Annotated in this window: 46 protein-coding genes (2 of these 46 only partly in view); 10 read left to right on the plus strand and 36 right to left on the minus strand. The window is 53.5% G+C overall.

All coding sequences use genetic code 11. The features are described from left to right. The 4 genes in view from creD to creA are tightly spaced (at most 59 nt apart) and all read right to left on the minus strand, a layout consistent with a single transcriptional unit that may run on beyond the window. Positions 1-284, minus strand: the 5' end (the start) of a protein-coding gene (gene creD, locus OOJ60_RS15015) for a cell envelope integrity protein CreD (protein WP_205612794.1). Its footprint begins 1,072 nt before the window's first position; 284 of the gene's 1,356 nt are visible here — the first part of the coding sequence; it begins with the start codon at positions 282-284; the stop codon falls past the left edge of the window. A 59-nt stretch (positions 285-343) separates the two neighbouring features. Beyond that, entirely contained in the window at positions 344-1,768 is a 1,425-nt protein-coding gene (gene creC, locus OOJ60_RS15020) for a two-component system sensor histidine kinase CreC (RefSeq protein ID WP_199956952.1), read from the minus strand. Further along, positions 1,768-2,457, minus strand: a complete 690-nt coding sequence (gene creB / locus OOJ60_RS15025) for a two-component system response regulator CreB (protein WP_042290262.1) — start codon at positions 2,455-2,457, stop codon at positions 1,768-1,770. Before creB ends, creC begins: the two co-directional genes overlap by 1 nt. Before the next feature lie 12 nt (positions 2,458-2,469). Beyond that, on the minus strand, positions 2,470-2,943 hold the full coding sequence (gene creA, locus OOJ60_RS15030) for a protein CreA (RefSeq protein ID WP_042290339.1): 474 nt from the start codon (positions 2,941-2,943) through the stop codon (positions 2,470-2,472). Positions 2,944-3,154: 211 nt separating this feature from the next. Here creA and robA point away from each other — a divergent pair, with 211 nt between their 5' ends. Beyond that, positions 3,155-4,024: an MDR efflux pump AcrAB transcriptional activator RobA gene (gene robA, locus OOJ60_RS15035; RefSeq protein ID WP_060570772.1), complete on the plus strand. Its 870-nt coding sequence runs from the start codon at positions 3,155-3,157 to the stop codon at positions 4,022-4,024. Here robA and gpmB read toward each other — a convergent pair. Further along, positions 4,021-4,668, minus strand: coding sequence for a 2,3-diphosphoglycerate-dependent phosphoglycerate mutase GpmB (gene gpmB, locus OOJ60_RS15040; RefSeq protein ID WP_042290266.1), 648 nt, complete (start codon positions 4,666-4,668; stop codon positions 4,021-4,023). The two genes, robA and gpmB, sit on opposite strands and share 4 nt — an antisense overlap. Positions 4,669-4,738: 70 nt before the next feature. On the opposite strand from gpmB, the gene yjjX reads away from it, so the two are divergent. Next, positions 4,739-5,251, plus strand: coding sequence for an inosine/xanthosine triphosphatase (gene yjjX / locus OOJ60_RS15045; RefSeq protein WP_205612795.1), 513 nt, complete (start codon positions 4,739-4,741; stop codon positions 5,249-5,251). Between the two features lie 16 nt (positions 5,252-5,267). Here the strand turns inward: yjjX and trpR are convergent, their stop codons facing one another. Then, positions 5,268-5,594 carry a trp operon repressor gene (trpR, locus tag OOJ60_RS15050; protein ID WP_042290272.1) on the minus strand — a complete coding sequence of 109 codons (327 nt, stop codon included), beginning with the start codon at positions 5,592-5,594 and terminating at the stop codon, positions 5,268-5,270. Positions 5,595-5,650: 56 nt separating this feature from the next. Beyond that, on the minus strand, positions 5,651-7,588 hold the full coding sequence (gene sltY / locus OOJ60_RS15055) for a murein transglycosylase (protein ID WP_205612796.1): 1,938 nt from the start codon (positions 7,586-7,588) through the stop codon (positions 5,651-5,653). 212 nt (positions 7,589-7,800) lie between these two features. Here sltY and ettA point away from each other — a divergent pair, with 212 nt between their 5' ends. After that, positions 7,801-9,468 carry an energy-dependent translational throttle protein EttA gene (gene ettA, locus OOJ60_RS15060; RefSeq protein ID WP_042290279.1) on the plus strand — a complete coding sequence of 556 codons (1,668 nt, stop codon included), beginning with the start codon at positions 7,801-7,803 and terminating at the stop codon, positions 9,466-9,468. Between the two features lie 51 nt (positions 9,469-9,519). Here the strand turns inward: ettA and OOJ60_RS15065 are convergent, their stop codons facing one another. From OOJ60_RS15065 to OOJ60_RS15100, 8 genes are all read right to left on the minus strand, one after another. Next, positions 9,520-10,263, minus strand: coding sequence for an oxidative stress defense protein (locus tag OOJ60_RS15065; protein WP_042290281.1), 744 nt, complete (start codon positions 10,261-10,263; stop codon positions 9,520-9,522). Between the two features lie 93 nt (positions 10,264-10,356). Beyond that, positions 10,357-10,992, minus strand: coding sequence for an arginine exporter ArgO (gene argO, locus OOJ60_RS15070; protein ID WP_060570776.1), 636 nt, complete (start codon positions 10,990-10,992; stop codon positions 10,357-10,359). A gap of 189 nt (positions 10,993-11,181) precedes the next feature. Beyond that, positions 11,182-12,042 carry a small-conductance mechanosensitive channel MscS gene (locus tag OOJ60_RS15075; RefSeq protein WP_205612797.1) on the minus strand — a complete coding sequence of 287 codons (861 nt, stop codon included), beginning with the start codon at positions 12,040-12,042 and terminating at the stop codon, positions 11,182-11,184. A gap of 121 nt (positions 12,043-12,163) precedes the next feature. After that, a complete protein-coding gene (allS, locus tag OOJ60_RS15080) occupies positions 12,164-13,102 on the minus strand; it encodes an HTH-type transcriptional activator AllS (RefSeq protein ID WP_042290289.1) in 939 nt (312 codons plus the stop codon). Next, entirely contained in the window at positions 13,059-13,886 is an 828-nt protein-coding gene (locus tag OOJ60_RS15085) for a DUF2877 domain-containing protein (protein ID WP_042290292.1), read from the minus strand. Before OOJ60_RS15085 ends, allS begins: the two co-directional genes overlap by 44 nt. A gap of 99 nt (positions 13,887-13,985) precedes the next feature. Beyond that, positions 13,986-15,248 (minus strand): DUF1116 domain-containing protein, encoded by a 1,263-nt coding sequence (locus tag OOJ60_RS15090; RefSeq protein ID WP_042290295.1) that lies wholly within the window; start codon positions 15,246-15,248, stop codon positions 13,986-13,988. Between the two features lie 16 nt (positions 15,249-15,264). Then, positions 15,265-16,926 (minus strand): acyl-CoA synthetase FdrA, encoded by a 1,662-nt coding sequence (locus tag OOJ60_RS15095; protein WP_205612798.1) that lies wholly within the window; start codon positions 16,924-16,926, stop codon positions 15,265-15,267. Positions 16,927-16,938: 12 nt separating this feature from the next. Further along, positions 16,939-18,162, minus strand: a complete 1,224-nt coding sequence (locus tag OOJ60_RS15100; RefSeq protein ID WP_042290298.1) for an MFS transporter — start codon at positions 18,160-18,162, stop codon at positions 16,939-16,941. A gap of 304 nt (positions 18,163-18,466) precedes the next feature. On the opposite strand from OOJ60_RS15100, the gene OOJ60_RS15105 reads away from it, so the two are divergent. Then, positions 18,467-19,372 (plus strand): carbamate kinase, encoded by a 906-nt coding sequence (locus OOJ60_RS15105; RefSeq protein ID WP_199956957.1) that lies wholly within the window; start codon positions 18,467-18,469, stop codon positions 19,370-19,372. Positions 19,373-19,494: 122 nt separating this feature from the next. On the opposite strand, the gene fbaA is transcribed toward OOJ60_RS15105, so the two are convergent. From fbaA to tkt, 16 genes are all read right to left on the minus strand, one after another. Beyond that, entirely contained in the window at positions 19,495-20,574 is a 1,080-nt protein-coding gene (fbaA, locus tag OOJ60_RS15110; protein ID WP_042290302.1) for a class II fructose-bisphosphate aldolase, read from the minus strand. 96 nt (positions 20,575-20,670) lie between these two features. Then, entirely contained in the window at positions 20,671-21,834 is a 1,164-nt protein-coding gene (pgk, locus tag OOJ60_RS15115) for a phosphoglycerate kinase (protein ID WP_042290304.1), read from the minus strand. Between the two features lie 48 nt (positions 21,835-21,882). Beyond that, positions 21,883-22,902 (minus strand): erythrose-4-phosphate dehydrogenase, encoded by a 1,020-nt coding sequence (gene epd / locus OOJ60_RS15120; protein WP_042290307.1) that lies wholly within the window; start codon positions 22,900-22,902, stop codon positions 21,883-21,885. A gap of 303 nt (positions 22,903-23,205) precedes the next feature. Continuing rightward, positions 23,206-23,916 (minus strand): nucleoside/nucleotide kinase family protein, encoded by a 711-nt coding sequence (locus OOJ60_RS15125; RefSeq protein WP_205612799.1) that lies wholly within the window; start codon positions 23,914-23,916, stop codon positions 23,206-23,208. Further along, positions 23,913-24,422, minus strand: coding sequence for an MltR family transcriptional regulator (locus tag OOJ60_RS15130; protein ID WP_042290313.1), 510 nt, complete (start codon positions 24,420-24,422; stop codon positions 23,913-23,915). The genes OOJ60_RS15125 and OOJ60_RS15130 overlap by 4 nt, the downstream gene beginning before the upstream one ends. Before the next feature lie 15 nt (positions 24,423-24,437). Next, complete coding sequence (gene glpX / locus OOJ60_RS15135) at positions 24,438-25,409, minus strand: class II fructose-bisphosphatase (RefSeq protein ID WP_205612800.1); 972 nt, start codon at positions 25,407-25,409, stop codon at positions 24,438-24,440. Next, on the minus strand, positions 25,406-26,683 hold the full coding sequence (locus OOJ60_RS15140) for a zinc-binding dehydrogenase (RefSeq protein ID WP_205612801.1): 1,278 nt from the start codon (positions 26,681-26,683) through the stop codon (positions 25,406-25,408). The genes glpX and OOJ60_RS15140 overlap by 4 nt, the downstream gene beginning before the upstream one ends. 23 nt (positions 26,684-26,706) lie before the next feature. Beyond that, positions 26,707-28,086: a PTS mannitol transporter subunit IICB gene (locus tag OOJ60_RS15145; protein ID WP_181822029.1), complete on the minus strand. Its 1,380-nt coding sequence runs from the start codon at positions 28,084-28,086 to the stop codon at positions 26,707-26,709. Between the two features lie 27 nt (positions 28,087-28,113). Further along, positions 28,114-28,557: a PTS mannitol transporter subunit IIA gene (cmtB, locus tag OOJ60_RS15150; RefSeq protein WP_042290323.1), complete on the minus strand. Its 444-nt coding sequence runs from the start codon at positions 28,555-28,557 to the stop codon at positions 28,114-28,116. A gap of 380 nt (positions 28,558-28,937) precedes the next feature. Next, positions 28,938-37,787, minus strand: coding sequence for a two-partner secretion domain-containing protein (locus tag OOJ60_RS15155; RefSeq protein ID WP_205612802.1), 8,850 nt, complete (start codon positions 37,785-37,787; stop codon positions 28,938-28,940). A gap of 14 nt (positions 37,788-37,801) precedes the next feature. After that, on the minus strand, positions 37,802-39,538 hold the full coding sequence (locus OOJ60_RS15160; protein WP_205612803.1) for a ShlB/FhaC/HecB family hemolysin secretion/activation protein: 1,737 nt from the start codon (positions 39,536-39,538) through the stop codon (positions 37,802-37,804). Positions 39,539-39,561: 23 nt separating this feature from the next. After that, positions 39,562-40,566, minus strand: a complete 1,005-nt coding sequence (locus OOJ60_RS15165; RefSeq protein WP_205612804.1) for a fimbrial protein — start codon at positions 40,564-40,566, stop codon at positions 39,562-39,564. Then, positions 40,563-43,010 carry a fimbria/pilus outer membrane usher protein gene (locus OOJ60_RS15170; RefSeq protein WP_233470900.1) on the minus strand — a complete coding sequence of 816 codons (2,448 nt, stop codon included), beginning with the start codon at positions 43,008-43,010 and terminating at the stop codon, positions 40,563-40,565. Before OOJ60_RS15170 ends, OOJ60_RS15165 begins: the two co-directional genes overlap by 4 nt. A 175-nt stretch (positions 43,011-43,185) precedes the next feature. Further along, positions 43,186-43,923 (minus strand): fimbrial biogenesis chaperone, encoded by a 738-nt coding sequence (locus OOJ60_RS15175; RefSeq protein WP_042290363.1) that lies wholly within the window; start codon positions 43,921-43,923, stop codon positions 43,186-43,188. Positions 43,924-44,001: 78 nt separating this feature from the next. Further along, positions 44,002-44,568 (minus strand): fimbrial protein, encoded by a 567-nt coding sequence (locus OOJ60_RS15180; protein ID WP_042290365.1) that lies wholly within the window; start codon positions 44,566-44,568, stop codon positions 44,002-44,004. A gap of 414 nt (positions 44,569-44,982) precedes the next feature. Then, positions 44,983-46,977, minus strand: coding sequence for a transketolase (gene tkt, locus OOJ60_RS15185; protein ID WP_205612806.1), 1,995 nt, complete (start codon positions 46,975-46,977; stop codon positions 44,983-44,985). 278 nt (positions 46,978-47,255) lie between these two features. Here tkt and OOJ60_RS15190 point away from each other — a divergent pair, with 278 nt between their 5' ends. Then, on the plus strand, positions 47,256-48,014 hold the full coding sequence (locus tag OOJ60_RS15190) for a M48 family metallopeptidase (RefSeq protein WP_205612807.1): 759 nt from the start codon (positions 47,256-47,258) through the stop codon (positions 48,012-48,014). A gap of 68 nt (positions 48,015-48,082) precedes the next feature. On the opposite strand, the gene speB is transcribed toward OOJ60_RS15190, so the two are convergent. From speB to OOJ60_RS24755, 4 genes are all read right to left on the minus strand, one after another. Continuing rightward, complete coding sequence (gene speB / locus OOJ60_RS15195; RefSeq protein ID WP_205612808.1) at positions 48,083-49,003, minus strand: agmatinase; 921 nt, start codon at positions 49,001-49,003, stop codon at positions 48,083-48,085. A 230-nt stretch (positions 49,004-49,233) separates the two neighbouring features. Beyond that, positions 49,234-51,210, minus strand: coding sequence for a biosynthetic arginine decarboxylase (speA, locus tag OOJ60_RS15200; RefSeq protein WP_042290374.1), 1,977 nt, complete (start codon positions 51,208-51,210; stop codon positions 49,234-49,236). Between the two features lie 8 nt (positions 51,211-51,218). Next, positions 51,219-51,350 carry an acid stress response protein YqgB gene (yqgB, locus tag OOJ60_RS15205; RefSeq protein ID WP_042290464.1) on the minus strand — a complete coding sequence of 44 codons (132 nt, stop codon included), beginning with the start codon at positions 51,348-51,350 and terminating at the stop codon, positions 51,219-51,221. Between the two features lie 105 nt (positions 51,351-51,455). After that, complete coding sequence (locus tag OOJ60_RS24755; RefSeq protein ID WP_269468262.1) at positions 51,456-51,590, minus strand: hypothetical protein; 135 nt, start codon at positions 51,588-51,590, stop codon at positions 51,456-51,458. A gap of 415 nt (positions 51,591-52,005) precedes the next feature. Here OOJ60_RS24755 and metK point away from each other — a divergent pair, with 415 nt between their 5' ends. Together metK and galP are read left to right on the plus strand one after the other, a co-directional pair. After that, positions 52,006-53,160 (plus strand): methionine adenosyltransferase, encoded by a 1,155-nt coding sequence (gene metK, locus OOJ60_RS15210; protein WP_042290376.1) that lies wholly within the window; start codon positions 52,006-52,008, stop codon positions 53,158-53,160. A gap of 373 nt (positions 53,161-53,533) precedes the next feature. Continuing rightward, entirely contained in the window at positions 53,534-54,949 is a 1,416-nt protein-coding gene (galP, locus tag OOJ60_RS15215) for a galactose/proton symporter (protein ID WP_265097124.1), read from the plus strand. Positions 54,950-54,999: 50 nt separating this feature from the next. Here galP and hiuH read toward each other — a convergent pair whose 3' ends face one another. Then, on the minus strand, positions 55,000-55,410 hold the full coding sequence (gene hiuH, locus OOJ60_RS15220; protein WP_060570790.1) for a hydroxyisourate hydrolase: 411 nt from the start codon (positions 55,408-55,410) through the stop codon (positions 55,000-55,002). Positions 55,411-55,544: 134 nt separating this feature from the next. On the opposite strand from hiuH, the gene hprR reads away from it, so the two are divergent. The 3 genes in view from hprR to OOJ60_RS15235 are tightly spaced (at most 51 nt apart) and all read left to right on the plus strand, a layout consistent with a single transcriptional unit that may run on beyond the window. After that, positions 55,545-56,225, plus strand: a complete 681-nt coding sequence (hprR, locus tag OOJ60_RS15225) for a response regulator transcription factor HprR (RefSeq protein WP_205612809.1) — start codon at positions 55,545-55,547, stop codon at positions 56,223-56,225. Then, a complete protein-coding gene (locus tag OOJ60_RS15230; RefSeq protein ID WP_205612810.1) occupies positions 56,215-57,570 on the plus strand; it encodes a heavy metal sensor histidine kinase in 1,356 nt (451 codons plus the stop codon). Before hprR ends, OOJ60_RS15230 begins: the two co-directional genes overlap by 11 nt. A gap of 51 nt (positions 57,571-57,621) precedes the next feature. Beyond that, positions 57,622-57,671 carry the 5' end (the start) of a SprT family zinc-dependent metalloprotease gene (locus OOJ60_RS15235; RefSeq protein WP_205612811.1) on the plus strand. Its footprint extends 451 nt past the window's final position, so only the first 50 of its 501 coding nucleotides appear in the window; it begins with the start codon at positions 57,622-57,624; its stop codon lies off the right edge, out of view.

Genomic DNA, 57,671 nt, shown 5'->3' on the forward strand with positions numbered 1-57,671 from the left:
TCCACCATCAGCGACTCCGGTAGCCAGAAGTGGATAAAACTGCGGGTGCGCTCTACTTTTTTGTCATCTTCCATCACCGTGTACAGTTCGCTGACGGGTACTGCAATCAATGGCCCCACCACTTTTTGCGGGCCGCTGGTGCTCTGCCGAATGGCATCCTCCACCGTATCGCGGTAATCAGCGCGTTCAACAATAATCTGCCGGACCATCATCAGCGGGATCAGCAGTAACACGATCGCGCCACCTAAGGTGACGACTTTCCAGAACAGGGGGGATTTCAACATAGCGTTCTCCTTTTGCAATACCCGCAAGAGTAAGTCCGCTATGTGGGGAGATGTTGAAGTTATGTGAAGTGACGGTGAAGTGTGAACGAGGCCTCCACACCGCCTTGCGGACGGTTACGCAGTTCAACATTCCCTTTTAACAAACGCGCGACCTCGCTGACGAACGCCAGCCCCAGGCCACTGCTTTTATGCCCGTTTTCGCGCGGCAGCGAATAAAACCGCTCGAAAATACGCGGCAGCGCAAAGTCCGGGATCCCCGTCCCGGTATCGGTAACCGTCAGCGTGACCCGATCAGCCTGCGCCCGCGCGCTCAGGGTAATGGTTCCCCCCTCGGGAGTAAAATCAATGGCGTTATCGAGCAAATTGCCCAGCGCCTGCTCCAGCAAAGCGGGCTCCGCCGCAACGGTCAATGTCGATGGCATTATCTCCAGTGCGATCTTCTTTGTGGCGAGCTGGATGGCGCGCGCCTCGCTGACGTGCGCAAACAGCGCGTCAACCGCCACCGGCGAGAGTGTAATTTCCTGACGGTTCTCCAGCCGCGCCTGGCGCAGCAGCGTTTCAACCAGCACCTGCATCCGCGCATTCTGGCTGAGAATGTTGTCGGTGAAACGCTGCACGATGTCCGGAGGCGGGCCTTCGCGCAGGATTTCCGCCGCGCCGCGGATCGCCGCCAGCGGACTTTTTAGCTCATGGGTTAACGCGTAGACATACTGTTCGATGTAATTCTTCCCTTCCAGCTTCAGACGCATACTCTCCAGCGCCTGCGCCAGCTTGCGCAACTCACTGCTTCCCAACGCCGGCAGCGGCATTGGCTGATTTTCCGTCACCGAATCCGCATAGCGTGTCAGGCGGGCGATCGAGCGGTTAATCCACCAGACCATACCCGCGCCAATCACCAACGCAATACCGAGCAGGATCGCGCTCGCCCAGAGGATCCGCCGTTCACTGCGTTTAATGACCGGCGCCATCGCCGCATTTGGCTTACCCACGCTCAGTACGCCAATGATTTTACCGCCGTCCAGCACCGGCGCCGCGACATACATAACCGAACTTTCCGGGTCCGCGGGATCCTGTGGGGTACTGCGCGCGCCGTATTGTCCGCGCAGGGTTAACCAGACGTCGTTCCAGCGCGAATAGTCCTGCCCAACGGCCTTATTCGCAGAGTCGAACACCACTTTGCCCTGCGCATCGGTCATGTAGACGTGGTACTCGTTACGCACTTTATAGATACCGCTGATATTGGCGCGAAAGGGGCGATCGTGCAGCAGCGTGAACGCCTGCGCCAGTTGGCCGCGCGCCGGATCGCCAGACAGAAGATCGTCGCGCGCCAGCGCCGCCAACAGCGTCGCGGTGTCAATCAACGTTCCCTCGGTTGCGCGTCGGACGCCCGGTTTGATTTCCTGCACGAAAATCGACAGTACAAACCAGGCGGCAACGGCGACAATCAGGAAGTAACCGAGCAGCAGACGCATGCCAATGCGCATCAGAGGCTCCTCAGGCTGTAGCCCATCCCGCGATGCGTATTGATAGGCGAAAGATCCGGATTAATCGCGCGTAATTTAGCGCGCAGCGTTTTGATATGCGTATCGACCGTGCGGTCAAAAGTATCCTGCGCATCGGCCCAAACGATATCCATCAGTTGCTGGCGCGAGTAAACCCGGCCGGGTGACTGTAGCAACGTTTTCAGCAGTAAAAACTCATAGCGCGTGAGCGTCAGCGGCGTGCCAAACCAGGCAATCCCGGCGGCCAGTTCATTCAGTTCAAAATGACCAATAGTGACGACGGGAGATGGCGTGGAGAATTTTTTCACCCGGCGTAGCAGCGTTCGCACCCGGGCGCACACTTCCCGCGGCGAGAAAGGTTTCGCCACATAGTCATCCGCGCCGATTTCCAGGCCTAACAGGCGATCGACTTCATCACTGCGCGCCGTCAGAAAGAGAACCGGTAAGGCCGGATACCGTTCCAGCAGGCGTCGGCACAGTTCAAAGCCGCTGATATCCGGTAGGCCGACATCAAGAATCGCGACATCCGGACAACGCTGCCGCGATTTTTCCAGCGCGGGCAAGCCGCGCTCAAAGGCTTCAACGCGAAAACCTTCCTGCTGGAGCATGTAAATCAGGGTATCCGCAATGCCCTGTTCATCTTCCACCAGCCAGACCGAAACCTGCTGCATAATGCTTCCTTGTTACTGTCGCCACGGCATGATCGGCACCGCGCTAATGGCGTTTTTTGGCGACCCATCGACCACCTTGTCCGAGTAGGCCAGATACGCCAACGCGTTGCGTTTGGCGTCATAAAAGCGCACAACCTGTAAAGACTTGAAGACCAGAGAAGTGCGTTTTTTAAATACCACTTCGCCCTGCGCTTTGCCGTTTTTGATTCTTTCGCCAAGCTCAATCGGCCCCACCTGCTGACAGGATATCGCCGCGTCGGAGGTATCTTCGGCCAGCCCTAACCCGCCTTTAATTCCCCCGGTTTTGGCGCGACTGACGTAGCAGGTCACATTTTTCACGTCGGGATCGTCAAAGGCCTCCACGACAATTTTATGATCCGGGCCAAATATTTTGAATACCGTATCGACAGAACCAATCTGCTCGGCCTGCGCCGTTTGCCCCAACAGCAGCAGAAGTGAGGAAAGTACTAAGCTCTTATATTTCATATTGTTACCATTATTAAACATTACGCTGCGTAATTATTCGGCATTGTAGAATAAACTGTTTGTAGATCACAGGATTACAATAATCCCGCGTTAATAAGTCCGGAAAAAGCATTTATACGCAAAAAAAACACTGAATGCTAAAACAGCAAAAAATGCTATTATCCAGGTACCTGATGTCAGGTGCTCGTAGTTGAAAGGATGAGGAAATTTTATGGATCAGGCCGGCATTATTCGCGACCTTTTAGTCTGGCTGGAAGGTCACCTGGACCAACCTCTGTCGCTTGACAATGTGGCGGCAAAAGCAGGGTATTCCAAGTGGCATCTGCAAAGAATGTTTAAGGACGTCACGGGCCACGCCATTGGCGCGTACATCCGCGCGCGGCGTTTGTCGAAATCCGCTGTGGCCCTTCGCCTGACGGCGCGACCGATCCTGGATATTGCCCTGCAATACCGCTTCGACTCTCAACAAACGTTCACCCGCGCCTTTAAAAAACAGTTTTCCCAGACGCCTGCGCTGTACCGCCGTTCGCCGGAATGGAGCGCGTTCGGTATTCGCCCGCCTTTGCGCCTGGGCGAGTTTGCCCTACCTGAGCATAAATTCGTCACTCTGGAAGACACGCAGCTGGTTGGCGTCACCCAGAGTTATTCCTGCTCGCTTGAGCAAATTTCTGACTTCCGCCATGAAATGCGCGTCCAGTTCTGGCGCGATTTCCTCGGCCACGCCCCAGCGATTCCCCCGGTGCTGTACGGCCTGAACGAAACGCGTCCGAGCCTGGAAAAAGACGACGAGCAGGAGGTGTTTTATACCACCGCGCTCACGCCTGAGCAGGCGAACGGCTACGTACAGTCGGCGCAGCCAGTGCAGTTACACGGCGGCGAGTATGTAATGTTTACCTATGAAGGTCTGGGTACTGGCGTTCAGGAATTTATTCTGACAGTTTACGGCACCTGTATGCCGATGCTGAATCTGACGCGCCGCAAAGGTCAGGATATCGAGCGGTACTACCCGGCCGAAGATGCCAAAGCCGGTGACCGCCCCATCAATCTGCGCTGCGAATTCCTGATTCCGATTCGCCGTTAACGCTGCAGTTCATCCAGCGCAGGGGCGTCCAGATGTGACACGTCCCCTGCCGTTTCCACGACCCAGCCCGGCGCCAGCCACAGGCTTTCCTGATAATCCACCCGCGAAATCGAACAGTTGCGCAGGCGCAGACGACGCTCCGCCCAGGCGGGCAGACCGAGAATGGTGCTCACCAGGCAACCCAGCGCGATACCGTGACTCACCAGCAGTGGACGGCTCCCCTGCGGCAGCTCAAGGCACGATGCGAGCGCGGCATTCACCCGGACGCCCAGTTCCTGCATCGATTCGCCATCCGGGATACGTCCATCCACCGTCCCGTTGACCAACTGGCGACGCCAGTTTTCTTCTTCTTCGGTCAGAGAATCAATATGACGTTTTTCCAGCACGCCCATGTCCAGTTCGCGCAGCCGGGCGTCAAAGCGGATATCGCAGCCACATGCCTGGGCGATAATTTCTGCGGTGCGGCGGGTGCGCCCTAAATCGCTACTGATAATGTGGGTGATGCCGAGGGTTTTCGCGCGCTCACCGACCTGCATAGCCTGCTGTTCACCTTTAGCGGTCAGTGGACTGTCTGACTGGCCTTGAATGCGTCGCTCGGCGTTCCACTGCGTTTCACCGTGGCGAACAAGGTATACCTGTAACATGCTTTTTTTCCGTTATATACTCAAAATAATTTGAGCAGACTGCGATAAATTTTTTAAACCGAGCTTAATTATGCACCATGTCGTCTCAGCAACAACCAATCCTGCCAAAATTCAGGCAATTCTAAAGGCATTTGAGGAGATCTTCGGCGAAGGATCCTGCCATATCGAGTCCGTTGCCGTCGAGAGCGGCGTGCCGGAACAACCCTTCGGAAGTGCTGAAACGCGTGCTGGCGCACGAAATCGAGTAGACAATGCGCGTCACGCGCGGCCAGACGCCGACTTCTGGGTGGCGATTGAAGCGGGTATTGATGACGACGCCACCTTTAGCTGGGTCGTGATTGATAACGGCAGCCAGCGCGGTGAAGCGCGTTCCGCTACGCTGCCCCTGCCAGCCGCGATCCTCGAAAAAGTGCGGCAGGGAGAAGCGCTCGGTCCGGTGATGTCGCTTTATACCGGCATCGATGAAATAGGCCGAAAAGAAGGCGCAATTGGTGTGTTTACCGCCGGCAAACTGACCCGCGCCAGCGTCTATCATCAGGCGGTGATTCTGGCGCTCAGCCCGTTTCACAACGCAGTGTATTGATAGTCTCTGGGCCGGTTCAGGCGTCTTTCAGCAGCACCTGCTCCAGCCACTGACGCAGTTCGACCGGAGCGGATTTCAGGCTGTTTGAGCCGCGGGTGATCGTCGCAATGCCCGCTCCCAGCTCGTTTTTCAGTTCACGCTGGCTCATCTCGCCGCGTAAAAGTTCTTCAATAATTCGCACGCGGGTGCCCAGCGCTTCGCGCTCGTCCGGCGTCAGCATCAGCTGCAGCAGCGGCAGATGCAAATCTTCTGTATAAGACTGGCGGAGCAACTCCACAAAACGAAGCCACTCCTGATGACGTTGTTCGGCCATCGCCGATGAATAAGGGGAATGCTGGGTCATGTTATGCCGCCATTTGTACTCTTACACGAGTACAAATCATAACATAACCCGTCTGATTAATAACGTCTCTGCCACTCAGAATCGCTCATCAGCGTCTCTTTCTGCCCCATGAAATGGCGGTAGTACGCGTCGTAAGCCAGCACGTTCTTCACGTAACCGCGGGTTTCCGAAAACGGAATGCTTTCGACAAACGCCACGGCATCAATACGTCCGGCGCTGTTGCCAAGCCAGGTCCGCACGCGGCCCGGTCCGGCATTGTAAGCTGCCGAAGCGAAGATGCGGTTATTGCCAAACTGCTCGTACACATACTGGAGATAGTGCGTGCCGATATTGATATTGGTTTCCGGTTCGAGCAACTGGCTCTGGCTGTTGTAGCCGGGAATCGAGAACATCTTCACCGTATGCGTCGCCGTGCCCGGCATGATCTGCATCAGACCACTGGCGCCCACCGGCGATTTCACCTTCGGGTTCCAGGCGCTCTCCTGACGCGCTATCGCCATCGCATAGCTCTGCGGGATGTCTTTACCACGGGTATAGCGGGCAAACAGATCGTTGTAAGCCAGCGGGAAACGTTCTTCCAGATGATCCCACAGCTTGCCGGCGATCGTCGCCTGCACGCTCAGATCCCACCAGTGATTGTTGAAGGCGTAGCGTGCCAGCTGCGCCTGTTCGGTTTTGCTCCGACTGGTTACCAGATTCGCCCACTCGCTGCGCGCCGTGTTATCCAGATTCCAGTACATCAGCTCGCGCACCCGCGCCATTTCGGGTCCACGGGTCAGGTCGTTGTCGACATTCGCCGGGGCTTTGTCAATTTTCAGAACATACTCTTCCCCCAGACGTTGGGCGGCCACCATCGGGTAGAAGCCACGCTGCTGCATCAGCGCATGGAGGATCTCTTTGGCTTCAGCTTCACGCCCACGCTCCAGCAGTAAATCCGCCTGCCAGTAGCGCCACTCATCTTTCTCTTTCGCGTCCATCGGCAGCCGCGCAAGCCAGGTATTCAGCCCGCGACGATCGCCGGTTCCCAGCGCCATCCGCACACGCCGCTCCACAAGCGTAGTGGACTGCGAGCGCATGATCGCATCGTCGCGCCATTTTGCCTGCTCGTCAGTGACGTCATTCCCCATCAGTCGCCAGGCGACGATGTCACGCAGTTCCTGGGTTTGTTCTTCATTAAGCTGCTGCGCCTGCGCCAGCGACGGGATCATCAGCCGCGCGTTCTCGGCGTCCTGGCGAGCGACGCTGGCAAAGGCGACGGCAGCCATCTGACGGGTGAAATCCGTCGCGCCGGTGGTACGGGCGAAGGTCAGTACAGTATTGGGATCGTTAGCCAGCGAGATAATGGATGAGGCGATAGTCTGGTAGTCAGCGGGCATCTGCCCCGCCAGTACCGTCACCAGCCCGGTATTGCCCGCTTTCATCGCCAGGCGGATCCGCTCCAGGTAAGCCAGCGGATCCTGGGTTCCCGATGCGCGCCAGACGCTGAACAATTTGTCGCAGGCGTTCGGCTGGCTTTTTCCTGTCAGCCAGAGTTCTTTCGCCCCCTGCCAGGCCTCTTCCGTTTGCCCGGTGCTCCACCTGGCGTAATAGTAATTACACTGAGCTTCAGTGGTTCTCGGTTTATCAGGGCTGAAGGCTAACAGCCCGCGCCAGTCTTCACGTCGCGCCAGTTCATTGACAAAACGCGACTGCAGCGTGCGGGCCGGGGGCAGCGTTGGGTTGGCGCGCACAAAACGGGTCACCGTGATGGTCGGCTGGTTCATGAGATCGTCTGTAATCTGGCGGTATTCCAGGTAGGGGTACAGCGGATAATTCTTCAGGCCCGGCATCATCTGTTCCACCACGTCCATTTGCCGGTTATCCCAGGCCTGCTTAATCTGCGCATAACGGATACGCTGTTCGTCCAGGGAGTCGGCTCGCGCCGCCTGGCTTACCGCAAGCAGGCATACGCTGGCGGCAATAAAACGCCAGGTGAATGATTTGGCTTTGTCCACAAGCTCGTCCTCTGTTTGTCATTATTTCTGTGCAGCATCATGCCGCCTGATGGTTTTATGCTAACCAGTCATTGCCGTTTACGCCACGTCACGAACACTTTTTTACTTTTACTGAGAGTACGATCTGCTGGCTGGGCTTAGGGAGGGAAAAAGGCTACACTTCGCCTTTAACTACGATTACTCATCACGACAGAGAAAGAGGCGAGTCCAAAGTGGCCCAATTCGTTTATACCATGCATCGTGTCGGCAAAGTTGTTCCGCCGAAACGTCACATTCTTAAGAACATCTCTCTGAGCTTCTTCCCCGGAGCAAAAATCGGCGTGCTGGGTCTTAATGGCGCCGGTAAGTCCACTCTGCTACGCATCATGGCGGGCATTGATACCGACATTGAGGGTGAAGCACGCCCGCAGCCGGGCATTAAAATCGGCTATCTACCGCAGGAACCGCAGTTGAATCCTGAGCATACCGTCCGTGAATCCATCGAAGAAGCCGTGGCCGAAGTGGTCGGCGCGCTGAAACGTCTGGACGAAGTGTATGCGCTGTATGCCGATCCGGATGCCGACTTTGACAAACTGGCCGCTGAACAGGGCAAGCTGGAAGAGATTATCCAGGCGCACGACGGGCATAACCTGAACGTCCAACTGGAACGCGCCGCAGACGCCCTGCGCCTGCCGGACTGGGACGCCAAAGTCGCGAACCTTTCCGGTGGTGAACGCCGCCGCGTCGCGCTGTGCCGCCTGCTGCTGGAAAAACCAGACATGCTGCTGCTCGACGAACCGACAAACCACCTGGACGCCGAGTCCGTAGCCTGGCTGGAGCGCTTCCTGCACGACTTTGAAGGCACCGTGGTGGCGATTACCCACGACCGTTACTTCCTTGATAACGTCGCGGGCTGGATCCTTGAGTTGGACCGCGGTGAAGGTATACCGTGGGAAGGCAACTACTCCTCCTGGCTGGAGCAGAAAGATCAGCGTCTGGCGCAGGAAGCCTCTCAGGAAGCGGCCCGTCGCAAGTCAATTGAGAAAGAGCTGGAGTGGGTGCGTCAGGGCGCGAAAGGCCGTCAGTCTAAGGGCAAAGCCCGTCTTGCGCGCTTTGAAGAGCTGAACAATACCGAATACCAGAAACGTAACGAAACCAACGAACTGTTCATTCCACCGGGACCGCGCCTGGGCGATAAGGTCGTGGAAGTGAGCAACCTGCGTAAATCCTACGGCGATCGCGTCCTGATCGACGATCTGAGCTTCTCCGTACCGAAAGGCGCTATTGTCGGGATCATCGGTCCGAACGGCGCGGGGAAATCCACCCTGTTCCGCATGATGTCCGGTCAGGAACAGCCTGACAGCGGCACCATCACGCTGGGTGAAACCGTCAAGCTGGCGTCCGTTGACCAGTTCCGTGACGCAATGGATAACAGCAAAACCGTGTGGGAAGAAGTGTCCGGCGGACTGGATATCATGCGTATCGGCAACACCGAGATGCCAAGCCGCGCCTACGTAGGTCGCTTTAACTTCAAGGGCGTCGATCAGGGCAAACGCGTGGGCGAACTGTCCGGCGGTGAGCGCGGTCGTCTGCACCTGGCGAAGCTGCTGCAGGTTGGCGGCAACATGCTGCTGCTCGATGAACCGACCAACGACCTGGACATCGAAACCCTGCGTGCATTAGAAAACGCCCTGCTGGAGTTCCCGGGCTGCGCCATGGTTATCTCGCACGACCGTTGGTTCCTGGACCGTATCGCGACCCATATTCTGGATTATCAGGACGAAGGGAAAGTGGAGTTCTTCGAAGGGAACTTCACCGAATACGAAGAGTATAAGAAACGCACGCTGGGCGCCGATGCGCTGGAGCCGAAGCGTATCAAGTATAAACGTATTGCGAAGTAATCAGTCAATGTGCCGGATAAGACCCCGCAAGGCCTTATCCGGCTACAGGGATTAGTGCGCTTTCGCCGCCGTTGCCTGCTGTTGTCCTGCCGCAGGTTCCAGTTGGAACACCACATCAACCTGATCGTCAAACTGAATGGTCGCCTGCTCGTAGGTTTCCTGCGCGGAAGCTGGCGCCGCATCGGCTTTCATCATCCGTACCATCGGGCTTGGCTGATAGTTTGATACATGGTAACGCACGCTGTAAACCGGCCCCAGCTTGCTGTTAAAGCCTGCCGCCAGCGCCTGCGCCTGATGGATCGCATCGTCAATCGCCGCTTTACGCGCTTTATCTTTATATGCATTCGGCTGCGCCACGCCTAACGACACGGAGCGAATTTCGTTCAGTCCCGCTTTCAACGCGCCATCCAGCAGCGAGTTAAGTTTGTCTAACTGACGCAAAGTGACTTCCACGGTACGCACCGCGCGGTAGCCTTTCAGAATGCTTTTGCCGTTCTGATAGTCGTAGTCGGGCTGGGTACGCAGATTGGCGGAACTGATGTCTTTTTTCGCAATCTGGTTTTGCTCCAGGAAAGAGAGATACTGCGCAACACGCTCATCGGCCTGCTTCTTCGCCGTCGCCGCGTCTTTCGCCGCCACGTTAACCTCGATGGCCAGAGTGGCGATATCAGGCACTGCATCCACGCTTGCCGTTCCGGAAGTCACGATGTGCGGTCCGTCAGGCAATTCGCTCGCCTGCGCCGACAGTGCACTTAAACCAACTAATGCCGCCAGGGCCATCACTTTGAACTTCACAGTCGTTCCTCCTTGTTACGTAGGTTGCCCTGGGTTTCAGGGCGCATGCAGGCAAGCTTAGCGCGAAACGCCCCAATGTCCATCAGACAACGCTTAGATGAACAAAGCGTGCACGTGTGCGACCCCTTCCTTTGCTAACTGGAAAGCGATAAACCACATTATCAGACCGACCAACGTGTTGATAATTCGCTGCGCTTTCGCCGTACGCAGACGCGGCGCGAGCCACGCCGCCAGCAATGCGAGACCAAAGAACCATAAGAAGGAAGCGCTAACGGTGCCAAGCGCGAACCAACGTTTTGGCTCTACCGCCAGCTGCCCGCCGAGGCTGCCCAACACCACAAAGGTATCCAGATACACATGCGGATTCAGCCAGGTTACCGCCAGCATTGTGGCGATGATTTTCCAGCGCCCCTGTTTCATCACCTCCGCGCTGGCCAGCGCCAGATTGCTGCTCATGGCCGTCCTTAAGGCGCCAAAGCCATACCACAGCAGGAAGGCCACACCGCCCCAGGTCACCAGCGCCAGCAGCCATGGCGACTGCATCAGCAGCGCGCTTCCGCCGAAGATCCCGGCACAAATCAGCAGCAGATCGCTCACCGCGCACAGGAACGCAATCATGATGTGGTACTGGCGGCGAATCCCCTGATTCATGACAAAAGCATTTTGCGGGCCCAGGGGTAAGATCATGGCAGCGCCCAGAGCAAGCCCTTGAAAATAATACGATATCACGTCAAATATTCCTGAAGAAAGTCGCTATGGCGAAACTATAGCGCGGGAAGATTATTAGCGATAATTGAAAATTTTAATCGGGTATAAGAAAGGGTAATAGCAAGAGGGGAAATTGCCAAATGGCGGCTAACGCCGGCACCGGCCTGGAGACTGACAGGCCCGGTAAGCGTTAGCGCCACCGGGCACGTTTTACTCTGCCGTGTGTTCTTTTACACGTTTAAAATTAACGTCCATTTGCGGATACGGGAAGCTGATACCCGCGGCGTCAAACTCGCGCTTAATCCGCTCCAGTACGTCCCAGTAGACATTTTGCAGGTCGCCGCTTTTACTCCACACGCGCACCACAAAATTAATCGAGGACGCGCCCAGTTCGTTCAGTCGCACCGTCATTTCGCGGTCTTTCAGAATGCGCTCATCGGATTCGATAATCCCGGTCAGGATTTTCTTCACCTGATCGATATCCGAATCGTAAGCCACGCCAATAATAAATTCATTCCGGCGGACCGGCTCGCGGGAGAAGTTAATAATATTGCCCGCAATGATTTTGCCGTTCGGGATCACCACGATTTTGCCGTCGATGGTGCGCATAGTGGTAGAGAAAATCTGCACGTTCAGCACTGTCCCCGCCACGCCGCCAAGATCGACATATTCACCCGCACGGAATGGACGGAACATCACCAGCAGCACGCCTGCGGCAAGGTTTGACAACGAGCCCTGCAGCGCCAGACCGACAGCTAAACCGGCGGCGCCGAGAACGGCGATAACCGAGGCGGTTTGTACGCCAACGCGCCCCAGCGCAGCAATCAGCGTGAAGGCGATAATGCCATAACGCACCAGCGCAGAGAGGAAGTCGGCAACGGTGGCGTCAATATGGCGCGCCAGCATCAGACGGTTTACCGTGTTCGAGACGATACGCGCCACAATCATCCCGAAGATGATAATGGCGATAGCCGCAACGATGTTGACGGCATAGCTCAGCAGCAACGCCTGATTACGGACCAGCCAGGTCCCCGCGCCGTTAATGCTGTCGACAACATTCAAATCTTCCATTCGATGTTCCTTGGTCATGACAAAAAAGAGCAAATGAGATCAATCTCACGAAATAACCTCTTAAAGGTAAACAAAAACAAGTCAATATTCCATTTTCGTTACGTTCTTGTTTGAGGTAAGGCTATTTCTGGCGCTCTGCGGGGCGATCGACCATACGTAAATAGCCCCCAACCAGGGGCTGACGCTGTTTAAAAATATTGGCGATTTCGCTGACCACCTTTCCACTACCCGCATTTTTCCACGCCAGAGAAAGCGGAGAGGGCTGGCGAGGATTTGCGACGGATCGCGCCACCAGCGCCCCGGACTCCACGTACGGGCGGCATAAACGTTCAGGCAGAAAACCGACGCCCAGTCCGCTTAAATGACAGGCCAGCTTGGTGCTGAGATCCGGCACTTTGATCTCTTTTTGCCCGCTTAACAGCCAGGCCACGCGCCGGGTGAGCGTCCGCGAGGTGTCTTCAATATTGATAGCCGGGTAGCGCCGCAGCACATCATCCGATAATACCGCCGCCGGATGGCTGGCTAACGGATGTTGCTGCGCCACCACAAACTGCCAGGTGATATCCCCCAGCGGCAACAGCGAAATGTTGTTCGACAACGACTCAGAGCCAGTGACGCCAATCGCCAGTTGATAGTCGTCATACAGCAGCGAGTCCCAGACGCCCATATAGACCTGACGGGAAATCTGGAAGCGGGTAAAGGGAAAGTGTTGATGCAGCCAGGTCAGCAAATCGGCGGTGGTTTGCGGTTGATAAAGAAGATTATTGATGACGATATTGACCTGCCGCTCTACGCCCGCGTTAATTTGCTGCAACTCATCGGGCATCGCGTCAAGCCAGTTAAGCCACTGGCGACAATGTTCCAGCAAATGCTGACCCGCCAGCGTCAGGCTGACAGAACGCGTGGTGCGCAAAAACAACTGTGTTCCCACCTGCTCTTCCAGCGTTTTAATGCGATAGCTGATCGCTGCTGGCGTTTTATGCAGCGAGCTGGCCGCACGGGAAAAACTCTCCGTTTCAGCAACGCGAATAAAGGTACGAATGGTTTCCTGATCGAGCATGTTTTCCCCTTAAATCAACGGCCTGTAACCAGCGCTGCGCAATGGCTATCCCTAACATCATGTCGGCGCCAGAGGTGTGTCCCGTCGCCAGCAACCGACCAATCGCACGCTGTGGCGAACGCCCGGACTGTAAACGGCGCATAACCCGCAGTACGGGGGTAGAAAATTCCCCTACCCTGGCGCTGTTCAGATAGCTACAGCTTACCGAAGTTGTCAGCGAAGCGAGTTGATCGTTCGGGGGTAAAAAAAGCCGAACCGGCAGCGCGACGGCGTGAAAGACCGCCAACATGCCGGTTAACATATCATCTCCGCTGGGCGTTAACCCCGGCCCACAGCCAATCAGCCAGCGCCAGTCAGGCGCAACACCGGCCTGCCAGCGCGACAACTGCGCGGCTATTTGCGGGAAAACAGACAGTGACGCGACGGCACGATTAAGCGGGCCGCCAAGACCGGTTGGCGAGGTAAAAGGTGAGAGATCCGCTGGCTGTAAGCTCCCGGGCGTCAGGCGCAGCGTCAATTGCCGCAGTGGTCGTAGGGTCAGTCTCCGTCCATAAAGCTGTGCGTCCCGCTTGATCATTGTTGCATGCTGCGCGCACCGGGAGAAGACATCATCAGCCAGCAAGACGCCCGACGGCCCCATGCCTTTACCGTAGCGATACAATGTCAGCAGTTCGCCTCCGGCATGGATGAAATTGATCGCCTGCGAAAAACGGCTATGCAGCAGCCATTCGCCGTCAGGAAGCCGATTAAGCCCGGCACTGGCCAGCGCATTGAAGGTGACCATAACTTTGCTCCGCTATGCCGGATGGCGGCTACGCCTTGTCCGGCCTCCAACAGCGTTGCCATGCAGGCCCGGTAAGCACTGCGCCACCGGGCCATGACACTACGCGGTGATGTGATGTGCTTCCGCCAGCGCTTCCAGCGCTTTTTCAAAACAGAGCAGCGGCGCACGTACAGTGCCCGCGCCGACCTGGCCAATCCCCGCCTCACGATGCGCAATCCCGGTATTGATCAGCGGCGTAATCCCCGTTTCCACCACCCGACGAATATCCAACCCCAGGCACGCGCCTTTGAAATCCCAGGATGGGATCTGGAACAGCGGGTTGTGATCCAGATAAATTTCCGCCATCTCTTCAGAGGTTTCCAGCGCCGCGCCCATACCGCCCGCGCCGACAAAGCGCGTCACGCCGGGGGCGGCAATCATCGCCGCGCCGCCAATGCCCAGCGTTTCGGTAATGGCGCTGTCGCCGATATCCGGGTTGGCGTCAGCCTGGCTGTAGCCGGTAAAAAACAAGCCCTGCGGCGTGTTCACCGGCGCAGTAAACCACCGGTCACCCGTGCCGCTAACGCGAATGCCAAATTCGCGACCATTACGCGTCATCGCCGTGACAACGGAACCGGCCTTAATCTCTGCTGCCGCGTCCATGACCGCTTTGCTGTAAGCCATCGCCAGATTAAGGAAGAACTGATCGGTGACGCTGAGGAACTGCATCACGTCGACAATCCCGGCCTTTGGTCGGTCCAGTCCGGCGATCGCCGGTGACAACGTGCGAAGCAGCAGCGAAGAAGCGGCGATATTGCGCTGATGGAATTCGTCGCCCATGGTGATCGCCTGAGCCATCAACGCGGTCAGATCAACGCCGTTTTCCATGCGTGATAACGCCTCCTGCAGCACTGGCGCCAGCGTATCGCGCATCCAGCGAAGGCGGGTCTGGACGTCGTCGCCGTAAGCGCCAAAGCGCATCACTTTACCGATCCCTTCGTTCAGATTGCAGTACGACTGATTGCCGTGTACCGTGTCGCGCACCACCAGGACGGGCATATTTGCAGAGGTGATCCCTCCCATCGGCCCGACCGCGCCAACGTGATGACAGGGAATGAATGCCACTTCGCCCTTGTTTAACAGCGCCAGCGCCTCTGCTTCACTGGCCGCCCATCCTTCAAACAGCGACGCGCCAATACACGCGCCACGCATCGGGCCGGTCATCTCTTCCCAGGCGATCGGTGGCCCCGCGTGAAGCAGTTTTCGGCCTGTCGCCAGCGTCTCTATGACCTCTTTCGCCGGACGGACGGCAATCCAGTGCGGACGAGCAGCTTTAATGCGTTCAATAATGGCGTCGTTGGCCTGAGCAATAGATGAATACATATCGGTACCTCTGAAATTAATGTAACTGCTTGAGTAAACTGGCGAGACGGGCGTTGCCACCGGCAACGGGCGCCCACTGATAATGCACAACCGGCGTGCCGCTGCTTTGCAGATCCAGCGCGAAGCTGCGTAGCCCGGCGTTAATCACCTGAATGCCGTCCAGCAGAGCGCTATGACGGGTTGCAGAACCGACGTCCTGATGGCGCGTCAGGCTAACGGCAAGCAGAACGGCTTCTTCGAGGGTTTCCACCACCGCGATACCGGCAGCGCGCAAGATGTCGGTTTGATCACTACGTCCCTGCGGATCACCGTCGGTACCGGTCAGGGTGGCAATGGTGACCAAAGGCGCGTCGCGTTTCGCGCGGACTTGCTCAACGGCCTCAACAACCGCGCCTGCCGGGTCAGCACAGGCGCCATAGCCCAACACCACGTCCAGTAGCAGCACGCCGATCTCCGGCATTGCGGCCAGTTTTTCAATCTCAATACTGCGGGTGGTCGGGTCGATCATGGGATGTGGCCGGCCCAGGGTGTAGCTGTCATCGCCAAGATCGACAATGCGATGCCCTTCGGCTTCCAGCATGACGCCGTCGGCGTGCGTTTCGCTCACCGGGACGCCAAGCCCGGCAGACAGCAACATTGCGGCCTCTGCGGCAAGGGTGCCGCCGGCATACAGACCATAAATGGTTTTGCCCACCACCGCGGGCTGGCTGACGCGCTGTTGCGCAACGCGCATCAACAGCACCGCCAACTGCGCGGCATCTGACAGCGAATTTGCCAACCAGACGTTCCCTTCCCTGCGCCGTTCCGGCTTACTGCCGAGAAACAGCGCAACCACCGGTTTTCCAACCTTCTGCATCGCAGTAATAATGCGTGTTCTGACCTGCGGCGACGGCGGCTTTGAGACAAAAGCGATGACTCGTGTGGCGTCGTCACCAGCCAGCATCTCAAGAGCGGTTAAGGCGCTGATCCCGCCGACTTCCGCGCTGAGATCGCGCCCCCCCAGACCAATGGCGTGGCTGATCCCCTGATGGCGCAGCGCAATCTGCGACGTCACTTCCTGAATACCGGTGCCTGACGCGCCAATAACCCCGATTCCGCCTTCCGGCAGGACGTTGGCAAACGCCAGCGGACTACCGGCAATCATCGCCGTCCCGCAGTCCGGTCCCATCGCGATCAGCCCACGCTCGCGCGCCAGCGTTTTCAGTTCGACCTCCTGCGCCAACGGCACGTTGTCCGAAAACAGCATAACGTTCTTACCTGCCAGCAGCCCTTCTCTGGCAACTGACGCCGCGTACTCGCCGGCGACGGAAACCAGCAGCAGATTGGCCTGCGGCAGCTTCTGGCAGGCGCTTTCCCAACGGCGCGCTTTCAGCAATTGTTGCGAACTGCCTGACGCGTTAGCGATCGCGCTGAGTTCTTTTTCCAGTTGTTCACGAACGAGGTCAAGGATCCCCGGACGCGCCTCCTGAGTTCGCACCGCCACGCAAATATCGTTTGGCGTGGCGTCGGCAAAATCGTCGTGCCAGAAACCGGTGGAGTCCAGCATGGCTTTATTGGCTGGCGTTCCCATCATGACCGATACCTGATCCACTTCCGGCCGTTCGCTCAATTTGCGGGAAATAATCATCAGGCTGACCGAGTCCTGAAAACTTCCCTTTTTAATAAAGGCGTAAATCATTACCGCTACCTCTTATGTGCGTTTTTCTTTCAAAAACAGCATGGCAATCAGACCAATGCCCAACAGAATGGCTGAAACATAAAAACTGGAGGCCAGGCTACCGGTAATATCGCGCGCGGCCCCGGCAATAATCGGTGCAAGGATCGATGAACTCATGCCGATAAAATTAAATAAGCCAAACGCGGTGCTGTAATTATTTTCATCGACGCTGTCAGCAACCAGTGCCACCAGTACCGGATCCAGCGCCAGTTTGCCGACAAGGCCGTAAACGCACAGTGCGATCACTACCCCGGTCATATTGGGCATCCAGATAATTGACAGCATGCTGATAATCGCAACCGGCACGAGGAACATAATTAACGGTTTGCGCTTACCTAATTTGTCAGACAGGCTGGAGAATAACAGCGCGCCAGGAATTGAAATCCACGCCACCAGCGACGAAATAAAACCCGTTTCGCTACCGGCGATTCCACGTTCACTTTGCAGATAATACGGAAGCCAGGTCAGGATAACGAAGAATCCAAACAGGCTGCAAAACACCATAATATACGTCAACAGCAGATTACGGTTTTTCAGCAGGTCGCTGAATTTGCCTTTTTTAGCCTGTGTGCCATCGGTATCGGCGGTGCGTTTTTTCTCTTTGACCAAAAACCAGATCGCCAGGCCAACCAACACCGAGGGGATTGCCATCGCATAAAACGGCATCCGCCATGAATATCCCTGATCGTACACCAGCCAGCTCGACGTCATCAGCCCCAGCGCAATACCAAACGCCATGCCGCTGTTGATAATGGCGCTCCCCAGTGAGCGGTATTTTTTCGGGATCTGCTCGGAAGATAAGCCATACTGCGGGCCGTAATAGGTGCCTTCTCCGGCGCCTGTTACCACGCGGGCAAACAGCAAGGTGTACCAGCTTTTCGCCCAGCCGGTAACGGCCGTAAAAACGCCAAACAGAATAAATCCGGGCACCAGCACTTTTTTCTTGCCGATTTTGTCACCGAGAATACCGGCCGGAACCTGTAATAACGCATAAGAAAAATAGAACACCGAGTTGAGAATACCTAATTGCGTTCCGCTCAGGCCAAACTCTTTTTCCAGCTCGCCCATAACCGGATTCAATATTGTCCGGTCGGCATACATAAAAATCCATCCCAGCCAGAACAGGAAAATAGTGACCCACCAGGCCGGTATTCCTTTTTTATTTGTGACATCAGTCACTTCACATGAACCAGACATAAACTGTCTCCCGGTATTAAATTCCCCAAACGATGAGGATTGATGTTTAAACTGTCACTACCTTATCGGGCAAATCCCCCTTTTCTTTTGAACAAAGTCACACAAAACTCATTGTTATAAATTCCTGGGAACTGGCGTCTTAATTATTAAAAAATATCTAATAATCATTTTTAAAGGATTTTAAATAAACACGTGACGCATTAATCAGATATTTTTTGGGGTAACAGCTTTGTCGACGCAATCACAATATCCGTTCTCAATATCGCTATTTTTGCCGCGAGATAATTTATTTATTGAGGCTAAAATGAAAAAGAAACTGGTTATTGCTCTGGGCGGCAATGCGCTTTTGCAGCGCGGAGAGGTTTTGAGCGCGGAGAATCAGCAGCGGAGCATTGAGCTTTTTGCACAAACCGTGACAAGCCTGGCGCGTGACTATCAGCTGGTGATTGTTCATGGCAACGGACCGCAGGTGGGTTTACTGGCGCTGCAAAATGCGGCGTACACCGGTTCTCCCGCCTGGCCGCTGGATATTCTGGTGGCTGAAAGCCAGGGCATGATCGGCGTCGCTATTGCCCAGGCATTAACGCAATGTGCAGGCGGAACGCCCGTGACGACGCTGATGACGCGCGTGGAAGTCGATCCTGATGACGCAGCGTTCGCCACGCCCGGCAAATACATTGGGCCGGTATATCCTCCCGAACAGCAGACCGAACTGGAGAAGCGCTATGGCTGGACGATAAAAGCCGACGGTCAGCACATTCGTCGGGTTGTACCTTCCCCAGCGCCAAAAAACATTGTCGACGGTGATGCTATTCAAACGCTGCTGGCGGCAGGCCATACGGTAATCTGCTGCGGCGGAGGCGGCGTCCCGGTTGTAGCGCAGGGAGATAGCTATCGGGGAACCGAAGCGGTGATCGACAAAGATTTAACGGCAGCGGTGCTGGCATGTACTCTCGACGCCGATCATTTGCTGATCCTCACCGATGCCGACGCGGTGTATGAGCACTGGGGCACGCCGCAAGCGCGGGCATTGCGTCACGTCACGCCAGAGGAACTGGCTCCCTTCGCTGCGCCGGACGGCGCGATGGGCCCGAAAGCCGCCGCCGTGATCCAGTTTGTCAAGCAGAGCGGGAATGCGGCCTTTATTGGCGCGCTCAAAGATGCGCCGCAGATCCTGGCTGGCGAAAAAGGAACCTGCGTGACGCGATAATGTCTGTGTGCAGGATGCACGCTATCACCTCACGGGACGGATGAGGTGATAGCCCCCTCCGGCTGACGGACAAAAAAATGGCTTCCCGAAGGAAGCCATTTCAACAATCTGCGAGGCTGAAATTACAGAACGTCTACCGCGTTCAGTTCTTTGAAAGCCTGTTCCAGACGGGTGATCATGGAAGTCTGGCCTGCACGCAGCCATACGCGCGGATCGTAGTATTTCTTGTTCGGCTGATCTTCGCCTTTCGGGTTACCCAGCTGACCCTGCAGATACGCTTCGTTATCTTTGTAGTACTTCAGAACACCTTCCCAGGTTGCCCATTGGGTATCGGTATCGATGTTCATTTTGATAACACCGTAGCTTACGGAATCTTTGATTTCCTGAGCAGTAGAACCGGAACCGCCGTGGAAAACGAAGTTCAGGCTGTTGTGCGGCAGGTTGTGTTTCTTAGAAACGTATTCCTGAGAGTCGCGCAGGATGGTCGGGGTCAGAACCACGTTACCCGGCTTGTAAACGCCGTGTACGTTACCGAAGGAAGCCGCGATGGTGAAACGCGGGCTGATTTTGCTCAGTTCGGTGTACGCGTAATCAACGTCTTCCGGCTGGGTATACAGAGCGGAAGCGTCCATGTGGCTGTTATCCACGCCGTCTTCTTCGCCGCCGGTGCAGCCCAGTTCGATTTCCAGGGTCATGCCGATTTTGGACATGCGCGCCAGGTATTTGGAACAGATTTCGATGTTCTCTTCCAGAGACTCTTCAGACAGGTCGATCATGTGAGACGAGAACAGCGGTTTACCGGTCTCCGCGAAGTGTTTCTCACCCGCGTCCAGCAGACCGTCGATCCACGGCAGCAGTTTCTTCGCGCAGTGGTCGGTGTGCAGAATAACCGGAACACCGTAGTGTTCAGCCATCTGGTGAACGTGATGCGCACCGGAGATCGCACCCAGGATAGCAGCGCCCTGAGGAACGTCAGTTTTTACGCCTTTGCCCGCGATGAAAGAAGCGCCACCGTTGGAGAACTGAACGATAACCGGCGCTTTCACTTTTGCAGCGGTTTCCAGAACGGCGTTGATGGAGTCGGTGCCGACGCAGTTTACTGCTGGCAGAGCAAAGTTGTTTTCTTTAGCTACCTGGAAAACTTTCTGTACGTCATCGCCAGTGATAACGCCAGGTTTTACGAAATCAAAAATTTTAGACATGTTGCGAGTCCTGTTTCTGTATCTTCGACCGTTAAAACGGGGGAGCGGGCCTTTCAGCGCGCTGAAAAACAGGCGGGTTTCCCCGCCTGAACAAATTTACTGCTTCGCGCGCTCCTCGAGCATCGCTACGGCTGGCAGAACTTTGCCTTCCACGAATTCGAGGAATGCGCCGCCGCCAGTGGAGATGTAGGAGATTTTGTCTGCAATACCGAACAGATCGATAGCCGCCAGGGTGTCACCGCCGCCTGCGATAGAGAACGCTTCGCTGTCTGCAATAGCGTTAGCCACGATTTCAGTCCCTTTACGGAAGTTCGGGAATTCAAATACGCCGACCGGACCGTTCCACAGAATGGTTTTCGCATTCTTCAGGATCTCAGCCAGTTGCTGTGCAGACGCGTCGCCGATGTCCAGGATCTGCTCGTCTTCTTTCACGTCAGAGACAGATTTCAGCGTAGCCGCGGCGGTTTCGGAGAACTCGGTGGCAACGCGAACGTCAGTCGGCACCGGGATATCACAGGTGGTCAGCAGACGTTTTGCTTCGTCAACCAGGTCAGCTTCGTACAGGGATTTCCCTACGCTGTGGCCCTGAGCGGCAACGAAGGTGTTGGCGATACCGCCGCCCACGATCAGCTGGTCAGCGATTTTGGACAGGGAGTCCAGTACCGTCAGTTTGGTAGAGACTTTAGAACCGCCGACGATAGCGACCATCGGACGAGCCGGTTCTTTCAACGCTTTACCCAGCGCGTCCAGTTCAGCCGCCAGCAGCGGGCCGGCACAGGCTACGTCAGCAAATTTGCCGATACCGTGAGTAGACGCCTGCGCACGGTGAGCCGTACCAAATGCGTCCATGACGAACACGTCGCACAGCGCCGCGTATTTTTTGGACAGCGCTTCGTCGTCTTTCTTCTCGCCTTTGTTAAAGCGAACGTTTTCCAGAACCACCAGCTCACCGGCCGCCACTTCAACGCCGTCCAGGTAATCTTTAACCAGACGAACCGGGTTGGACAGTTTGTCTTTCAGGTAGTTAACAACCGGCAGCAGAGAGAATTCTTCGTTGTACTCGCCTTCGGTAGGACGACCCAGGTGGGAAGTGACCATCACTTTCGCACCCTGTTTCAGCGCCAGTTCGATAGTCGGCAGGGAAGCACGGATACGCGCGTCGCTGGTTACTTTCCCTTCTTTAACTGGCACGTTCAGATCCGCACGGATGAAAACGCGTTTACCAGCAAGATCCAGATCGGTCATCTTGATTACAGACATGGTGAATCCTCTCGTTGATTCTTAAAGTTTTGCAAGCGCTTACGCGCTTTACCTGAAACCAATAGCGGCCATGGCTAACGTGGTGTCGAGCATTCTGTTAGCAAAGCCCCATTCATTATCGCACCAGACCAGCGTCTTTATCAGGTGCCCACCACTGACTCGCGTTTGTGTGCCATCGACGATGGCGCTGTGCGGGTCATGGTTAAAATCTACTGAGACCAACGGTAATTCCGTATAGTCAACTATATCATGAAATGCACCTTGTGCCGCTTTTTGCAGCAACTGGTTGACTTCATTGGCTTTTACCGGTTTCTTCACCGTGACGCTTAAGTCGATTGCCGTGACGTTTATCGTAGGAACACGCACCGCAATGGCCTCAAAACGATCGTTAAACTGCGGAAAAATACGGGTAATGCCTGCCGCCAGTTTGGTATCGACCGGAATGATCGACTGACTCGCCGCACGCGTACGCCGCAGGTCAGGATGGTATGCATCGATAACCTGCTGATCGTGCATGGCGGAGTGTATTGTGGTCACCGTACCAGACTCGATGCCATAGGCATCATCTAATAATTTGATGACGGGAATGATGCAGTTCGTCGTGCAGGACGCGTTTGACACAATGCGGTCTTGTGCCCGCAGGCGATCCTGATTGACGCCAAACACAACGGTGGCGTCGAGATCGTGGCTGCCAGGATGTGAAAAGAGCACTTTCTTCGCGCCTGCGGCGATATGCGCTTCGCCGTGTTCGCGGCTGCCGTATACGCCCGTGCAGTCGAGGACAATATCAACGCCCAGTTCACGCCAGGGCAACGCGGCAAGCGAAGGCTGATGCAGGATGCGGATCGAATCGTCGCCGACAATGAGCTGCTCGCGCTCATGGCGAACGTCCCATGCAAAACGTCCATGGCTGGTGTCATATTTCAACAAATGCGCCATGCCTGCGGCATCCGCCAGTTCGTTGATGGCCACCACGGTGATTTCCGCCCGACGTCCGGATTCGTATAAAGCACGAACCACGTTACGTCCGATGCGACCGAAGCCATTAATCGCTACGCGTACGGTCATAGATCTCCTGCAAGGCTATCCTGATTCAGATGTGGCTGACAGAGTAATCCAGCGCATCGTTCAGGGAAACCTTACCTGTCGCAAACTGCGACTGATTGATTATTTGTCGAACATTTAATCGACTGAAACGCTTCAGCTAGAATAAGCGAAACGAGGAATAAAAGGAATGATTGTCCAGCTGATTAAGCCAGCTATATGACTTACATCACATTTCACGCCCCTGGTTCGCAGAAATTATTCCACCCAGGAGTAATAGCGGTTGCCCCGGCGCCGATTCCAGGAATCGTACGCCAGGCGGCCCTCTTAGCAGAGCCGATACTCACCTGTCGGCGTCATGACTAACGTAAGGTCGGCCGGTCGACTGTTTTGCAGAACCCGACGCACGTTCGGCCCATCAGTGCGTTCATAGAACGCTTCGGCATCACCCTGAGACGATCCTCCCGCCAGTTTACGGGCGATCAGGCGCGATCGAAGCGCCTCTTCCGGTGCGCGTATAAAGATCGAATAATCGCAAAACTCCGCCAGCGTCTGCCAACGCGGTTCCTTCAGCAAAAGCCAGTTTCCTTCAACAATCACCAACGGCGCGGTTACCGGGATGGCATTTTCAACCGGCTCATGGGTTTGCCGATCGTACTGCGGCCAGGTGCCTTCCGCTTCCCTGATCTGACGCAGATTGCGCGCCAGTTTATCCACGTCAAAGGTGTCCGGCGCGCCTTTACTGGCTCGCAAGTTATGCGCCTCCAGCCACGCGTTGTAATGATGAAAGCCATCCATCGGCAGAGTCTGGATCGTTGGCAGACTGGCGTCCTGTTGACAGAGATACTCCCAAAATGTGGTTAGCGTGGATTTGCCGGTCCCGGGAGGGGCGCAGAGAAAAATAAGGGTTCGTTGTTCAGTATGCGCAGCGTTTATTTTCGCCAGCTGTCGCAACAGGGGTTTATGGACGATTTCAATTTCATCGTCGTGGTAATGCGCGGTAACGTCCAGCCCATTAACCGTCAGTCCGATTTTCACGGCGTTAATTCCTTTAAAATTGTCGTTACCGCCAGCGTCATCGCCGTCTTGATCATGCCGGTAAAGCGAACCTCGGACCAGGTGGCGAAGTCGGCAAACTTCATCGACTCAAGCGCGCCATATAAGGTTGCATTACGGGTAATACTGTTTACGTTACTGACGAAATCCCAGGTGATGTCATCCGTAAAGCCCGGGATCGTGTCCTGTTCCTTAAGGTAGCGATAAAACTGGGAAAAATGGGTGATGTCGGCATACAGCCATTTTTCCATTTTTCCCAACGCATAAATCAGGCGTAACGCAACGTCGATATCATCAAGCGGCCCACTCTGCGCGAGTAACGGCTTCACTGCATACTCCACGATCTCTTCATCATTATCGACAAACAGCGACGGCAGAAAGCGTTTAATGCCCTGAAGCAAAATGTCATGTGCCGTCGTCATAAACGAAAGTAAATTGGTCTGAGCGTCCAGTTGCTCAAGCACATCGTCTTCTGTCAGCGTCGTCATTTGTGTCCCGATAAATCACCATGAATGCAGAGAGTCTATTATATTACACGTTCGATCCGCGCCGCCGATCAGTAAAGTTTGCGTGCGCACACCCTTCGCAACCTGTTGGATCCCCTTCAGAAGGTCGCCCCCCGTCACGCCCGTTGCACTAAAGAGAATGTCATTTCCCTTTACTAACGTGTCGATCGCATAGACGCGGTTAATCTCGACGCCCATCTCCGCACAGCGTTGTCGTTCACGGACAGCGATCACGCGATTATCTGCGGTATCGCCTTTCGCTTCACAAAAGTCGATCAGCTCTGCCTGCATATCGCCCCCGAGCGCTTTTACCGCACAGGCGGAAATCACCCCTTCCGGCGCACCGCCGAGCGTATACATCAGGTCATACGGATTGTCCTGCAGACAGGTCAGAACGCTGGCCGCCACATCGCCATCGGGCAGGGCAAAAACCTTTACGCCGAGCTGTGTTGCCTCGGCAATCGCCGGATGAAGCCGGGGTTTGTCCAGCGTGACCATGCGCAAGCGATCCAGCGGTTTTCCCAGCGCCGCCGCCACATTGCGTAAATTGTCGGCTAACGGAAGCGCCAGATCGATCGCGCCTTTTGCCTGGGCATTAACAACCAGCTTTTTCATATACATGTCAGGTGCGTGAAGCAAACTGCCGCGCGGGGCGAAAGCCATGACCGCCAGCGCATTGCTCTGCCCCATTGCGACCATACGGGTTCCTTCAATAGGATCGACAGCGATATCCACCTCCGGCCCGCTGCCTGTTCCGACCTCCTCACCGATCCATAACATCGGCGCACAATCGATTTCCCCCTCGCCAATGATAATTCTCCCACGGATAGCCACCTCGTTCAGAGCCTGTCGCATCGCGCTGACCGCGAGACCATCGATCCGGTTTTTGTCGCCGCATCCGGTTTGCGGCCAGGCTGCCAGCGCCGCCCGTTCCGTTGTGCGAAATAGCGGCCATGTCAGAGAGATCATGCAGCAGCCTCCCCTACGTCCACGCCAAATTGCGCCAGCAGGAATCTCTCAGCCTTTTCGTTCCAGATACCGTGCGTCTCTTCAACCAGACGCGCCAGTTCACGAAACAACGGATCGGTTTTGCCTTTTTCCGCGAAATCAGCGATCGCCGTCAGCGGCATCGTGACGCCGTTATAAATCAGCTTTTTGCCGCCCGGAATATCGGGAAGATTGAGGACCGTATCCGGCACCGCATCCAGCCCGCCGATATGGGTGACCATAAAAGACGGTTGCAGTTGTCCCGTAGCGCTTAATGCAATCGCCTCTTTCATATCGTCGGTGGAACCGCCGGATGTTCCAACCACGTGAGTACTGTTGTAATGCACGTTGTAAAAGTTGAATGGCACCCTGAAGCGACTGTCCGTCGGCCCGGCAAAAAAGTTCAGGCAACCGTCTTCCGCGAGAAGCTCATCCGCCAGTTCGACAAGGGCCGGAACAGCAGCATAGACAAATACGTCATCAAAACCGCTACCGTCCGTGAGTTCGCGAAGCATGGCTGCGGGCTCTTTTATTCCGGCGGTATTCACATAAATAAGCTCGATGCCTTTACTGGCCGCGTGCTCAACCGTTAGCAAGCGGCTGGCCTGGGCCAGTCGCGTTTCATCGATATCCACCACCACGACCCGCGACGGCTGGATCCCGCCATTAATGGCATAGTCAATGGCGCCTATCCCCATCGGCCCGGCACAGGCTAATAGCGCGATGTTGCCGCCGGGTTTAATGCCCATCCGGTGCTCGTAAACGTAAGGCGTAGTGTGATAATTGGCGTTATAAGCGCCAATTATGCAGCACATCGGTTCCGCCAGCGATGCGGCGGCGAAATAAGAGCCGTGATAGGGTAAAACGCAGCCCAACTTAATCGCGATCTCCGGGATAATCATATACGTCGCATTACCGCCAAAATATTCATAGCTGTATCCGGCAGAATAACCACTCGGCAAGCCCATTGCGGGTTGTAAAACGAAGCGCTCGCCCTTTTTATATTTATCGGTTAGATTTTTCCCGACTTCGACAATGATCCCGGCACATTCATGGCCGGTAATCACCGGATGATTCTCCAGATCATCTGGCACACGTTTATGTTCGCTGCCTAATGTTGCCGCTTTCCAGGTAGACAAACAGACGCTGTCAGAAATAACGCTGACTAATAATTCATTATCCGTAATGTCAGGTAGTTCAAATTCACGGATACGGACATCCCGCTTGCCATAGATGGCTGCCACTTTCGTTTTCATATTTACTCCAGAAACCAGAAATATTACTTCGTCGTAAGGTGATGAAATAAATCGTCGAGCAACGGGTCACCAATATAGTTTTTAATCAGAACGACGGGTTTGTCGCTAACCCGTTTAACGCGCCCCTCCAGGCTGGCATGCGTCACGATAATATCGGCATCCTCGGGAACATTTTCGATCGCATAATGTTTGACATCGACCGTTAATCCCGCTTTTTCCAGGCGTTTACGAAACGTCGTTGCCCCCATAGCGCTCGACCCCATTCCCGCATCGCAAACAAATGCTATTCGTTTCACATCACGGTAAGAGAATTTACCCTCCTGCTTCATTGCCTTGACAGCTTTCGTGGAATCACTGAAGGTATCTTCACTTTCGCCAGCGCTATTTTTTTCCATTTTTAATATGAAAGAGGTCACCACAAAGGTCACCAGCGTTCCCGCCGTAACACCGGCAATCGTCGCCAGGAAAGCCCCCTTCGGCGTCAGCGCCAGGTAAGCGAAAATCGACCCAGGGCTCGGCCCGGCGACCAGCCCGCCGCCTAATACATTAAAGACCCACGTTCCGCTCATCCCGCCCGCAATCATGCCGATCAGCGTCAACGGTTTCATCAGCACATACGGGAAATACAGTTCATGGATACCGCCCAGGAAATGGATGATCATGGCGCCGGGTGCAGACTTCTTCGCCATCCCTTTACCAAACAAGGTGAACGCAAGCAGTAAACCCAGACCCGGACCCGGGTTAGACGCCACCATAAAGAAAATGGATTTTCCTGTCTCCGAGGCTTGCTGCATACCCAGTGGATAATAAACGCCCTGGTCAATCGCATTGTTTAAAAAAAGGATTTTTGCTGGTTCATTAATTAACGACAGTAGCGGCAGGTAGCCCGCATGTACCAACGATTCAATACACTCCTTCACAAAGTTATTGGCAACCAGTACCGCCGGGCCAATGACCTCAAACCCCAGCAGACACAAGATCATCCCGGCGATTCCCAGGGAGAAGTTATTAATCACCATTTCAAAACCGGCAGGAATGCGCCTGTCCAGCAGTCGGTCAATATATTTAATCACCAGCCCGCCTAGCGGTCCCATGATCATTGAACCGAGGAACATTGGGATATCCGCGCCAATAATGACGCCAATCGTACCAATGCCTCCCATCACCGCTCCCCGTTTACCCCCCACCAGATGTCCACCGGTCGAACCAATCATCACCGGCAGTAAATAGGTAATCATCGGGCCGACAATTTTGGCGAAATGTTCATTCGGCAACCATCCGGTTGGAATAAATAATGCGGTAATAAAACCCCAGGCAATAAAGGCGCCGATATTCGGGATGACCATTGCAGTCAAAAACCCGCCAAAAGCCTGGACCTTAGCACGAGCAGACTTGTGTTCCATATTAATATCCTGTCAAGGAGAGAATAATTATGCGTGAGCGATAATATCCGCTAACTGTTTTTCTGACTTTGCCGCTAACAGCGCGTTTATCGTTTGTTCTTCACATAACAGCTCGCTTAATGCCTGGATAGCTTCAATATGTGAATCGGCATTTGCTGCCGATAAACCGATTAATAACCTGATACCTTCTTCACCTTCACTGAACTGCACTTCCTGTTTGAGTAACGTTAACGACATTCCTGTTTTTAACGCTCCGCACTCTGGTCGCGCATGAGGCATAGCCACGCCGGGGGCCAGAATATAATAGGGGCCGTTGCTGAGAGTCGAATCTTTAATAGCCTGAATATAATTTGAATTAATATAATGATGAGTCAGCAGAGAAGACATGCAAAAATCAATAGCCTGCTGCCAGTTTTCTACCGATGACTTTATCGAGATAGATGCTTCAGGAAAATAATCAATCAACCGCATACGTAATCCTTATTTTATTTTTAGGGTACAATTTTGCGCTGAAAATAAAATACGCGCGCGATAAAATGAAAGCAACAGGGGTCAACGTCAGGGCGAAAAAGAAGCGCGTTTGATAAAAGCAAATAAAAACAATGAGATAAAAACAAAAAATTAAAAAGCAACCGTAATTACGTGATATGAACTGCATTTTTTGAATATGAATTAATGTTCATTTTGCAATGATGATCACAAATATGCTATTGCCATCATTAAAAAACTATCCATTTCCCTGAAGCCGTTACGCATTAATCGCGCAAAAAAAAGGCCATCTGTAAATACAGACGGCCTAAGGGGGTAATGTGTAAATTCCCGCCAGACGATATGGCGGGGAAAGGGACGACTTAGCTCAAGAGCGAGTGATCAAATTGAATGATGACAGTTGCGTAGGCGTCGATGGTGGTTTCACGCATCAGAGGTACCCAGCGCGGCATGTCGCTCTGGCGCGTAACGCCGGACATGCTCATGTCGCCATTCCACTGCTTGTGTTCCGGCGTTTTCGGCATGTCCATACCCGTCTGACCGGTTGCAGACCCAGGAGAAAGCTTCACGTCACTGCCATCACCAGAAGACGGCGCCACGCCGTTGGTCATGTCACCGTTCGCCTGCTTGTGCTCCGGCGTTTTCGGCATGTCCATCCCGGTCTGACCGGTAGACGATCCCGGGGACAGCTTCGCGCTGTCACCGTTGCCGGAAGACGGCGCCACGCCGTTGGTCATGTCACCGTTCGCCTGCTTGTGCTCCGGCGTTTTCGGCATATCCATCCCGGTCTGACCGGTAGACGATCCCGGGGACAGCTTCGCACTGTCGCCGTTGCCGGAAGACGGCGCCACGCCGTTGGTCATGTCGCCGTTCCACTGCTTGTGCTCCGGCGTTTTCGGCATATCCATTCCGGTCTGACCGGTAGACGATCCCGGGGACAGCTTCGCACTGTCGCCGTTGCCGGAAGATGGCGCCACACCGTTGGTCATGTCACCGTTCCACTGCTTGTGCTCCGGCGTTTTCGGCATATCCATTCCGGTCTGACCGGTAGACGATCCCGGGGACAGCTTCGCACTGTCGCCGTTGCCGGAAGATGGCGCCACGCCGTTGGTCATGTCACCGTTCCACTGCTTGTGCTTCGGCGTCTTCGGCGTGTCCATTCCGGTTTTGCCGGTTGCGGAACCTGGAGACAGCGTCGGGTAGTTCGTATTCGGAACAGGCCATTTCTTAGTCGGCGTCGTAGTATCAGCCGCGGCAGGCGTCGGCGTGGTGTCCGATTTCGTTTCACTGTCTGCCGGTTTCGGCGCCGGTTTCAGATCGTCTGCTTTCTGCGGCGTGACGGCCGGAACGTCTTCACTGTGCGCGGTCTGCGACGGCGTGGTATCCGTCTTCGTTTCGCTGTCTGCCGGTTTCGGCGCCGGTTTCAGATCGTCTGCTTTCTGCGGCGTGACGGCCGGAACGTCTTCACTGTGCGCGGTCTGCGACGGCGTGGTGTCCGTCTTCGTTTCGCTGTCTGCCGGTTTCGGCGCCGGTTTCAGATCGTCTGCCTTCTGCGGCGTGACGGCCGGAACGTCTTCACTGTGCGCGGTCTGCGACGGCGTGGTGTCCGTCTTCGTTTCGCTGTCTGCCGGTTTCGGCGCCGGTTTCAGATCCTCTGACTTCTGCGGCGTGACGGCCGGAACGTCTTCGCTACGCGGCGGTTTGCCCGGAGTGAAATCTGTCTTTTTCTCGCCGGTGCTACCGTTGCCTTTGTTCTTAGGCGCATCTGGCGTATCAAGGTCATAGCTGCCTTTATTTTTCTTACCGATGCCCGGATCGGCCAGCGTAAAGGAGATATTGTTGCCCGCTTCCTTCTCATCACGCGTGACGACAGACATTTCGTCTTTATTGGTATTGATCTCGCCGGTCGTGCCTTTACTGGTGATATCACCAACGGAAATGGTCGATTTTTGCGTTTCATCACGATGAATTTCATCAACCGTATCAACATAAAGGTTTGCCGATGGCACGCCGCCTTTCTTGCCCGGCACGCCACCGATACCCACACCACCGCCACCGTACAGACCATCCTGTTCCACACTGTCTTCGAGGGTCCGGGCGTTAATGTCGCCAGCCACGTTCACGGAACCGGTACCCTCTTCAGAGACAATATTCGCCCCTGTCATGTTCAGGTCGCCGCCGGTTTTCACGTTCACTTCGCCATTCGTGTGAATGCCAGATTGTTTTGCCGTGGTCGCTGCGTCATGCGCTTCGGAGCCACCACCCGCGTTTACCGCAGCGGTAGGCGTAACCCCTTTACCCGATACGGCGACACCCACCGACGCTCCCCAGTTCTGTCGGGCATTTTCGGTATGAACCGTATCCTGGACGGAGGTAATATCCAGATCCCCTGCCACGTCGACATCCGCGGTATTGGCCTCGATATTTGCCCCGGTCATGGACATATCGCCGCCAGTTTTGATCTTCACGTTATCGGCGGTAATAGTGCTGTTGGTGTAGGTGGTAGAGTCACCGGAACCATTTTCTTTATTACCGCTGTAGTCAACGGACGCACCGCCGCTGATTCCGGTCAGATCCACACCAACGCCTGCCGTGACCCCTCCAGAATGTTCTTCGCTGGAGTTGGAATAGCTGGAAGTCGATTTCGCCGCATTCATCGACACGTCGCCACCGGCGTTAATTTCTACCTCCTCGCCCTTAATATCGACACCATTGAGGGTGGTGTCTTTTTTAGTATTGATAGAGATATTTTTCGCATTAATGTTGGTGATATTTTCCGAGGTCGTTTCGGTAGTGGATGTCGATTTCTTCGAACCGCCGCCAATCGTTATGGACGCGCCCGCAATATCGTTAAGTAACAAATTCGACGCATCGCCAAGCACTTCTGCGGCTGTGGTCCCCGCATTAAGCTCCTGGCCATCCTGCGATTTCTCGACCAGGTTACCGGCCTTATCGGCGGAATCGGCAAGGGTACTGTGCGCTTCGCCAGAAATACCGAAATTCATCTCTTTATGCGTGGTGGTGGTCTTCTCTTCATCGAGGTATTTAGTGCTGGTGACATCTTCTGCATTAATACTCAGAGAGTCGCCCGCGCTCAGGTCAGCCCCACCGATATCCACGGTTTTATTGGCGTTGATCGATCCCGACTCGGCAAAACTGATTGAGGCATTCGTATTCTTTTTACTGTCAGTAACGGTAGAATCACTTTGAGAATTAAATTCGAGACTGAAACCCGCGGTATCGTTTACCGGCGCGCGTCCAGGCTTTTTACCGATAGCCGACGTATCGGATTGTGAACCGGCACTAACGTAATCGCCTGTCGTGGTTGTATTAGACCCACCCGACATCGTGCCATAATCCGTTTCCACTGTCTGGCCACCACCGCTGACTCCAGCCCCCATACGGAATTCGCGGCTGGAGGTGTGCTCTTCCGAATGAGAGACATCCTCTGAGGTTTTAATCGTGACATTGTTTTCTGCCGAGATCGAGCCGGTCTGCGCAGAATAGGTGCCGCCTTCCATCACAACATCATTTTTAGCCTCAATGTTCATATTCCCGCCAGCCGACACATTACTGCCAATAGCGGTGCCCGTCGTGGTGGAGGTATCTGATAACGAGAAATTAAAGGCATTTTGCACATCGTTATCAATGGTGCGGGTCGCATCAATTTCATGCAGGTCGTTGAAGGTCACGTCCCCCTCTGTGGCCTTCATATTGACATCCTGACCCGCGGTAATATCTGACGCGTTTGAGGTGATTGATTTCGCTTCCATGCTGATGCTACCGCCAGCAGTCACGCCATCGTCGTAGGCATGAATAATCTGCTTGCCATCTTCACCCCGACCCACGCTTGCCGTCATGGTGATATCGCCATTTTCAGCGCTCATCGCAATATCACCGTCGGCACTGATAGCCGCGCCATTATTGTTGATATCGCCATTGGTGGTCGTCATGCTCATATCGCCACCCGCGGAAATACCGGAGTTCATACCGTTACTGACGTTATTAATATCACCGTCAGAGACCAGCGTCATGTCGCCGCCAGACGAAATTGAGCCATTCATATTGTTGATTTCACTGGCATCAACGTTCATGTCATTACCAGCATGGATTGTCGCGCTGCCGCCGTTAACGTCGCCGCTTTCCATCTGACGCAGCGTTTCCGGGCACAGATAAACAACCGGAACCAATACATCCACACCGTTTACATTTTGGTTAACAAACCAGACGATATCTTTATCCAGATTGCTACGCTGCTCCTGAGATAACGGTTCGCCAACCACCAGGCCAAGCTCGCTATCCTTCGCCGCTTCACCTGCGTTATCCATTAATGCCTGGACAAGCGCATCGCCCTCCAGGCCGTCGCGAATTGAGAAGAAGCTGCCAACCGAAGCGGAAATTTCGCGGCGAATCAGCTCAGAGGTAAAATAATTGTCGCCGATCACATTGACCGGCTGTTGCGGATCGTAACCCACCTGATCAAAGAAATAGTCCGATCCGGTATAACCGCTCTGGTCTATCATCGATGGACGGGTTTCAAAAATCGGCACGATATTGTTAGCGGGTCCCGGATAATCCTCGCCATTTTTCGCCGCTTCTGTGGTTTTCTTGAAATCGGTGGAGATTTCAAACATTCCCGGGATCGAGATCATATCTTTGATGGTCGGCATGGGGCTGATACCCATGGACAGCTCATCAATAGTTTTGGTATTGACGTTAACATCATAGCCCGCAATAACGGTGTCAACGGTATAATCACCTACATCAACATCGCTGATATTGGCGTTGGCGTTAATCACCCCTGCCCCGGCAATACCATTATCCAGCACCCCACCATTCTGCGTGAAGTTGCCGCCAGCGGTGATTTCGCCTTTTTCCTGCGGCACATAATAGGTTTTATTGGCCTTCAGCCCTGCATTGTCTGATGCGGTTTGTTGCGCCCAAATATTACACAATTTGTTATAATTAGACGTTTGCCAGTTTTCGCCGAAAATTCGGATCATCATGCTGTTAAATAATGTTGATTGATTACCTAACATCACTACTGCATTAAACCAGAGCTCTTTTTCCGCATCAGTGCCGCCCCCTTTTGTGTCAATTTTGTTTGCCGCACTGCCCCCGCCAAATTCAAAGTCAAGGAATTGATAAAGCGTATCGAATTCCCAGCTCGACTGGTGCTCTGATGCAAGCTCCCAGCGATAGGTAATGGAGCCTTCCTTGCTGAGCGGAAGTTGCAAGTAATCGTAAAGCGTAAGTTCGCCATAGCGCGGCGAGTTATAGACGTTACCCGTGATGGTGATATCTTTCGCCGCCTGAATCAGACCACCGGTATTAATCACATCGTGGGTATCGTAAATATCACGCTGGTTGATATTGATATTGCCACCTGCGCTGATCTCCGCCTGGTTTTCCAGTTGCAGACCGGATGTGACGGTCGGCATATATAACCCAATATGCGTATAAGATTTCGTCATTGCATGTTCGATCGTCTCATACGATACAGTTGCAATCTGCGAGCCAGTGATTGAAATTTCATCACCGCTGTAGGTGCTTTCATTGGTAATGACTTCAGCATCAAGATTAATATTTTTTTCTGACCGGATTATCCCCGCCTGGTTCCAGATTTCTTTCGCGATAATCGACAAATCACCCATGCTAAGCACATTGCCGCCAACGGCATTGATAAACTGTCCGTTGCGCGCTTCAAGACTCAAATCGCCCATTGTCCACAGCAGACTTTGCGCGCCATTAGTCACATTCTTCGCATTAATATCTAAATCACCGCCGGTGACGATGGACATGTTATTGACGAAGTCGCCTTCGGCGTCCACGTTCATATCACCGATGATTTCCAGCATGGCATTGTTCGTAAAATCACCCTGCGTCGAAATGTTCAGCTCACTTCCTGCCCGAATGTTTTTACTAAGATTGTCAAGGGTCAAACTGGCGTCGAGATCAAGAGACAAAATCCGCCCGGCTTCCAGAATACCAGAGGTATTATTCATGCTGGCCAGTTTGAGCGTCAGATCGCGATCGGCAACAATAGACGAGTTGTCGTCATTCGCCATAGCCCTGGCGTTGACGTTAATATCATAACCGGCGATAAGCGAATCAGCGCTGTTGTTAATATCACCGTTCGTCACGTTCAGCGTGGTGGTTCGGCCACCGACGATTACCGCCGAATTTGTGTTATTTAAACCCTGCGCAATATTCAGCGTCAGGTTATTATCAGACGAGACAATAGCGCCGCCATCATCATTCGTCAGATTATTAGCATCGATAGTCAGGTCGCCGCCCGCGACCAGAGTTGATGCGTACTCCCCCGTGCCGCCGCTGTTGGTCAAGGTATCCGCGGCGATAGTCAGCGTACCGTCAACCGCCTGAATCAAGGAACCTGACAGGTTCGTCAGCAGACCGATCGCATTGAGTACAGTATGCATACTTGCTGTAATCACGGCCTGGTCGGCGTTGGTCAGGGCATCCACATCTTCAATCGTCAGGTTACGCAAGGCCATTAACACATGGTCGCTCCCCTGGTTAATCAGGTTTCTGATATTGCGGATAATCAGATCGGTTCCGGCCTGTACAACGCCTTCATTTTTAAGCGTATCGCCATTTTGCAGGGTGATCGCACTGTTGCTAAGGATGACAGCCTGGTTAGTCAGTTCCCGAACGCCGTCAAACGTCATATCGCCTGACGCCACAATGGAAGCGTCGGAAGCGTTATTCAGCGTATCAACGGAAGTTATATTGAGCGCGCCACCTGCCTGAATCACCGCGCCACCGCTGTTGGTTAATGAATCAACATTGTTGATGGCAAGCTGCGTGCCACTGACCACCACCGCGCCATTCTGGTTTGAAATGTCGGACAGATGGCTGAGTGAAAGAGCGCCTTCGGCAATCAGCTGGGAATTATCGTTTTTAAGGGATTCAATATTCGACAATTGCAGGCTATCACCGCTGTAGATTGTCCCGGTATTGACGTTATTAAGCGTATCAATCTGATCGAGCAGGAGCGTCGTCGCCTGAATTGTCGATGCATCATTCGTCAGCGTATTAATACCGGTAAGCGTAAGATCTTCCGTGGCTAAGATAACCCCATCCTGGGTATTAGACAGCGACGCAAGATTGGTCAACGAAACGGACTTGCCCTGGATCCAACCGGCATCGTCATTCACCACTGTCGTCACGTTTTCGCCATCCAGTGACAGTTTACCCGCCGCCAGAATTTCACCGCCGCTGGTGTTGGCGAGCTGCTTGCTCACCTTCAATTCCATATCGCCCGACGAACTGAGCGTACCGCCAGCATTGCTTAGCTTCGCGGTCTTCACCTGAACTTTCTGTTTAGCATTCACGGTGCCGCCGTTTTCAAGAGTGGCATCTGCATCAGAAGTCGTTAGCGCGATACTGCGGCCTTCAATGGTGCCGGTATTTTTCAGCGACTTGCCTTTCGCAGTGACGGTAACGTCATTTTTATTGCTGATGATATTGCCGCTGTTGTCGATATCGCCTTCAGCACTTACATCGATGGTTGCATCGTCGCTACTGATCGTACCGCTATTGATAAGGTTTCCGCGGCTGGCAAGCTGCATTTCCCCTTGCGTGACGCCGATTACCCCTTTGTTATTGAGGGCGCTGGCATTCATCACCAGTTTTTTATCGGCAAAGATTCGGCCGCTGTTATCCAGGTCGCCAACGGTGAGCGTCTGGGTGCCAGACGCATAGATCACGCCATTATTTTTCGCCGATCCGGAAGCGATAACGATATTGCCGCTGGCGTTAACGGCACCGCTGCTTTCAAACGCGCCAGTCAGATTAACCTGCAAAGTGCCTTTTTTCGCCAGTACAGAGCCGCCGTTATTGGTCATACTGCCAGCGGTAATCTGAATATCTCCGCTGTGGCTGATAACCTGAACATCCGATACCAGTGAGCTGAACGCGACTTCCTTGCCGTCCACCAGGACGACGAAGTCACCCTTTTTCAGCGTCACAACGCCATTGCTGATGATATTGCCATTTGCATCCAGCGCCTGGAGTTTGCCATTCAGCGTATATTGTCCGGCAACGTTGATCTGGATGGCTGGTACAGAGGTCGTCGCCGTCGCGTTGGTAATCAGCGAGGCGGCATTTTGCACCAGCGAACTGGCGTCAATACGGATCTTACCCGCAGAGGAAATCACATCGTTATTGAGGGTAACGCCAGCAAGCGCATTAAACACAATGTCATTTTGCGCTTCAACGCCCATCGCGCTATTGCTGGATTTGGTGGTCGCAATATTGTTGCCGTTTAGCGTAATATTTTTATCGCTGTGCAGACTGGCCAGCGTGATATCCCCGTCGGCGCTAATCTCTAAATCACCGCTGGAAATAATACCACCTGCGTGGCGCACACCCGCGCCAGATTCGGTGCTGATTAACTGAATTTTACCGCCGTACATGGAACCCAGCGCGCTACCATCGATAGCAACAGCAGGCCCCTGCCCATCGCCCTGGCTACGAACGGTATGGCTACGGCTGGCAAGCTCATAGTCGTTCTGTCCGGCCAAAACCTTCAGGTCTGCCTTACCGGCAATTTCGCCTTCAAGCTGGGCGCTGCGGCTGACGATATCAAAATAGCTTAAGCCTTCAGTGTTAATACCCTGCCCGGTGACGGTGATGTTTCCCTTATCGACGGCAAGTTTATAAGTACCGTCCTGATTTGCCTGTACTTTACCGGTGCTGAGGGTCAGACTATTGGCGTTAATGGTCGTCGCGCCGTTGACGCTAATACCATTTTCGTTCGCAATAATAATGTCGGCTTTTTTACCGAAAACTTCCATCGTGCCATTAATATACGAGGCCTTCGCACCTGTGACTTCGCTGATAATCGCACTGGCTTCCTGCTGCAGTTGACCATTTTTAACCGCGTAACCTCCAATTTTGGTCACGCCTTCTTGCATGCTGTTATTAAAGACAACGCCTTTCTGGTCAACGTTAAATTCAGTGAATTTATTTAATGAAACGCCCTTCGCATTAGGGTTAGCGATATTAATCAACGGCGTGCCATTCGCCGTCTGGCCCATCGTGGGACCGTTCGATTGACGATTGTCCGGTGTGGTGGCTGCTTCAACGGCAGGCGATAAAATACTCGCCAATGACAGATATAATGGGCCAAGTTTTTTATGCAAATTGCTGGCATTCAACTTCTCAGCTTTAACATTTTGTCGATTCATAATGTGTCCCTAAATTAAAAAGTAATTTCCGTTTTGTAATAGACAACTGCATCATCTACAGTCTGTTCATCCATTGAATCTGGTTTTCTGATGGGCCAACCTGCCATAACATAGGAGGAGAAATATTTACCGCTTGCTTTGATACCTACTGACGCGCCCATCATGAACTGCCCATCACACGCATCGACACCCTCAGGACAATTATCTTTAGTGAATCCGAGATCGTAGCCCATATAAGGCGTCAACTGATAAACACCAGCCACACCCACATCAAAAGGGAATTGCAGAGTATTTGCGATCCATGCTCCGCTATCGCTCATTACATTATCGTCTTTGAAGCCCCGAACCGTATATTCATCGCCAATTGTGACTTTTGCGTCACTCACCAGCACATCTGGCGAATACTGGAAGCCACTGTTTAATTCATACGTAACCCCCAGCCTTCCCACTTTATAAAGAGGGCGAGTCCAGCTGACAATGCCGTTATATTTAATATAATTGAGGTCAAAACCCTCCAGGTCCGGATCGCCTTTCCAGGCCGAACCAAACCATGGAACCCCAGCCGTTACGCCAATATCACCATAGACCCAACCACCGCCCAACGCGCCGACGTACGTCAGGCCAGAAGCAAGCGAGGTGTATTTTTTTGAACTGACATCGATTTGCGAATGTTCAATTCCATTGTAGTTATCCCGGCGCTCAACTTTCATCCACGCGCTTGTTTTACCGGTTGCACCACGCATAAGCATACGGCTTACACGCAGTGACGCGCGTTCTGAGTTTCCGTCTGACTCATAAATGTCGTACCCACCATCAATGCTTTTAGTGTATTGAGATTTATAGTAATTCGCATCAAATCCCCAATATCCCAATGGGACACCATAGCTAAAAGACCAGGAGTCCTGTTTGTCATCCGGATTATTAAGGTTGTTCCAGGAGTAATAAGCATTAAAAATATCATTTAGCCCGGCAATATTTTTACCGGTAAAACTGCCATAGTATTGCTGCCAGCCCTCCGCCTGAGTGCCCGAGTTATTGAGACCTGCGGTGAGAGATACCGGAAATGATGGCTGATGCAGTAAATTGAGATCGGAATAGCCATTAATCACCGAGGGCTGAACATGAATATTGTCAGCATCCGATACGCGTAATAAATTTTCCACGCTCTGGTCAATATCCTGCATATTGAGCACCTTCCCTTTGGCAAAGGGATAGGCGGTAAATAAACGCATGTGTTCACGAAATGAAGGTTCTTGACCGTTCACTTTAAAATCGTTAATCTTTCCCCACAGTACACGAAGCGTTAACGAGCCGCTTTTAATATTACCAGGTTCAATACTTATAAGGGTTGTAGCATAGCCACGAGCAATATAAAAATCCGTCAGTTCTTTGACCAACGAAAAAATTTCGGCTTTTCCCAGTTCCTTTCCCACATAGCGCTGAACGATTTCTTCTCGTTGCGGCGAGCTGTCGAACCGATCGTCATCCAGAATGACAATTTTATCGACTTTAAATTTCCACTGTGAATCAGCCAGCAGCCCGCCTTCTTCTTCGCTACCGCGCAGCGCTCTTTGTTTTTGCAAAAGCGCTTCTGTACGTTTCGCCTCTTCAATTAAAAACTGATTACTTTGTCTTTCGAGTCTGTCCAGTTCTTGCTTATTTTGCTGACCGGGAAGCATAGCGGCATGTGCCACTTGTAAAAGTGGCACAATTAAAACCATCTGTTTTAATAAAAAGCGTGAATATATCATCACATCATTCCCTGATATTATATTTAATTAATCATTGTGTATACAACAACGCCCACAACTTTTCCGGCTGTCAGCTGCGAATCGCGCTGGATGTTGGCCGGCACATATATTTGTGCCTGATAGGTATTGGTCAGCATTGATGTGACCGGGTACTCTTTAGCTTGTCCAAGCGTTAGCGCAGTAGAGCTGTAACGGCTTTTTTCATAAAGACGTATCGCAAAATTTTCCGCGTATCCCTCGCCTGTCTCAACACCCAGTACCCCTGTGAGAGAAGCGAACTGTGAGTTAATCACAGTGTCAAACTGCAGCTTGACGTTTGCGGGTTCGGGGCAGGCCACAGTAATAGTGAACTCTTTTTTATCCCCTTGCTTCGAATTATCTTTAACAAAATCAGCCAGACTATAGGTTCCCAAATCGATATAATTTGTTGATGGATTAAGAGTGCACGAATAGGGTTTAACTTTAATCGCCGTGCCAAAATTAATTGATAAAATGGATAATTTATCGCTGGAATCTGCTGTCGGAATAACCGAGGCCTCTGCAACGCTTCCTACCGGAATATAACTCTCCCCAGCATTGAGCGTACCCGTCTGAACAAACTCGACCAGCACCGTGCTATTTTTTATCGAACATCCGGCAGCACATGTCACCGCAGCTCCTGAGTTACCGGGTAACCAGGCGTCAGCGGCTTGAGTAGGCCACTTCATGCGGATACCGATACCCGGAATTTCCGTGACATAGACATTATCGATCTGCGAGGTAATGTAATTGCGCGTATAAGAGGAATGCCAGGTTGACTGCGTAGCGCTATTACACTTATAGCTAATATCCGGCACCGAAAAGGTTTTACTCCAGAGTACAGTACCTGCAGCCCCCTTCTCTGCAGGCTTAAGTGTAATATCATCTGTGATATTCAACATCGCCAACGGTGACGTTAATTCACAAAGCGCAGCATAAGCTTGATTACTACTGACCGAAAACAGTATGCCCGCCGCTAACATCAATAGCCCTGATAAAATCCGTTTCATTTTGTTAATTCTTCCTTTTCGCAATGAATATCGACAGCTTTAAAAGCGCTCTCTGATTCATCAGCATTATGTTCTTTTTCAGTCACGTCATAACTTGACCGGCACTGGAATGACTGCTTTTGTTTTTTCCATTTAATTAAAAGCGTATTTTTCCCTTTTTGCAGTGAAACCATAGCAAGACCATTCTGGCCAACCATGCCAATATTATCCCCCTCGCCATTGAGTATGGGCGCGCCAAAAGGAATAATCTCCCCCGTATTCAATACGAAATGGACAAAAGTTTGCTTATCCTTTTGCGCATCCATTTTTATGAGGACGGCTGCCCCGGCGGTAGGAACAATTGTACGGCGCGTATCATCGACTTCTACGTCAAAGCGAGTACCTTTAGGATCGGCGTACACTTCATTGTATCTGTAGGGTGACAGATAACTGATAATCCCATATCCATTATCTTTAATGATTGCATTCGAGTCCGGATACACATGCGATCCTTCAGCCCCTTTCGCTTCAACAATACCAATGGTATCAGCGAGCATTGGCACAAAGTTAACCCCGCCCTGGTGCACTACCATTCCGCCGTTGAAGTTCACGCCTGCCATGAAACTGTCTCTGGACTGGCTGTAGGTCACGCCGCCGGAAGCGCTTTCTCCCGTATAGGACAGGTTCATACCGAAGTTGGTTTCTGGCTGGTTTGACTGGCTGAAGTAACCGCCAAAACCGAACTGCGAACGCTCGCCGGCAGAGCCATTTAGGGACGTACGGAAATTCGCGTCGTCGCTGTTATAGCTAAAGTTAGCGCCGAGGCGCACGTTTCTGTCGTACTGGTTGCCAAGCGGCAGACTGACGTTTAGGTAAACCGTGTCTTCACGTTCGCCATCTTCGCTATGCGTGCGGCCAAACGAGATACCCCAGGTCGTTCTGCCAAACTGGTTGTTATACCCAACGACAAAGTTGGACTTTTCATTCTGTCCTAACTCATCATTCCAGACGTTGCCAACAAATCCGCTCACATAAAAACTTCCCCAACCGGGAGGTAATGTCTGATTGATGTTGGCTTCAAGACGCTCGCGATAGCGTGATGGATAGTAATCCGTATCGCCCGTATCAAGGCTGCGTTTAAGGCTTATCGCATCGGACAAGGAGTAGTAATTTTTGCTCGAATAACGGTAGCCGACCAAACTGAAGTTGGTGCCGATATCCGGCAGGCTCTTCGCCAGACTTATCCGCAGACTCATATCGCAAAACGTACCGCAATCCTGAGTCTCCGGCTGCTCGTCGAAGTGAGTAAAAGACCGTGTTACATCAAGACCCAGCGCGCCGAGGCGGGTATTCACCGCTAAACCTGCCATTAATGAAGCGTAGTCGCCGTCGAAAGCGCTTTGCCCACCGAGATAACCCGTGAGGTTATTGAGCAGACCATATTGGATGGTCCCTTCCAGCAGTTGCGGATCCTCGGAAAGCCACGTGTCGCGGATCTCGCCGGCAGACACGGAGTAGCGTGAATAGCCTTCTCGCAGCAACTGCGGGACGCTGGAATACGGTACGGAGAAATGCGTTTCATCGCCATTGGTTTCCTTGACGGTGACCTCCAGGTCGCCGTTGTAACCGGTGGCATACAGATCGCTTATCGCAAACTCGCCCGGTGGGACGACTTTTTCGAAAATCGTATTCCCCGCCTGCGTGATAGTAACCGTGGCGTTGCTGTTCGCAATCCCACGCACTACAGGCGCGTAATTACGCACGGAATCCGGTAACATCCGATCATCCGTCGCCAGGCGCGCACCCCGTAGCGCCGTAGTATCGAAAAAATCACCAGTGGTGTTGAGATCGCCCAACACAATTGTCGACTTAATCGGCGCAATGGCGCGTTCGGCATAAGCCTGAATATGTTGTATACCAGACTCACTCGTATCACTGCCGGACATCATGCTGTCATAGGTTGTAAAACGCCACGCCCCTAAAGACAACGAGTTGTGCATGTTACCGTAGAGGTAATTCGAGTTATCCTCCCCTGGTCGATAGCGCGCGCTGGTTGCGCTAAAGGTGTAGGAAGACATTAACGCAGGCACACCGTCATCCCATAATTCCGGACTGATATACCCTACCGGCGTATTTAACAGCATCGCCTGAGGAATGGTGACGTCAAGCTGTTCATCGTCCTGGTTGTATTTCACGGTAGCGCCAGGAATTAACGCCGGCAGGATAATGCAGTCTGCGTTCTTCCAGTTCTCCGGCAGCTTTGAGGTATCAACGTCAAAGCGGATGATCATTTCGGGTTTCAGGCAGGCGTTGACCCCCTGTTCGTTTTGCGCCGCAACGAATGTGATCATCCATGCGTCAATTTTTGTACGATTGCTGTAGACCTCCAGCTTATAGTTGCCGGGCAGGATTTTGTCTTTGCCGTCGAACTGCGTGAGGTCAATTCCGCTATCATAAAACTTCATAAACCCACGAGAAAAATTTATGGTCTGGCCTTCACTCGCCGCCGATGCGGAAAATGAGGACAGTACCGCAACAGCAACCCAGGTCGTCATAAGTCGCTTGATTTGATGTTGTGTTATATCTTTTTTAATAAAAGGGAACATGCAGCAACCATCCTGGCAACAATATCCTTAACGTTTAGAACGTATAAGTACGTTTGATATAAGCACCTAAATCGGTAATGTAGTTGTATTTAAATACGCCTTTCCCCTGTACGGCATTAACCTGCGGAAAGTGGTAAGTCAGTTGGCTGTAAGGCGCAAGTATCTGTCCTTCCACTTCACTCTCTTTACCCTCGGCGTTGAGCAGCCAGGCGTTCGTCATACTGACGTAATAAGGCGATCTATTCGTACCCGTAACGGCATAGCCTTTCGCGGTTTTTTGTAATTCCCATGTTAAATTATCCGCCGCTTCCATCGGGTTTCCTTTCAAACCTGCCGGACGGTAGAAGAATTTAATCAGCGTCCTGAATGCCATTTTTATCTGATTCTTGTTCGCATCTTCAGGTAATTCAGGTGGGATATCTAATACGTTCAACCAGAGCATGGTTTCACGATCTTTAGGGTATTTATTAATGGCCTCGTCGGTCTGGAAGATACGGAATACTTTCCCTTTTTGGCTGTTAATGCGGGCTACCGGCGGGTTAATAAAGAAGGGTAGCTGCTCCTTCTCGGCACCGATGTTTTTCTCTGTGGTAGATAGCCACACTTGCGTTAATGTGGGCTGGGCCCCCACGTTGTTAATACGCACGCTTTGTTCTTTTTCTGCCGCATTAAGCACAACGCGCGTCGTCATAATTTGAATCGTCGACATGGCCTGAAACGAGCAAGCCAGACTTAACACCGCCGCGATACCTACACTCAACTTCCTTATCATTCAACCTGCTCCTTCAGATGAATTTAATGGCGGATGTTCTCCGCCATTTGGCTAATACATGATTAATTTATTAGGGGATCACTGATATTTGATGGAATAAACCACTTCAGTACTGACCTCACCAGCGGTAGCCGCGCCGCCGGTAGCAACATACTGCGCCCAGTAGTCAAACTGCGCAGTATTACCGCTCACCGTTTTGGTGATCGCTGATTCGTTGGCCGTCGTCAGATTCAGAATCGCTTTATTAGCATCAAGCAAACCCACCTGCACTTTATTCGCGCCGCCGCTATCTGCAGCAACGGTGTTTTTCAGGTTACCGGTAGCATTGTCGATATTTGTACTTTGCGCGAGTTCAAAGAAGACGCTGGCAACCTTTCCGTTCGCACAGTTTGCGCCGCTGAGTTTAATAAAGAATGGTGTGTCCCCTGCACGCTCACCATCCGCCGCTAATGCCGTGATGCTGATGGGTGGCAGATGTACAGTAAAGTCCGGGGTCGTGGAGGTGCCGGTAGCATCGCCCCCCGTTATTGTACAGGTCGCATCGCTAATCGTCCCTTCAAAGGTAATTGTTCCATCTTCCGCAGCGGCAACATTCCCGGCACAAATGAGAACCGTCAGTAATGCACTTTTCGCAATATAATTCATACTATATCCATATATAAAATAATAGTGAAATGAGGATGCATTCTAGTTTTTTTTGCTTGTGTCAACTACATTTCGGTCCTAAATAAAATCCTAAAATGGACCAATATTTATTTTATGAATAGTTATTGGACTGTTTAAGTTTGAATACAGCTGATATATAAGGGATAATTACTTTTATTACTTGAATCAATATTTATTAAATAAATATATGGCACGTGCAGTGTCCAAATATGGAGTTGCTTTTTTTCAAGAAATTCATTGAGTAAAATAATTTTTTATGATGTTTTTTTGCGCGGGTAAGAGGAGAAAAAAGAGAAAAAAAATCCGGAAATGCGTGTCATTTCCGGATTCAGATTTTAGCGCGAATGAACTCGCGTTATGTTGCTATGCGGTCCATTTCAAGCGAGTACGCCATTATCGCAGCAGTTCTTTCGCTTTAGCCACCACGTTGTCCACGGTGAAGCCAAATTCTTCGAACAGTTGCTCAGCAGGCGCGGATTCGCCGAAGGTCGTCATGCCCACAATAGCGCCGTTGAGGCCTACGTATTTGAACCAGTAGTCAGCGATGCCGGCTTCAACTGCCACGCGTGCGGTAACGGCTTTTGGCAGTACCGCTTCACGATAGGCGGCATCCTGCTTGTCAAACGCGTCGGTAGACGGCATGGAGACCACACGCGCCTTCACGCCTTCTGCGGTCAGTTTGTCCCAGGCGGCCACCGCCAGCTCAACTTCTGAACCGGTAGCGATGAAGATCAGCTCAGGCTGACCAGCACAGTCTTTCAGCACGTAACCACCGCGCGCGATGTTCGCCAGTTGCTCTTCGGTACGTTCCTGCTGCGCCAGATTCTGACGGGAAAGAATCAGTGCGGTCGGACCGTCCTGACGCTCAACGCCGTATTTCCACGCCACGGCGGATTCCACCTGGTCGCACGGGCGCCATGTGCTCATGTTCGGGGTCACGCGCAGGGAAGCCACCTGTTCAACCGGCTGGTGAGTCGGACCGTCTTCACCCAGACCGATGGAGTCGTGGGTGTAAACCATCACCTGACGCTGTTTCATCAGCGCAGCCATACGCACCGCGTTACGGGCATATTCAACAAACATCAGGAAGGTGGAGGTATACGGCAAGAAACCACCGTGCAGAGAGATACCGTTCGCGATGGCGGTCATACCGAATTCACGCACGCCGTAATGGATGTAGTTACCGGCAGTGTCTTCGTTGATCGGCTTAGAACCAGACCACAGGGTCAGGTTAGAAGGCGCCAGGTCAGCGGAGCCGCCGAGGAATTCAGGCAGCAGAGGACCAAAGGCTTCGATCGCATTCTGAGACGCTTTACGGCTGGCGATTTTAGACGGATTCGCCTGCAGCTTCGCGATAAACTCGTTCGCTTTTGCGTCGAAGTCAGCCGGCATTTCACCTTTCATACGACGGGTGAATTCTGCCGCTTCCTGTGGGAAAGCCTTCATGTAGGCAGCGAATTTCTCGTTCCAGGCCGACTCTTTTGCCTGGCCGGCTTCTTTCGCATCCCATTGAGCATAGATTTCAGACGGGATTTCAAACTGCGCGTATTTCCAGCCCAGTTGTTCGCGGGTCAGCGCGATTTCGGCATCGCCCAGCGGCGCACCGTGGGAGTCGTGGGTACCCGCTTTATTCGGAGAACCGAAACCAATGATGGTTTTGCACATCAGCAGGGACGGTTTGTCGGTGACAGCGCGCGCTTCTTCTACCGCACGTTTGATTGCGTCAGCGTCGTGACCGTCTACGCCGCGCACCACGTGCCAGCCGTAGGCTTCGAAACGCTTCGCGGTATCGTCAGTGAACCAGCCTTCAACGTGACCATCGATGGAGATCCCGTTGTCATCGTAGAACGCCACCAGTTTACCGAGTTTCAGGGTACCAGCCAGCGAGCAGACCTCGTGAGAGATGCCTTCCATCATGCAGCCGTCGCCCATAAACGCGTAGGTGTAATGGTTAACAATGTCATGACCCGGGCGGTTAAACTGGGCGGCCAGCGTTTTTTCCGCAATCGCCATGCCCACTGCGTTAGCAATACCCTGTCCCAGCGGGCCGGTCGTGGTTTCAACACCAGCGGTGTAGCCCACTTCCGGGTGGCCCGGGGTTTTGGAATGCAACTGACGGAAGTTCTGCAGTTCAGACATTGGCAGATCGTAGCCAGTGAGGTGCAGCAGGCTGTAAATCAGCATGGAGCCGTGGCCGTTAGACAGCACAAAGCGGTCACGGTCAGCCCAGGACGGGTTGCTCGGGTTGTGGTTCAGGAAATCACGCCACAGGACTTCGGCAATGTCAGCCATACCCATAGGGGCGCCCGGGTGACCGGATTTGGCTTTCTGTACTGCGTCCATGCTCAGCGCACGAATAGCATTAGCAAGCTCTTTACGTGAGGACATTTTGACTCCAGATCGGATGATGAAGGCCATGCCCGTAACGACTTGACGACAGCGCGTTTTGGGCTACGCCGGAAAAAAGTGCGAACAATGTAACCCAAGCCGCCTGCCATGTACATGGAGCATCCTTTTGCCGCTTCAGAAATCTCCGGATCGTGCTCGCATGTTGCGCAATCTGCTCGCCCGCTTGTTGTTCTTTTCTTTATACTTAGTCATAAGCGCCGGTTCATCTGCTCAGGCGCACTTTTAGAACAATCCTCATTTCATGCGGAAGAAAAAACATGAAGATTCGCGCTTTACTGCTTGCTATGGGCATGGCGACGGTGTTGACCGGCTGCCAGAATATGGACTCCAACGGACTGCTTTCCTCGGGCGCCGAAGCGTTTCAGGCCTATAGCCTGAGCGATGCGCAGGTGAAAGCGCTAAGCGACCAGGCTTGCGCAGAGATGGACGGGAAAGCCACTCTCGCGCCTGCCAGCAGCGAGTATGCGAAGCGCCTGAGTAAAATCGCCGCCGCGCTGGGCGATAACATCAACGGACAGGCGGTTAACTATAAGGTTTACATGGCGAAAGACGTGAACGCTTTTGCCATGGCGAACGGCTGTATCCGCGTTTACAGCGGCCTGATGGACATGATGACGGATAACGAAGTGGAAGCGGTTATCGGTCACGAAATGGGTCACGTGGCGCTCGGCCACGTGAAGAAAGGGATGCAAGTTGCGCTGGGCACCAATGCCGTACGCGCGGCGGCGGCATCCGCGGGCGGAATTGTCGGCAGTCTGTCCCAGTCACAGCTCGGGGATCTGGGTGAAAAACTGGTGAACTCGCAGTTCTCCCAGCGCCAGGAATCAGAAGCCGATGACTACTCTTACGACTTATTGCGCAAACGCGGCATCAGTCCGGCGGGTCTGGCGACCAGTTTCGAGAAACTGGCGAAGCTGGAAGAAGGCCGTCAAAGCTCTATGTTTGACGATCACCCGGCATCGGCAGAACGTGCGCAGCATATTCGCGATCGCATGAAAGCGGACGGTAACAAGTAACGATTTTTCACCCCGGCAACGCCGGTTATGACACGGGCAGCGCGCTGCCCGCTTTCAAAATGGCGTGATTATTCGCCTTTCTTCGCCGCCTGGATATAAAGCATCTCTAATGCCAGCGTCGCGGCAGCCAGTGCGGTAATTTCCGACTGGTCATAAGCTGGCGCGACTTCCACCACGTCCATACCAACGATATTCAGATCCTTCAGGCCACGAACCAGCTTAATGGCGCGATCGGAAGTCAGACCGCCAATAACCGGCGTACCGGTTCCCGGAGCAAACGCCGGATCCAGACAGTCGATGTCAAACGTCAGGTAAACCGGCATGTCGCCGACGATCTGCTTCACCTGCGCGAGGATATCGTCCACGCCGCGCTCGTTGACCTGGCAGGCGTCCAGCACGGTAAAGCCGTTGTCTTTGTCAAACTCGGTACGAATACCGATCTGTACAGAATGATTCGGGTCGATCAAGCCTTCGTTCGGCGCGGTGTAGAACATGGTGCCATGGTCAAATTCACAGCCGTTTGCGTAGGTGTCGGTATGCGCATCAAAGTGCACCAGCGCCATTTTGCCGAAGTGCTTCGCGTGGGCGCGCAGCAGCGGCAGAGTCACGAAGTGGTCGCCACCGAAGGAGAGCATCCGCTTGCCAGCAGCCAGCAATTTCTCTGCGTGCGCCTGCAGCTTTTCGCTCATTTCACGGGCATCGCCGAACGCATACACCAGATCGCCGCAGTCCACCACGTTCAGGCGCTCGCGCATATCGAAGTTCCACGGGAAGCGGTTGTGCTCCCAGGCGAGGTTAGTCGAAACCTGACGAATCGCAGCCGGGCCATGACGCCCGCCTGCGCGCCCCGACGTCGCCATATCAAACGGAACGCCGGTGATCACCCAATCAGCGTCGCTGTCGTACGGCTGGAAGTTCATTGGAAGGCGTAAAAAACCAAACGCGTTAGATACCAGAGAGTTATCGTACTGATGACCTAAAGTGCTCATGACCAGACCTCATTTAAAGTCGATACATTAAAAACAGATGAAAAAAAATCCCCTCCGCGTCGTTAAACCCGACGAGGAAGGGATTGATTCGTAAATCGCTTATTGGGACGAATTATCGCCGTTAATTCATACGGGTGCAAGTGAGTATAGCATCCTGCCGGTTGACGGATTCACCCTATCCGGCGCGGAATTGTCGGCCCGGACAGCGCAGCGCCGCCGGGCATCAACCGCTACTCGTCTTCCAGATACGTGTATCCGTAAAGACCGGCTTCAAACTCTTCAAGGAACTGCTGCTGCAGCGCATCGTCCAGTCCGGTCTGTTTCACCTGATCGCGGAAGTGGGTCAGCAGCGTTTTCGGATCTAATTGCACATATTGCAACATGTCCGCCACGGTATCCCCTTCGTCTGACAGCTCAACCTCGACGCTGCCGTCAGGGAAGACAAACACGTCAACCGCTTCGGTGTCGCCAAACAGGTTATGCATGTTGCCAAGGATCTCCTGATACGCGCCGACCATAAAGAAGCCAAGCATTGGCGGGTTATCCGGATCGTATTCCGGCATCGGCATCGTGGTAGCGATACCGTCACCGTCGATGTAGTGATCGATAGCGCCGTCAGAATCGCAGGTGATGTCCAGCAGTACCGCGCGGCGCTCCGGCACCTGATCCAGTCCTTCCAGCGGCAATACCGGGAACAACTGATCGATCCCCCACGCATCCGGCATCGACTGGAACAGGGAAAAGTTGACGTACATTTTGTCCGCCATCCGCTCCTGCAGTTCGTCGATGATCGGGCGATGCGCGCGGTTGCTCGGGTCGAGCTGTTTCTGCACTTCATGACACATGTTCAGATACAGCTGCTCGGCCCAGGCGCGTTCCTGAAGGCTAAAGGTTCCGGACGAATAACCCACATGAATATCGTGCAGGTCCATCTGGCTATCGTGCAGCCATTCACGCAGCGAACGGCGGGTGCCTGGTTCATGCATTTCCTGCCAGGTTTCCCACATGCTTTGCAGCGCGCGCGGCGCGTCGTCCGCAGGCGGCGTTGCTTCCGTGTATTCGTTACGCTCTACGCCGATGATATTGGAAACCAGCACCGTATGGTGCGCGGTAACGGCGCGACCTGACTCGGTGATCACCGTCGGGTGCGGCAGGCCGTGCTCGTCGCAGGCATCGCCAATCGCCCAAATAATATTGTTAGCGTATTCATTAAGGCCGTAGTTTACCGAGCAGTCAGACTGCGAGCGGGTGCCTTCATAGTCCACACCAAGACCGCCACCAACGTCGAAACACTGGATGTTCACGCCCAGTTTGTGCAGCTCTACGTAGAAACGCGCCGACTCACGCACACCAGTGGCGATATCGCGAATGTTGGCCATTTGCGAACCGAGATGGAAGTGCAGCAGTTGAATGCTGTCGAGACGCCCGCGTTCGCGCAGAATCTCCACCAGTTGCAGCACCTGCGCCGCCGCCAGGCCGAATTTCGACTTTTCGCCGCCGGAAGACTGCCATTTACCCGAGCCTTGCGAGGCCAGACGGGCGCGCACGCCGAGGCGCGGCACGACGTTCAGACGCTCGGCCTCTTCCAGCACGATAGCGATTTCCGTCATCTTCTCGATAACCAGATAGACCTTATGGCCCATCTTTTCGCCAATCAGCGCCAGACGGATGTATTCACGGTCTTTATAACCGTTACACACGATCACGCTACGGGTCATGCCCGCGTGCGCCAGTACCGCCATCAGCTCAGCTTTTGACCCCGCCTCCAGCCCCAGCGGTTCGCCAGAGTGGATCAAGGATTCAATGACGCGACGGTGCTGGTTTACTTTGATCGGGTAAACGAGGAAATAGTCGCCGTTATAGCCATACGATTCCCGCGCGCGTTTAAACGCGGCGTTAATGGAACGCAGACGGTGTTGCAGGATCTGCGGAAAGCAGAAGAGTGCAGGCAGGCGCTGCCCCTGCGCTTCGCGAGCCTTCACCAGTTTGGCGAGGTCGACGCGCGCTTGCGGAACGTCAGGATCCGGGCACACGCTGATGTGGCCCAGCTCGTTGACGTCATAGTAATTATTGCCCCACCAGGCAATATTGTAAGTACGCAGCATCTTGCTGGCTTCCTGGGAGCTCATTGCAACCTCCTGCATGGAGCGTAGTACACCCTGTTCGCCCGCTGACGAAGGCGAACCCATAGACATATCGTCAGACATAGCGAACCTCAACTCTTTGTATTAAGTGTAAAACAGTTGACTACTATCGCAGCGTAACACTGCGATAACAACCCATAAACGGCGCTAAGTTTCAGCACATCGTGCTGAAAGCGAGGCCGTGCGACCGGTTTCTTATTCATATCATTGTAAAACACGTAACCGAACTTAAGTATGACAAGGTTCGGCGAAACCACGAGAAACCTCCTGAGATTCAGGAGTGCCCTTGTTCAGAAATCACAAAGCGATCAACCGGCCCTGGAGTCCTGAGAAGCGCCGAGATGGGTATAACATCGGCAGGTATGCAAAACAGAGATGCAGAATGCGGGGGACATGCGCACACCAGAACGGTGCGTCAGATTCAGCAGTAAACAACGGTTCATTATTTCGTATCACCTCCACGGCCGCCCCGCAGGACAAGCCAAAAGCCAAAGCATTCGTTTTAACCCGGCTGGAAGTGGCGACACGATGAATCCATCGAGCGCTTTTTTGTGTGAGCCGCGCGCCGCGATTTATACCGATAAGCGATTTAAAAAGCAAAACATAAATGCGCAGATTGCCATCAGTGTTTGTAAAAATTTCCACACACGTTTACAACGCAGTGAGAGATGATTCAAAAAAAACTGGAAATCGGGTGAAGAAGTAACCTAAAATAGCCGTCCAGATGTTAATCCATCCATACTGATTAACACTCAGACTGCCAGTGTCACTAACCTGCAAGCCCTGGTGGAATCTTCTACCCTGGCTTTTCCGCACAGCAGTTTGAGCTAACCAAATTCTCCTTAGGTGAAACAAAAAATGGCTAAACACCTTTTTACGTCCGAGTCCGTATCAGAAGGGCATCCTGACAAAATCGCTGACCAAATCTCTGATGCCGTGCTGGATGCGATCCTGGAACAGGATCCGAAAGCGCGCGTCGCCTGTGAAACCTACGTCAAAACAGGTATGGTTTTAGTGGGTGGTGAAATCACCACCAGCGCATGGGTCGATATCGAAGAGATCACCCGTAACACCGTGCGCGAAATTGGCTATGTGCATTCCGACATGGGCTTTGACGCCAACTCTTGTGCGGTTCTGAGCGCCATTGGCAAACAGTCGCCAGACATCAACCAGGGCGTAGACCGTGCCGATCCGCTGGAGCAAGGCGCGGGCGACCAGGGTCTGATGTTCGGTTATGCCACCAACGAAACCGACGTGCTGATGCCTGCGCCGGTCACCTACGCGCACCGTCTGGTACAACGTCAGGCTGAAGTCCGTAAAAACGGCACCCTGCCGTGGCTGCGTCCGGATGCGAAAAGCCAGGTTACCTTCCAGTACGATGACGGTAAAATTGTCGGCATCGACGCGGTCGTGCTGTCCACACAGCATGCTGAAGATATCGAGCAGAAAACGCTGCAGGAAGCGGTGATGGAAGAGATCATCAAGCCGATTCTGCCAACCGAATGGCTGTCTTCCGCCACCAAATTCTTCATCAACCCGACCGGTCGTTTCGTTATCGGCGGCCCGATGGGCGACTGTGGTCTGACTGGCCGTAAAATCATCGTCGATACCTACGGCGGTATGGCGCGTCACGGCGGCGGCGCATTCTCCGGCAAAGATCCATCAAAAGTTGACCGTTCCGCAGCCTACGCGGCGCGTTACGTGGCGAAAAACATCGTTGCAGCGGGTCTGGCTGACCGTTGTGAAATCCAGGTGTCTTATGCCATCGGGGTGGCTGAACCGACTTCCATCATGGTGGAAACCTTCGGTACGGAAAAAGTGCCGACTGAACAGTTAACCCTGCTGGTGCGTGAATTCTTTGATCTTCGCCCTTACGGCCTGATTCAGATGTTGGATCTGCTGCACCCGATCTACAAAGAAACCGCTGCGTATGGTCACTTTGGCCGCGAACACTTCCCGTGGGAAAAAACCGACAAAGCGCAGGTACTGCGCGACGCTGCCGGTCTGAAATAATCCCTTCTCTGCGTATCCGGCCCGCATCCTACAACGCAGGCCGGATACGCGTTGCCCTTCCGGCAAAACCTCCCTGCGTCATCTACACTTTACACGACCTCATAACGTATTCATGAAAGCGATTACATTCGCTTTTCTCCCCCTCTGACCGCCATTTCCCTTCGCCATGATCCCGCTCGCAGAGTTGTTACATTGTTTTTCAGCTTTGTCTTAAATTCAGACAAACGCTCCCGTACTAAGGTTAGTAAAAGGTTTTAATTTCAGAAAGTTAAAACATTAATGGGATAAATGATAGTGTAACCGATTACACCAACGTGATAACAATCACATATTTTTACGGTGCACTGACCTACCCTTACCATCATCAAAACTGATAACCCAATCGGAGGGCATAATGCCTGACAATAAAAAACAGGGGCGTTCAAATAAGGCGATGACATTTTTTGTCTGCTTCCTTGCAGCCCTGGCAGGATTACTTTTTGGCCTGGATATCGGCGTTATTGCCGGCGCATTACCGTTTATTACTGACGAGTTCCAGATTACCGCCCACACCCAGGAGTGGGTTGTCAGCTCCATGATGTTCGGTGCGGCAGTGGGCGCCGTCGGCAGCGGCTGGCTCTCCTTCAAGCTCGGGCGTAAAAAAAGCCTGATGATTGGCGCGATCCTGTTTGTTGCCGGTTCGCTGTTTTCCGCCGCTGCGCCTAACGTCGAGGTGCTGATCCTTTCCCGCGTGCTGCTGGGGCTGGCCGTCGGCGTCGCCTCTTACACCGCCCCGCTGTATCTGTCTGAGATTGCGCCGGAGAAAATTCGCGGCAGTATGATTTCCATGTATCAGTTGATGATCACCATTGGTATTCTCGGCGCCTATCTTTCAGATACCGCCTTTAGCTACAGCGGCGCATGGCGCTGGATGCTGGGCATTATCATCATTCCGGCTATCCTGCTGCTGATCGGCGTTTTCTTCCTCCCCGACAGCCCGCGCTGGTTTGCCGCGAAACGCCGCTTCCACGACGCGGAACGGGTGCTGCTGCGCCTGCGTGACACCAGCGCCGAAGCGAAGCGCGAGCTGGACGAAATCCGTGAAAGTTTGCAGGTAAAACAAAGCGGCTGGGCGCTGTTTAAAGAGAACAGCAACTTCCGCCGCGCGGTATTCCTCGGCGTGCTGTTACAGGTGATGCAGCAGTTCACCGGGATGAACGTCATCATGTATTACGCGCCGAAAATCTTCGAACTGGCGGGTTACACGAACACCACCGAACAGATGTGGGGTACCGTTATTGTCGGTCTGACTAACGTACTGGCCACCTTTATCGCTATCGGCCTGGTTGACCGCTGGGGCCGTAAGCCGACGTTGACGCTGGGCTTCCTGGTCATGGCGGCAGGGATGGGAATTATGGGGACGATGATGCACGTTGGCATCCACTCGCCGGCAGCCCAGTACTTCGCCATCGCCATGCTGTTGATGTTTATCATCGGGTTTGCCATGAGCGCCGGTCCGCTGATCTGGGTCCTGTGTTCTGAAATTCAGCCACTGAAAGGTCGCGATTTCGGTATCACCTGCTCTACCGCCACCAACTGGATCGCCAACATGATCGTCGGGGCAACATTCCTGACTATGCTCAACAACCTGGGCAGCGCTAACACCTTCTGGGTGTACGCCGCGCTGAACGTGCTGTTCATTCTGCTCACGCTGTGGCTGGTGCCGGAAACCAAACATGTGTCGCTGGAACACATCGAGCGTAACCTGATGAAAGGCCGCAAGCTGCGCGAAATCGGCGCGCACGACTAATCTTCCCTGCGCGTCCTCTCGTCTGAGAGGACGCCCGTTTCTCTTAACGCTTAGCTTCCCCGATAGGTCGAGTAACCGTATTGACTCAGCAGTAAGGGAACGTGGTAGTGTTCGCTGGTATTGCTGATATGAAATTCAACGGGAACTTCAGGGAAAAAACTCGCCTGCTGTTTGCTGTCGAAGTACGGTTTGGTTTTAAACGTTACGCGATAATCCCCTGGTTTTGCCGCCTGTTCAGGCCATAGCGCCTTAATTCTGCCGTCCCGATCGGTGCGGCCGCTGTTTAACTGCTGCCAGCCGTCCTGACGTTTTTGCTCAAGGATAACCTCAACATTCGCCGCAGGCTTGCCGGTTTGCTGATCGAGAATATGTACGCTCAGCAGGTTAGTGGCTGCCGCCATCGCCATAGCGGGTACAGCCATTGCGCTGAGTAACGCTACGGTCAAAATAGTTTTTTTCATGTGTCGCTCCGTATGGGGTGAGTGAGACAAATGTAGATGAACCGCCCGCTGCTAACCTGACATTCGCATTACATTTTCGTCATCTTTGGTGTTATTTTTAGCCGTGACCCGCCGCGTGTGACATAGTGAATTCCATGAAGATTTTGCTGATTGAAGATAACCAGAAAACCCGCGACTGGGTAAGCCAGGGGCTGACGGAAGCAGGCTATGTCGTCGACCAGGCCAGCGATGGCAAAATGGGACTCCGTCTCGCGCTGCATGAACCTTATAGCCTGATCGTTCTGGATATCATGCTGCCAGAACTGGACGGCTGGCAGGTGTTGAAAGCGATCAGAACCGCACAGCAAACGCCGGTCATTTGTCTGACCGCTCGCGACGCCATTGAGGACCGGGTAAAAGGGCTGGAGTCCGGCGCCAATGATTATCTGGTGAAGCCTTTTTCTTTCGCCGAACTGCTGGCGCGGGTGCGCGCGCTGTTGAGAAATCACAGTCGCGGCCAGACCCGAATAAAAATCAGCGGGCTGGAAATGGACTCCGTCAGGCAAAGCGTTTTCCGCGAAGGAAAGGCCATTGTCTTAACCCGGAAAGAGTTTCTGCTGCTCTGGCTGCTGGCGTCCAGAGCCGGAGAAATCATCCCCAGAGCGGTCATCGCCAGCGAGGTATGGGGAATCAATTTCGACAGTGAGACCAACACGGTAGACGTCGCCATCCGCCGCCTGCGGGCAAAAATCGACGATCCGTTTGAGGTGAAGCTGATCGGTACTGTCAGAGGGATGGGTTACCGCCTGTGCGCCGGAGAAAACAATGAAGCGTGAACTCTCCATGACGTTGCGCCTGACGTTGTTATTTGTGCTGGTGCTGACCCTCGCCTGCGCTGGCGTCAGCTGGACGCTGTATCGCGCGCTGAGTAAAGAGCTGACCTGGCGTGATGACATCACTCTGATTAACCGCGCGGAGCAAATCCGACAACTGCTTGTTGACGGCGCGAAAGCGGAAAATCTTCCCCTTTATTTCAACCGGATGATGGACACCCGCCAGGATATTCTGCTTATCCACTCCCCCACGTCGGAAAATATTGCCGTTAATCATACCGGGGTCAATCCAGCGGTTCTGGATGCCCTTCCGGCGCAGCAAAAACCGACGCTGGCGTCCCTCGCCAAAAGGGATATTGCCGGTACGCAACTTTCAGCGGTGCGCATCATCGCGAGTAGCGACGCCCGCCCTGTCACCATTACCGTCGCCAGACTGGCATCGGAACGCCAGGACATGCTTGAGCAGTACCGGAATAACAGCCTGGCGATCGGCATTCTCGCCATCCTGGTGTGCTCCGCACTCACCCCCTTTCTGGTCAGGCGAGGACTAAAAGCGATAACATCGCTCAGTCAGCAGACGGCTAATATCGACAGTCGCGGGCTGAGCCAGCCGCTGGACGAAAATGCGCTCCCCGTCGAGTTGAAGCCGTTGGGCAGCGCGCTGAACGTAATGCGCCAGAAGCTCTCTGATGACTTTACGCGCCTGAATCAGTTTGCTGACGATCTGGCGCACGAGCTGCGTACCCCGGTCAATATTCTGTTGGGCCATAACCAGGTGGCGTTAAGCAAAGCGCGCACGGCAGAACAATATCAACACACGCTGGCAAGCAATATTGAGGAGCTTGAGGGACTGTCGCGTCTAACGGAAAACATCCTTTTCCTCGCCAGGGCGGAGCATCATACTATTTTGCTCGCCAAAGAAGCGGTGGCTTACTCCGCGGTCATCAACAACCTTGTCGAGTTTCTTGAGTACGAAGCCGAAGAAAAGAACATCCGCTTTTTCGTATCAGGCGATGCAACGATTCAGGCGGACCGGACGCTGCTGCAAAGGGTATTAATGAACCTGCTCAGTAATGCGATCCACTATTCGCCGGCGCAGGCGACCGTGGAGATTGAGGCCAGTGGCAACCCTGACCAAACGATTATCGAGATCCGTAATCCAGGCACCGTCGCCCTGAACGCCGATAAGCTGTTTCATCGCTTCTGGCGAGGAGACAATGCCCGTCAGTCTGCGGGTTATGGGCTGGGATTATCGCTGGTTAAAGCCATTATGACTCTGCATTCCGCCACAGTGAGCTACCGCTTTCGCGACGGAAAGCATATTTTCGCCCTGCACTTTCCTGCCTGACAGGTAAGCGCTGGTTGCAGTCGCCTTTTTTAGCCATTATTCTCTGCCGTTATGAAAACAGCCCGTCTCCCCATCGCCGTCCAGCAGGCCGTTATGCGCAG

The organism is Citrobacter sp. R4, from assembly GCF_026719175.1.
Taxonomy (GTDB): Bacteria; Pseudomonadota; Gammaproteobacteria; order Enterobacterales; family Enterobacteriaceae; genus Citrobacter_A; species Citrobacter_A sedlakii.

Coding starts and splice junctions, on each gene's coding strand:
- creC (WP_199956952.1), bottom strand. CDS start 1,768: ATGCGCATTGGCATGCGTCTGCTGCTCGGTTACTTCCTGATTGTCGCC.
- creB (WP_042290262.1), bottom strand. CDS start 2,457: ATGCAGCAGGTTTCGGTCTGGCTGGTGGAAGATGAACAGGGCATTGCG.
- creA (WP_042290339.1), bottom strand. CDS start 2,943: ATGAAATATAAGAGCTTAGTACTTTCCTCACTTCTGCTGCTGTTGGGG.
- robA (WP_060570772.1), top strand. CDS start 3,155: ATGGATCAGGCCGGCATTATTCGCGACCTTTTAGTCTGGCTGGAAGGT.
- gpmB (WP_042290266.1), bottom strand. CDS start 4,668: ATGTTACAGGTATACCTTGTTCGCCACGGTGAAACGCAGTGGAACGCC.
- yjjX (WP_205612795.1), top strand. CDS start 4,739: ATGCACCATGTCGTCTCAGCAACAACCAATCCTGCCAAAATTCAGGCA.
- trpR (WP_042290272.1), bottom strand. CDS start 5,594: ATGACCCAGCATTCCCCTTATTCATCGGCGATGGCCGAACAACGTCAT.
- OOJ60_RS15075 (WP_205612797.1), bottom strand. CDS start 12,042: ATGGAAGATTTGAATGTTGTCGACAGCATTAACGGCGCGGGGACCTGG.
- allS (WP_042290289.1), bottom strand. CDS start 13,102: ATGCTCGATCAGGAAACCATTCGTACCTTTATTCGCGTTGCTGAAACG.
- OOJ60_RS15085 (WP_042290292.1), bottom strand. CDS start 13,886: ATGGTCACCTTCAATGCGCTGGCCAGTGCCGGGCTTAATCGGCTTCCT.
- OOJ60_RS15090 (WP_042290295.1), bottom strand. CDS start 15,248: ATGTATTCATCTATTGCTCAGGCCAACGACGCCATTATTGAACGCATT.
- OOJ60_RS15095 (WP_205612798.1), bottom strand. CDS start 16,926: ATGATTTACGCCTTTATTAAAAAGGGAAGTTTTCAGGACTCGGTCAGC.
- OOJ60_RS15100 (WP_042290298.1), bottom strand. CDS start 18,162: ATGTCTGGTTCATGTGAAGTGACTGATGTCACAAATAAAAAAGGAATA.
- OOJ60_RS15105 (WP_199956957.1), top strand. CDS start 18,467: ATGAAAAAGAAACTGGTTATTGCTCTGGGCGGCAATGCGCTTTTGCAG.
- fbaA (WP_042290302.1), bottom strand. CDS start 20,574: ATGTCTAAAATTTTTGATTTCGTAAAACCTGGCGTTATCACTGGCGAT.
- pgk (WP_042290304.1), bottom strand. CDS start 21,834: ATGTCTGTAATCAAGATGACCGATCTGGATCTTGCTGGTAAACGCGTT.
- epd (WP_042290307.1), bottom strand. CDS start 22,902: ATGACCGTACGCGTAGCGATTAATGGCTTCGGTCGCATCGGACGTAAC.
- OOJ60_RS15130 (WP_042290313.1), bottom strand. CDS start 24,422: ATGACGACGCTGACAGAAGACGATGTGCTTGAGCAACTGGACGCTCAG.
- glpX (WP_205612800.1), bottom strand. CDS start 25,409: ATGATCTCTCTGACATGGCCGCTATTTCGCACAACGGAACGGGCGGCG.
- OOJ60_RS15140 (WP_205612801.1), bottom strand. CDS start 26,683: ATGAAAACGAAAGTGGCAGCCATCTATGGCAAGCGGGATGTCCGTATC.
- OOJ60_RS15145 (WP_181822029.1), bottom strand. CDS start 28,086: ATGGAACACAAGTCTGCTCGTGCTAAGGTCCAGGCTTTTGGCGGGTTT.
- cmtB (WP_042290323.1), bottom strand. CDS start 28,557: ATGCGGTTGATTGATTATTTTCCTGAAGCATCTATCTCGATAAAGTCA.
- OOJ60_RS15155 (WP_205612802.1), bottom strand. CDS start 37,787: ATGAATCGACAAAATGTTAAAGCTGAGAAGTTGAATGCCAGCAATTTG.
- OOJ60_RS15160 (WP_205612803.1), bottom strand. CDS start 39,538: ATGATATATTCACGCTTTTTATTAAAACAGATGGTTTTAATTGTGCCA.
- OOJ60_RS15165 (WP_205612804.1), bottom strand. CDS start 40,566: ATGAAACGGATTTTATCAGGGCTATTGATGTTAGCGGCGGGCATACTG.
- OOJ60_RS15170 (WP_233470900.1), bottom strand. CDS start 43,010: ATGAAGTTTTATGATAGCGGAATTGACCTCACGCAGTTCGACGGCAAA.
- OOJ60_RS15175 (WP_042290363.1), bottom strand. CDS start 43,923: ATGATAAGGAAGTTGAGTGTAGGTATCGCGGCGGTGTTAAGTCTGGCT.
- OOJ60_RS15180 (WP_042290365.1), bottom strand. CDS start 44,568: ATGAATTATATTGCGAAAAGTGCATTACTGACGGTTCTCATTTGTGCC.
- tkt (WP_205612806.1), bottom strand. CDS start 46,977: ATGTCCTCACGTAAAGAGCTTGCTAATGCTATTCGTGCGCTGAGCATG.
- OOJ60_RS15190 (WP_205612807.1), top strand. CDS start 47,256: ATGAAGATTCGCGCTTTACTGCTTGCTATGGGCATGGCGACGGTGTTG.
- speB (WP_205612808.1), bottom strand. CDS start 49,003: ATGAGCACTTTAGGTCATCAGTACGATAACTCTCTGGTATCTAACGCG.
- speA (WP_042290374.1), bottom strand. CDS start 51,210: ATGTCTGACGATATGTCTATGGGTTCGCCTTCGTCAGCGGGCGAACAG.
- yqgB (WP_042290464.1), bottom strand. CDS start 51,350: ATGAATAAGAAACCGGTCGCACGGCCTCGCTTTCAGCACGATGTGCTG.
- OOJ60_RS24755 (WP_269468262.1), bottom strand. CDS start 51,590: ATGAACCGTTGTTTACTGCTGAATCTGACGCACCGTTCTGGTGTGCGC.
- metK (WP_042290376.1), top strand. CDS start 52,006: ATGGCTAAACACCTTTTTACGTCCGAGTCCGTATCAGAAGGGCATCCT.
- hiuH (WP_060570790.1), bottom strand. CDS start 55,410: ATGAAAAAAACTATTTTGACCGTAGCGTTACTCAGCGCAATGGCTGTA.
- hprR (WP_205612809.1), top strand. CDS start 55,545: ATGAAGATTTTGCTGATTGAAGATAACCAGAAAACCCGCGACTGGGTA.
- OOJ60_RS15230 (WP_205612810.1), top strand. CDS start 56,215: ATGAAGCGTGAACTCTCCATGACGTTGCGCCTGACGTTGTTATTTGTG.